This window comes from Agrobacterium sp. fls2-241-TYG-188a (assembly GCF_030209845.1).
Genome location: NZ_JARVRD010000002.1, coordinates 114,637 through 172,307 on the forward strand (window position 1 = coordinate 114,637; position 57,671 = coordinate 172,307).

Here is a 57,671-nt window from a genome sequence, read left to right on the forward strand (position 1 = left end):
TTTGATGGGTTAAAACTTGAGCATGCCTTTTGCGAGGTATGGGCAGCTTGACGCAAGTTTCAAAGGGAATAATTAGCGCATGGCTACGAAAAAGACACCAAAAACCGACGATGATTTGCTGCCTTCGCTCGATGATACAGGCGATCTGGATCAGGCGATCGGCGATCTGCGCGGCGTGCTGAAGACTGATTCGGAAGGATCGCTCGGGGATTTTGGCGATTTCGGTGACTTCGGTTCGGACAGCGCCGAGCCTGTCGTCAACGATCTGGCCTCTTTCGGCGACGGAATGGACAGCTTCGGCGCGTCGGACTTCGGTTCCTCCGCCGCACCTTTGGCCGCTTCGCCATCGCCTTTGGGGAGTGGACTGTCGGATAATCTTGATCTGATCATGGATATTCCGATCGATGTTCAGATCGTTCTCGGTACCAGCCGTATGCTCGTATCGGGATTGATGGGATTGGAAGAAGGTGCGACAATCGCTCTTGAGCGCAGGATTGGCGAGCCGGTGGAAATCATGGTGAATGGTCGTTGCATTGCGCGCGGCGAAATCACCGTTCTGGAAGACGACGATACGCGTTTCGGCGTAAAGCTGATCGAAGTGATGAGTACCAAGAAAGCCTAATCCCTGTGGGGACGGAGAGGAAAGACCATGATGGACTTTGAGGATTTCGGTAACCCTGTGATGGGGAAACCGTTGTCTCAGGCTGATAAGGCCGCCGCCGTGCTGCTGGCGATGGGAAAAGGCGTGGCCGGAAAACTCCTCAAGTTTTTCACGCAGGCCGAGCTGCAGACCATCATCAATTCGGCTCAGACGCTTCGGGTCATCCCGCCTGACGAGCTGGCGCAGATCGTGGCCGAGTTCGAGGATCTCTTCACCGAAGGCACTGGCCTCATGGACAATGCCAAGGCGATCGAAAGCATTCTGGAAGAGGGTCTGACGCCCGAGGAAGTTGACGGCCTTCTGGGGCGTCGCACCGCTTTCCAGGCCTACGAAACCTCGATCTGGGATCAGTTGCAGGAAGCGGACCCGCAGTTCATCGGCAAGTTCCTGATGCGCGAGCACCCGCAGACCATCGCCTATATCCTCTCCATGCTTCCTTCGTCCTTCGGTGCCAAGGTGCTGCTGACCATTCCCGACGAGCAGCGCGCCGACATCATGAACCGTACCGTCAACATGAAGGAAGTTAGCCCCGCCGCGACGCAGATCATCGAAAAGCGTGTGATGGCCCTGATCACGGAAATGGAAGCAGAGCGCAACGCAGCCGGCTCCGCAAAGGTCGCCGACCTCATGAACGAACTCGAAAAGCCGCAGGTCGATACCCTGCTCAGCTCTCTCGAAACGCTCAGCAAGGAATCGGCAAACAAGGTCAAGCCGAAGATCTTCCTCTTCGAAGACCTTCTGTATATGCCACAGCGCAGCCGCGTATCCCTGCTCAACGATGTCTCGGCCGACATTCTCACCATGGCGCTTCGTGGCGCCACGGGAGAGATCAAGGAATGTGTGCTGTCCAGCATCAGTCCACGCCAGCGCCGCATGATCGAGTCGGATCTTGCAGTGCCGATGGCCTCGCTCAACACACGCGAAGTTGCAATCGCCCGTCGCGCTGTCGCACAGGAAGCCATCCGTCTGGCCAATTCTGGCCAGATCGTTCTCAAGGAAGCGCAAACGCCAGACTCTTCCGCAGCGGCCTGACGCCGCCCCGGATAGAATCTGTGGGGCCGGGCTACAACCGCTTGCGGGAGACCGGCACCACCTATACCCTTACCATCAACGGCCTGCCGGTTCCGGCGGGCCTTTTTGTTCAGGGGACGTGTCTTGTCAGACGGCGAAGACAAAGAGAGTAAAACAGAAGAACCAACAGAGAAAAAACTTCGCGACGCGGAAGAGAAGGGTAACGTCCCGTCTTCCCCCGAAGCCTCTCTCTTTGCGTCGACGCTTGCTTTCTATGTCTATCTCGTCTTCTTTGCGCCGGATGGAATAAAGCGGCTGGGCGAAACGCTGGAAGACATCATCGAGCGGCCTGAACAATGGCGGCTGAACACCGCAGCAGACATGGTGTCCCTCGGGCTCCATCTCGCCAAGGAGATGGGCGCTCTCCTGCTGCCGGCAGGCGTCATGTTCATGGTCTTCGGTCTGGGGCAATCCTTCGCGCAAAATCTGCCGCAATTCGTTCTCGACCGGATCACGCCACAGGCCTCACGAATCTCTCCGGTTCAAGGGTTCAAACGCATCTATAGCGTCAACGGCCTGGTCAACTTTGCCAAGTCTCTTTTCAAGGTCGTGGTGGTTTCGATCATCATGGTGATGGTGCTGAAGAACGACTACTACCGGCTTCTCGATTCGTTGGTGACCGACCCCCACAGCATGATGGCGACGGGTTTCGAAATCCTGAAGAAAATGGTGATCGTCGTTCTGTTTTCGACCGGACTTCTGGCCGTCGCCGACTACTTCTGGGCCAACCATCGCTGGTACACCGAACAGAGGATGACGAAGCAGGAAGTCAAGGACGAGCACAAGCAATCGCAGGGCGACCCTGTGGTAAAGGCTCGCCAGCGCTCCATCGCGCGAGATCGCGCGCGGCGCAGAATGATGGACGGCGTGCCACGCGCAACGCTGGTCATCACCAACCCAACGCACTATGCCGTTGCCCTGCGCTACGTGAAAGAAGAAAGCGACGCGCCCATCGTCGTTGCCAAGGGGCAGGACCTGATCGCCCTGAGGATCAGGGAGATCGCGACAGAAAACGGCATACCTATTTTTGAAGACCCGCCGCTCGCCCGCTCCATGTTTGCGCAAGTCTCGGTGGATAGTGTCATCCCGTCAGTATTTTATAAGGCTGTGGCGGAACTCATTCACAAGGTTTACGCCGCGCGCCAAAACAAAAGACGGGTAAACTGATCAATATGAAAAAATGCTCATATTCGGCTGAAAGAGAAGAAATATTGGCTCGCGCAATCAGCCCTGTGGCTGCCGAGCTCCGACTGATCGATGCGGGAGATCTGATTTCTCTCCTGAAGTTCGAATATTACAGCAGCCTGGCCGACCTGGTCGATTCGGCGGCCGAACTCTATTTCCATCCCGGAACGGTCTTTTTCGGGATTGGCGGAGACTACAAGCTCGACTGGGATACCTATCCCTGCATTACGCTCGATCTTGAGATCAAGCCCAAGGGCGTGACCATTTATGCGCAGCTGATGCTGGAAAAGGATCGCGCAGGGGTCAATATCAACTACATAAACTTCCAGAACCCGTCGAGCGATCCCAACGAAAATACCGCGTTCCTGGCCGATAGCCTGCGCCACGCGACCTTTTATCGTTCCGCTGCACCCGCTGCACCCGCTGCCAGCGTCAGCCACTGAAAATTCGAGACATGCGCCAACCAGCTGCACGTGTGATGCGGCTGGATGAGCATTGTCGTGTCGATTTCTGAAAATGAAACCGCCCCGACAGCTGCACGGCTGCCGGGGTGGTTCCGTTCTCAGGCGCGTTTGCCAGTGATGTAGTTAGACAGTCTCTGCGCTGCATCCTCGATCTGCGCCGGGTTTCGCAAGAAGCACGCCCGCAGGAACAGTTCTCCGCCCGGACCAAAGGCAGTGCCGGGTGCGAGCCCCACACCGACCTTGTCGACAATGTCGAATGCGGCCAGGCGGCTGTCCGTGACACCATCGATCTTGAGGAAGGCGTAAAGAGCGCCATCGGGCTTGAGCGTTTCGACGCGGTTCGTGGCAATCAATGCGTCGCAGAGGATGTCACGCGACCGCGTTGCGCGGGCGATGTTCTCGCGGATGAAGTCATCGCCATGGTCAAGTGCGGCAACAGCACCACGCTGCATGAACTGGGCTACTCCGGATGTGGAATATTGGATGAGGTTTTCAATCACCTGACCCATTTCCGGTGGCGCGACCAGCCAGCCCACTCTCCAGCCGGTCATCGACCAGTTTTTCGAAAAGGAATTGGCAAAGATGATCCGGTCGCCATCTTCCATGATATCCAGAAAGGACGGGGCGCGATGCCCACCGTAGTGGTAGAGGGCGTAAATCTCGTCGGCGATGATCCAGAGGCCATGTCGGCGTGCCAGCGCCAGAATGTCCCGCAGATCTTGCTGCGTGGCGGTCCAGCCGGTGGGGTTGGATGGCGTATTGATGAATAATGCCCTGGTCTTCGGCGTGACAGCCTGTTCGAGCTTTGCGACATCGATAGTCCATCTGCCGTTGATGAAATCGATGCCAACCGGGACCGCCTGCGCGCCGGCAACACCGATAGCCGACACGATATTCGGCCACGTCGGGGTAAGATAGATGACGTCATCGCCTGGCGAGGTCAGTGCCTGCACGGCAAGCACGATGGCCTGCATTCCCGATCCCGTGACGTAAAAATGCTCCGCCGAAAGTTCGGCGGAGAAATGACGCCGGTAATATCGGCTCAGCGCTTCTCTTAATTCCGGAATGCCGCGTTGCCAAGTGTAGAAGGTCTCCCCGGCAACAAGTGCGTCTGCCGCAGCCTGTGCGATGAAGGCGGGCGTTGGAAGGTCACCTTCGCCCACCCAGAGCGGCAGCAGGTTTTCCCTGTCATGTGCGTATTTCTTGACTTCGACAATTCCGCTTTCAGGTGCTGCCAGCGCGCGGGCACTCAGATTATCCAGTACAGACATGAAAAAGGCACTCCATTTCGAGTGCCTTCCATATCGCATCTGAGAGACGCGGTGCATGATATTGTGTGAAGAAACCACCTAATTCGCTGATGGATCACCCACCCGATACAATCAGCGGGTCTTCAGCAGATCTCGAATTTCGGTAAGCAACCGTACATCTTCCGGTGGAGGCGCAGGGGCCTTCTTTTCTTCCACCTTCTGGCGCTCGACCGATGACCGCAGCTTGTTTACGCCCTTGACCATGAGGAAGATGATCCAGGCGAGAATGAGGAAGTTGATGACGACGGTCAGGAAGTTTCCATAGGCAAAGACAGCACCCTGTTCGCGCGCAGCAGCAAGCGATGTTGCCGTCACCTTCGACGACAATGGCAGGAAATAATTGGCGAAGTCGAACCCGCCGAAGACTGCGCCGACGATTGGCATGATAAGATCGTTGACGACGGAATCGACAATCTTGCTGAAGGCTGCACCAATGATGACGCCGACGGCCAGATCCATGACATTGCCGCGGGCAATAAACGTTTTAAATTCGTTGAGCATTTCGAAGTCCCTCTTGCAAACCCTCTCCTTGCCGACGTCTGGCGTGCGGCAGACAAACAATAACATTCAATTTTCGAATGTGCAGATATATGGCGAAAGAACCCGGTTGGTTCCATGATCATTAAACTTAATGACGAGACCCGGCCAATTCTCATTTCCCCATAATTGTCCTATGCTTGCACAAGAGGACAGGGGGGAGAGAACAGAAAAGTGCTTCCTGGGTGGGTCATATTCGGTTCGGCATTTGCCTATATCCTGCTGCTGTTTGCAGTAGCGAGTTATGGTGACCGCAAAAGCCGCCAGAAGCCTGTGTCCAGCAAGGGCAGGCCCATCGTCTACGCGCTTAGCCTCGCAATCTATTGCACCTCCTGGACCTATTTCGGCGGCGTCGGGCTGGCCTCGGAACGCGGCATCGAGTTTCTGGGAATCTATACCGGTCCGATCCTTGCGTTTACGCTTGGAATGCCGATCCTGCGGCGGATCGTGGAGCTGGCCAAGGCCGAGAAGCTGACGTCGATTGCCGATTTTATTGCGGCAAGATACGGCAAGAATCCCACGGTCGCCACGCTCGTCTCGATCATCGCGCTGGTGGGTGCTATCCCTTACATCGCGCTCCAGCTAAAAGCGGTTTCCAATTCGGTTGCGGCCATGGTCGATCCCAGCGACTACGGCATTGGCAGCGGCAACCTCTATTTTCTCGATCTGCCCCTGCTGGTTACCGTGGTCATGGCAGGCTTTGCCGTCATTTTCGGCACCCGCCATACCGACGCGACCGAACATCAGGACGGTCTCATTCTGGCGATCTCCATGGAGTCGGTCGTCAAGCTGCTGGCGATCTGCACCGTAGGTGTCTACGTCGTCTTCTTTCTTTTCGATGGGCCATCGCAACTGTGGCGGCTTGCTTCCGAAAACGAGCAGGTCGTTAAGGCGATGTCCTACCAGACGCCGATCAGCCGCTGGATCGTGCTGACGCTGCTGTCTGCCTTTGCAATCATTCTCCTGCCGCGCCAGTTTCATGTGACCGTCGTGGAAAACCGGACGCCCAACGAGCTTCGCATGGCGGGCTTCCTCTTCCCGCTTTACCTCATCGCCATCAACATCTTCGTTCTGCCGATTGCGATTGCGGGGCTGCTGATGCTTGGCGGCAGTGGCAATGCCGATCTCTACGTTCTGCAATTGCCGCTCGCCAAAGAGATGCCGCTTGTTTCGCTCATCGCCTTCATCGGGGGCTTTTCTGCTGCAACCGCGATGGTCATCGTTGCCTCCGTCGCCCTGTCGATCATGGTGTCGAACGACATCGTCATGCCGATTTTCCTGCGCCAGAAGCTGCTGAACCGGTCATCCCACCGTGATGATTTCGCCAAGACGCTGCTCAATATTCGGCGCACCGCCATTTTTGCTGTCCTGTTGCTGGGTTATGCCTATTACAGGGCCGCCGACAGCACCTCGGGGCTGGCATCCATCGGGCTTCTCGCATTTGCCGCCATTGCACAGATGGCACCCTCTCTTCTGGGCGGGCTGGTATGGCGGCGGGCGAATGCCCGTGGCGCAATCGCCGGGCTGAGTTCCGGCTTTTTCGTCTGGGGCTATCTGCTTTTTCTGCCGAGCCTCGGCGGGCCGGACAATTCCCATATAGCGGCCACCATCCTGAGTTTCCTGCTGCCCGGCACGACGGTTTTCAGCAATCCCGGTGCCGACCCGCTGGTGAATGCGGTAACGCTCAGTCTGCTGGTCAATTGCCTTGCGTTTTTGCTGGGCTCGCTGTCGCGCAATCCACGGCCGGTCGAGCGGATACAGTCCGGCATTTTCGTGAAGCGCCATTCCAAATCGCAATTTGCGACCCGTGGCTGGAAAACCCGGATCAGCGTTGGAGACCTGAAGACCGCGATTGCACGCTATCTGGGCGAGGAACGGATGCTGCGCTCGCTGGCCACCTACGAAAAAACCGCCGGGCGTAAACTGGAAGACGAACAGCCCGCCGACATGGCTCTGATCCACTTTTCGGAGCAATTGCTGGGCAGCGCCATCGGATCGTCCTCCGCGCGGCTGGTGCTGTCGCTGATCCTGCAGAAGGTTGAAGATACGAGCGCCGATACGGTCTGGCTGCTGGATCAGGCAAGTGAAGCGTTGCAGTATAATCAGGATATGCTGCAGACGGCGCTGGCCCAGATGGATCAGGGCATTGCCGTGTTCGACAGTTCGCAACATCTGACCATATGGAACCGCCGTTTCCGCACGCTGCTGGATCTTCCCGAGCAATATGGCAGGGTAGGCCTCCCGCTGGTCGAAATCGTCGCCATGCTGGAAGAGCGCGGCGATATCGCAGCCGGTGAGCAGCGCAACACCATCGATCTCTTTCTGACCATGGACATGCCGTTTTCGCTGGTGCTGGCAGGTGGTGCCCGCATCATCGAAGTGCGCTCCAACGCCATGCCCGACAAGGGCATCGTTGCGACCTTTACGGATATTACCCAGAGAGTGGCCAGCGATCAGGCACTCAAGCAGGCCAATGAAACGCTGGAGCAGCGTGTGGAGGAGCGCACGGGACAGCTGACACGGGTCAATCATGAGCTTGCGGAGGCTCGTGCTGCCGCTGAAGAGGCCAATATCGGCAAGACCCGCTTTTTCGCTGCGGCAGGCCACGATATTCTTCAGCCGCTCAATGCGGCGAGACTCTATTCCTCGGCGCTGGTGGAGCGGATGGGCGATTCGGACAATGGTTCGCTTGTCCAGAATATCGACTCGGCTCTGGAATCCGTGGAAACCATTCTGGGTGCCGTGCTGGATATTTCACGGCTGGATACGGGCTCCATGAAGCCACGCATGGCGTCTGTTTCCCTCAACGATCTTCTCAAACGTGTCGAGACCGATTTCGCGCCGATGGCGCGGGAGAGGAACATAAAACTCGTCGTCATGCCGACATCGATGACGGTGAAGTCCGATATCAATCTGCTGCGTCGTCTCGTTCAGAACCTCGTGTCCAACGCCATCAAATACACGATTTCAGGCAAGGTCGTCGTCGGTGTGCGCCGAAAGGGCAAGGAAGCCGTCATTCAGGTTTCCGATTCGGGAATTGGGATTCCCTCTTCCAAATTCCGGACGATTTTCAAGGAATTCGCTCGGCTTGAAGAGGGCGCGAAAACCGCCGCCGGACTGGGGCTGGGGCTTTCCATCGTTGACCGGCTGTCGCGTATTCTGCATCACCCGGTGCACCTGTCATCCATTGAGGGGAGGGGCACGACGTTCAGGGTTCACATGCCGCGTGAGGTTGCCAACGCACGCGCCATCAAGACTGCTGAGCGACAGCCGCCGCAAGCGGTCGGTCAGCGGATGCAGGGCTTCCGCGTTCTGTGCATCGACAACGAACCGAAAATCCTCGAAGGCATGGCGCTGCTTCTGTCCGGATGGGGCTGTGATGTCCTTCAGGCGGGGTCTTCAGGCGCAATCGACGAGATGCTGACAACATGGACAGTGTCGCCCGATATGATCATTGCCGACTATCATCTCGACGATTCCGACGGTGTCGACGTCATCGTCTCGCTCAGACGGTTTTATCAGCGGGATATTCCCGCACTTCTGATTACCGCCGACCGCACGTTAGAGGTTCGGGCACAGGCGGAAAAGGAAGGGATTACCGTGCAGCACAAGCCCGTGCGGCCAGCAGCGCTGCGCGCCTATATCAACCAGGTTTACAGCGTCGTACGGGCCGCTGCCGAATAGGCACGGAGAGCACAAGCAGGCCGAAGAAGCGCAGAAGGGGCCGCCTGCATGGTGTCAGGCGGCCCCTTTTGATTTGCTGTCGCCATTCAGCTTATGCGGCGCGGCTGTAGCGATCCTGCTGCATGCTGTCCTGACCGATGCGGAAGCGTTGGACGAGGGTGAGCAGGGCTTCTACCTCTTCCGACAACATCTGTGTCGCAGCGCTGGATTCTTCGGCCATGGCGGCGTTCTGCTGCGTCATCTGGTCCATCTGGTTGACGGAGCCATTGACCTCCTGAAGCGCCGACGACTGGTCCTGCGTTGCCGTGGCAATGGTTTCGACATGCTTGCTGACGACGACGATCTGCTGGCTGATATCGGAAAGCACCTGTCCTGCTTCCTGAACCAGCTGCGCACCGGTGCCGACCTCGTTGGTAGACTGGTTGATCAGCTTCTTGATTTCGCGTGCAGCATCGGCTGAACGCTGGGCAAGTTCGCGAACTTCCTGGGCGACAACGGCAAAACCCTTGCCGGCTTCGCCTGCACGTGCCGCTTCGATACCGGCATTGAGGGCAAGAAGGTTCGTCTGGAACGCGATGTCATCGATCACCTCGATGATCTGTTCGATCTGCTTCGAGGCGCCTTCGATGCGTCCCATGGCATCGATTGCGTTCTTGACAACGGTACCTGAGCTGTCTGCACTCTTCTGCGTGATGCGCACAGCTTCGTTGGCTTCGCGGGCGCGTTCGGCGGAGGACTTGACCGTAACCGTGATTTCCTCGACCGCTGCTGCTGTCTGCTCCAGCGATGCTGCCTGCGATTCCGTCCGGCGCGAGAGATCGTTGGACGATTCCCGCATCTCCATGCCGTTGTGCTGAATTGTCAGTGTTCTCGTGCGGATCTGTGCAAGCACATCCTTGAGGTTTGCAAGCGATGTGTTGAAATCGGTACGAAGCTGCTCCAGGCGACCGGAGAAAGGTGTGTCGATGTTCTGTGTAAGGTCACCCTGCGAAAGACGAGCAAGACCAGCGGCAAGCTGCGTGACGGCGAAGTCGATCTGACGATCAGTCTCGCGCTTTTCGGCATCATTGCGGCTGCGTTCTGCCTCTGCCTGAACACGCTCTTCAGCGCTGCGGCCTTCAATGACCAGCTTCTCATGGGCATTTTCGCGGAAAACTTCGAGCGCTCTGGCGATATTGCCGAACTCGTTCTTGTTCCTGGTATATGGGATTTCCGTTTCAAGCTTGCCTTCGGACAGGGATTCGACCGCATTCGTCAACAGGCCGAGCGGACGTAGTGCCCGGTTGATTGCGAAATAGCCAAGGATGCCGAAGACGAGCATGACGGCAAAGCCGCACCAGAGCACGATGCTGCCGAGGCCATCGATATGTCCCTGATAGACAGTCATCGGGACGCCGACGAAGAGAATGCCAACAGTTGCACCGGTCTTGGACAGCACCGGCATATAGGCCGTCATATAGTCCGTGCCAAACAGGGTCGCCTGACCGAAATAGGGCTCGCCCTTTGCCATTTTTGCATAGGCGGGGCTGTCGGCTGCCAACTTGGTTCCGACTGCGCGCTCACCCTTTTCGTTTTTCACGTTGGTTGAGATGCGAACATAATCCGACCCCTGGGCCTGGAACACCGTCGCAACGCCACCATTTGCAATGCCAGTGCGGTCAACCAGATCGAAATCTAGAAGCGTGCCGATGCTGGGGCGGTTGATGGATTTGAGCTCGCCATTGTCCATCGTGACTGTCGCGCCGCCGACCTTCATTTCATAGAGGATCGCCATGCTTCTGACAGCGCGCCTTGTGTCGAGCAGCGCGCTCTCCATAACGTCGTCTCTCAGACGCACATAGGTGGATGCCCCGACAGCAAAAATGCCTAGAAAAATAAGCGCGATAGTCAGACACACCATCTGAATGACTATCGATCTCGAAAAAAAACTCGCCATACATATATCCCCGAGAATGACCGAATGTGGCCATAATGCGGGAAAACCGTTAAAATTCAGGGAATATCAGCGATTGTAAGTATCAGTGATTATTCGGCTTTTTTAGCAATTTGATTTTGGTCAAATGCCGGATATCGCTCACTTATTTGCAAAAAATGCTGCCTGACCTGTTTTACAGCTGGTCAGGTTTTTTAAATTCCTGCAACCTTTTACACCTGAAATCAAGTTTATCGGATGTATCGAGTTGCATGCCATCAGAGGCTCTGGCGGCTATTGGGGTTCTGCTCGGCTCTATCCCGGTAGAGCGCTGCGCGTCCAAGCAACATCAGCGACACCGGTGTCGTGATGGTCATGAAGATACCAATAAAGATTTCATGGAAGACCGGGCGTTGGCCCGACACCGAAAAATAGATGATGGAAGCCATGACGATGCCGCCGGTACCCCAACTGGTACCGAGGGTGGGGGCGTGCAGCCGTTCGTAAAAGCTTTGCAGGCGCGCAAAGCCGATTGTTCCGATCAACGCCAGAGACGAACCGAGCAGGATGAAGAAGGCCACGAGGATCGCGGCCCACAGAGGGAATTCGGCAGCTTCGCTCATTCTATCACCTCACCACGCATCATGAACTTTGACAGAGCAACCGTGGACACGAAGCCGAGAATGGCGATCAGCAGGGCCGCGGCGAAGTAGACATCATTTCCGGTGCGCAGCCCGAAAGTGAGGACCAGCAGCATGGAGTTGACATAGAGCGTATCCACGCCAAGCACGCGGTCTTGCGCACGCGGGCCAATGGCAATGCGATAGACGGATATCGACATGGCAATGGCAAGGAACAATTGTGCGATCGAAAACGACCAGAAAAGGATAACCGAACTCATTCGAATATCTCCATCAGCATTTTTTCATAGCGGCTCTTGATGAGATTTTGCCAGTGCGCTTCGCTGACTTCGTCAAGGACGTGGATAAGCAGCGTTCCCTGTGAGGAATTGTATTCCAGCCACGCGCTGCCAGGCGTTGCCGTAAGGACGATGGCAAGAACGGCAAGGCCCATGGGATCGCGCAGGTCGAGCGGTATGGTCAGGAAGCCTGCTTTGACTTTGCGATTGCGCTGAAACAGGATGATCGTGGCAACCGCGATGTTCGAGCGAACGATATCATAGAGCACGATAGCGGTGAGTTTCACCACCAGATGCCAGTTGCGAATACGCGGCTTCGGTGGACGAAGCGACGCCATAGCCCAGGAAGCAACGATGGCAACCGCTGTCCCGAGCAGGAGATGACCCGGCGAGAAGCTGTTGATCGTCATCCAGAAGAACATCAGCGACAAGGTCAGCAGCGGATAGGGCAGGAACCGGGATCTCATGGTATGGCCTCCTGACTTCTTTCTGCGCGCGGCGCCGTCATCACGCCTTGAATATAACTTTCCGGAAGGTCGAGGATTCTGGCTGTTTCCTGCATGTAACGCATGATCGGCCCAGCGGCGATCGTCATTGCCAGTGTCATGCCCAGCAAAAGCAGGATTGGGGCGATTTCGATGACGAGAACCCGGGGCACCGTTCCTTCCAGCGATCCCCAGAAGGTACGGATCCCGGCGCGCGTCATGGAAATCAGGGCAGCAAGGCCCGAAAAGACGATGAGGAAGACAATCCACCAGGAAAGGGTCGATACAGTATCATCGGCGCCCAGCCCGGACGGGTTGAGAATGGCCGACAGCATCGAAAACTTCGCGATGAAGCCGGAAAGAGGTGGCAGTCCCGCAAGAAGAATGCCGCAGGCAGCAAAGCACGTGCCAAGCACGGCCATCGTGCCCGGCATGGTTACTCCAACCTCGTCTTCCTCTTCATCCTCGTCGCCTTCGCCGTAGGCTTCCATCGTGACCGCCAGAACGTTGGCACCGGCATCCTGGCCACGCTCCACAAGTTCGATCAGCAGGAAGAAGGCACTGATCGTCAGCGTCGAGGAAACCATATAATAGAGCGCACCGGCAGCCACCATCGGATTTCCGGTGCCCATGGCGGCAAGAAGCGTTCCTGAGGATACAAGCACCGAGAAGCCCGCCAAACGGCCAAGCGCCTGCGAGGCAAGAACGCCGATCGTGCCGAAGACGATGGTCGCGATGCCGCCGACGAGAAGCGCATCATGTCCGAACCCTGCCGACATCCCAGCCGTCTGTCCAAACAGCAGGAAGGTCAGACGGGCAATGACATAAATGCCGACCTTGCTCATGATGGCGAAGATGGCTGCAACAGGCGCCGATGCGGCGCTGTAAGCGGATGGCAGCCAGAAATTCAACGGCCACATGCCAGCCTTTACCAGAAAGGCTATGCCAAGTACGGCCGCGCCCGTTTCCAGCAGCATTCGCTGATCGGGATTGAGACCGGCGATGCGTTGCGCCAGATCGCCCATGTTGAGCGTGCCCGTGACGCCATAGATGAGGCTGACGCCGATGAGGAAGAACAGTGCTGCTACCAGATTGATGGCGATATAGTGCAGACCGGCCTTGACCCGCAACTGACCGGAACCGTGCAGCAACAGGCCGTAGGATGCGGCAAGCATGACTTCAAAGAAGACGAAAAGGTTGAACAGGTCACCCGTCAGGAAGGCACCGTTGACGCCCATGAGCATGAGGTGAAAGAGCGAATGAAAATGGGCGCCCGACCTGTGCCACTTGGCAAGCGAATAGATGAGCGCGGGCAGGGCCAGAAGCGCTACCAGCAGCACCATCAGGCCCGACAGGCGATCCGCCACAAGCACGATGCCGAAAGGTGCTGGCCAGTTGCCGAGCAGATATACGCCTGTCGAGATGACGGCGGCAACTTCGGTGCTGACCGTCGAATTGACTTCCATGAAGAGCGCAACTGCCACGGCAAGCAGCACCAGACTGGAGACAACGCTGACAACCGCTTTGAAGTTACGCTTTCGTTCATCGATGAACAGGAGGATGGCGCCGGTGATCAGCGGCACCAGAATAGGTGCAACGACGATATGGGGAGGCAGGGAATTCACTTCGTTTCCCTCCCGTCGACATGGTCGGTACCCGTCAAGCCGCGTGCGGCCAGGAGGACGACGAGAAAGAGGGCGGTTGTTGCAAAGCCGATGACGATGGCGGTGAGCACCAGAGCCTGCGGCACGGGATCGGTGAGGGTGGAAGTGATGACGCCATCCAGCAAAAGCGGCGGCGCATTGGTCTTGATGCCTCCAACCCCGAAAATGAAGAGGTTGACGGCGTAAGAGAGAAGAGAAAGGCCAATGATGACCTGATAGGTGCGCGGGCGCAGGATGAGCCACACGCCCGAACCCGTCATCACTCCGATGCCGATGGCAAGAATAAGCTCCATTACGCTTCCTCCGCTTTTGCGGCGTCTGGCGTACGTATCTTGTAGTTACGCAGCGATTGGTGCGCCAATGCTATAAGAATAAGAACCGTTGCTCCAACGACGAGCGCAAACACGCCGAGGTCGAAGAGCAGTGCGGTGGCCGTCGGCATTTTGCCGATATAGGGCAGCTCCGTATATTGGAAATAGGAGGTCAGGAACGGGTAGCCGAGGTACCATGAGCCCATGCCTGTGCTTGCCGCCATCAGCAGGCCGAAACCCATCCATCGCAGCGGCAGGATGCGGATACGGTCCTCGGCCCAGCGCGTGCCGCCAGCCAGATATTGCAACAGGAAGGCAACGGCCATGGTGATGCCGGCAGAGAAACCGCCGCCCGGCAAATCGTGCCCGCGTATGAACAGGAAAATCGAGAAGGTAACGATGACGGGGAACATCCACTGCATGATGATGGATGGCACCAGCAGGTAGTCGCGTACCGTGTCTCCCTTACTCCGCTCGGGGCTTTCCGCGTCGAAGGCATTCTGTATCAATTGCTGCTCGGGCAAGCCGATACTTTCGTGTGCCGGGCGGAAACGACGCAGCAGCGCAAAGACAGTCAGGCCGACAATCGCAAGGACCGCGATTTCGCCAAGCGTATCGAAGCCGCGGAAATCGACCAGAATGACATTGACGACATTGGTGCCGCCACCTTGAGAATAGGCATTGTCCAGGAAGTAATTTGCAATCGTGTTGGGAACGGGCACCGTCATGACGGCAAAGGCAATAACGCTCATCCCGATGCCGCAGAAGACAGCCAGAAGGAAATCTCGTCCACGGCGAAGCTGTGCAGGGAGTTCGGTGTTGTTGTCGATCTTCTCCATTCTTTTCGGCAGCCAGCGCAGGCCAAGCAGGATGAGAACGAGAGTGACGATCTCGACAAGCAACTGCGTAATCGCCAGATCGGGCGCTGAAAGCCAGACAAAGGTCAGGCATGTCACCAGACCGGCAACGCCCAGCATCACCAGAGCGGCGAGCCGATGATATTTTGCCTGCCACGCGGCGCCCATGGCAGCAATCATGCCGATGCCCCACAGAATGGCAAAGATCGGGTCAAACGACGTCACGCTGGGCAGCGTCAGCGAAAACTGCGATGCAGCAAGCGGGGAAAAGCCCGCAATCAGGGCAACAAGGATCAACATGCGCAGTTGCGGCTGCAGACGGCGCGTTCCAAGCGTGCTTTCCAGCCAGCGCGCCCACTTCCAGGAGAGGGTAACCAGAATGCGCTCGAAAATGCGCTGGCCCCGCAAATGCCGGAAGACCGGTGGGCCGTCCTCGCATCTGGAGAAATACCCGCCAAGCACGGCGTAGATCGCCACCCCGCCGACAAGCGCCACGAGGCTCATCATCAGCGGCACGTTGAAGCCATGCCAGATGGACAGGCTGTAAACCGGCGTCTGTGGCCCGAGCACCGACAGAACCGCCGAATGCAGGAAGGGGCCGATCGAAAGGCTTGGCACGATGCCGACGATCAGGCAGGCAAGAACCAGGAACTCGATGGGAAACCGCATCCAGCGAGGCGGCTCATGCGGCTTTGGATTGGGAATGTCATGGGGCGGCGGTCCGAAGAAGACCGTGTGAATGAAACGCAGCGAGTAGGCAACCGCAAAGGCGCCGGACAGGGTTGCGACATAGGGCAGGGCCTTGTCGAGAAGCGAATCCGCATGGGTTTCGACGGCTTCGGCGAAGAACATTTCCTTCGACAGAAAGCCGTTGAACAGGGGCACACCCGCCATCGCCGCACTGGCCGCCATGGCAAGCGTCGCGGTTGCCGGCAGGAAGCGATAGAGCCCGCTCAGACGCCGCATATCGCGCGTCCCGGTTTCGTGATCGATGATGCCAGCAGCCATGAACAGCGACGCCTTGAAGGTGGCATGGTTCATCATGTGGAAGATGGCCGCAACGGCAGCCAGGGGACTTCCCAGGCTTAGCAGTGTGGTGATGAGGCCAAGATGACTGATGGTCGAATAGGCCAGTAGGCCCTTCAGGTCCTGCTGGAACATGGCAAAATAGGCGCCGAGCAGCAACGTCGTGACGCCCGCAAAACCGACAAGCCAGAACCATTCCTGCGTACCTGCCAAAACCGGCCATAGCCGCACAAGCAGGAAGACCCCTGCCTTCACCATGGTCGCCGAATGCAGATATGCCGAGACAGGCGTCGGTGCTGCCATGGCATTGGGCAGCCAGAAGTGAAACGGGAACTGGGCACTCTTCGTCAAGGCGCCGATCAGGATCAGCACGAGCGCAGGGACATAGAGTGAATGAGCCCTGATATCGGGACCTTTGGCGAGAATATCGTCCAGATCGTAACTGCCCGCCATATGCCCAAGGATAAGCAACCCGGCCAGCAGGCAGAAGCCGCCGATGCCGGTAACGGTCAAAGCCATGCGCGCGCCATCTCGGGCGGTTGCGTTGTGATGCCAGTATCCGATCAGCAGGAAGGAGAAAACACTCGTCAGTTCCCAGAAGATCGACAGCAGAATGACGTTTCCGGACAGTACGATGCCGAGCATCGACCCCATGAAGGAAAGAAGAAAGGCAAAGAAACGCGGGATCGGATCGTCCGAAGACATGTAATATCGAGCATAGAGCACGACCAGCAAACCAATGCCGGTGATGAGAACAAGAAACATCCATGCAAAGGCGTCGAGCCGGAGCGTGAAATTCAGCCCCAGTTGCGGCAGCCATTCGACATCATATTTGATGACCGCGCCGCCCTTGACGCTCGTGTAGAGAAACAGTGTGCTGACGAAACTGAAGAGAGCAAGCCCCCCAGCCACGGCAGCGGGAGCACGTGCGGCGCCATCCCTGGGCATTGCAGCTGTGATGATGCTGCCAATGAAAGGGAGGGCAATCAGAATAGGAAGAAGGACTTCAAGTCTCATAAAGAATGGCAATTTCTATGGCGTTAAATTTATCCGAATCCAGACCGCCAAGTCGCCACTTTCATCTATGGAATGAAAAATGGCCTTGGCACTTAAAGTTGTGGCGAAGGCGGGCCGCGTGGCGACACGATCCCTGAAATGACGGAGCCATGGACACTGGCGCGATCTTCCTTCCAGCCGATCCGGGATTGCTCGTCACCGAGTATCAGTGGATCGACAGGTGAAAACGAAGGCATCCCGTCATGATGAATGTGCTGGTGGAGAAACCGCAAAAGGAGCTGGCTGTCACTTCCTGTTGAAGCCCGGGCGGACGATGGAATTGCTGCCTGCGGTTGAGACGTTCGTTCCAGCCGGTGGGGTTTCAGAACGGGCGACGCGCAGGCGTTGGTCTGAAAGCCTATGAGGACGAGAATGCCTGCGGCGAAGACACTGATCAGCCTTGTGGATTGAAGCGGAGCCCATCGGCTTTTCCCCATCCATGGCAAAATCATATCTCCTCAGTCGTCGTCGGCGTTTCGTTTAAACATCACCATGGAAGCGAATATCAGTGCTGCATTGTTTTTAGGGGAACGGTATTGCCATTGTCCAGCACGGCATCAAAAAAATCGGAAATCTTTTCCATAATTTACGATTCACGAATGAGTTATGTGCATGTTACATACTCGTTCGTACCAAATTGCAGCAAATTCTATCATTTCTAAGTCCAATGTTGATTTCTTAACCTTCAAGCAAGGAATTAACCATAAAGATTGGATGTATTTCACGGCGGAATGGGGATGCAACCATCTTCTTCCAGGCATGACGCCGCCCTGCCGTACCGGGACTGATCCGGTATTTCGTTGATTGCAGAAGGCTCAGCTATGTCGATGCGACACCGCTTTGGTGCGCAAACTCGTCAAATATCCCTGCGGATACTGGCATTCTCAATCGGTCATGAGCCGGGTTATCCGGCGAAGTTGTTGGGGACGTCGCTTGGGGCAGGAATTGCCAACAGATCAGTCGCGAAAGGCCACAGGCGGAAGCCTGGCAGGCAGATTGCGCTTTGCTGGTCTTGACCAAGACCAGTGCGATCTGCTGCGCCGTTACCGGACAATGCTCGAACCTCACGTCAAGGCGGGCCTGCGCGACCTCATGGTGCGCTTCCAGTCCATGCCCGACTGTTCCCCATCCTTCGAAAGCGAAAACCAGCTCGACCGGCTGCACGATCTTCAGACGGCACATTGGAGCGTGCTCACAGATGCGCGTTTTGACGCTGTCTATGCCGAGCGCATCAAGGTCCTGTCCGATACGGAAAGCCGCATGGGGCTCGACCCGCGCTGGCACGTTGCGGGTCATGCCGTTGTTCTGGAAAATCTGCTCGGCGGTCTGATTTCCGACAGCGCACCGCGCTCACTGCTGCCCGGCACGCGCAAGCGGCAGAAAGAACTTGCAGAAGCCGTCAAGGCCGTCGTCCGGCTGGTCATGGTAGACACAGAGATCGCCGTGTCGCTCCGGTTCAACGAGATGCGCCTGCGCCACAACCAGGAACTTGCCAAGCAGCGAAACGACGATCAGTCCGATGCCAAACGGTTGCTGGGCGACGCTCTGAATGCATTTGCTGCCGGCGATCTGACGGCGCGCATCACGGGCGATATCCCGGAAGCCTATCGCGAACTGGCCGAGGCGTTCAACGCCGCTCTTGCAAAGATCGAGGCGTCGATGTCGGCGGCTCAATCCGGCATCGATGATGCCCGCGCCGCAACCGAACGGATGGCGGGCGAAGGCAAGGCCATGGCCTCGACTTCGTCGCAGCAGGCACAACGCTTCAGCAACGCCTCCGAAACTCTTGGCTCCGTCATTGGTGACGTCAGCACCAGCAGCGAACGCATCACGGCGGCTGAAAGCGCCGTCCAGCAGGCGCGCAATGCCGCCACTGCCAGCGGCACTGCCGTCGGTGAAGCGATCAATGCCATGGCCGGTATCGAACAGTCGGCAGAACAGATCGGCCGTATCATCGGATCGATTGACGAGATCGCGTTCCAGACGAACCTGCTGGCTCTCAATGCGGGCATCGAAGCCGCACGTGCGGGTGAAAGCGGGCGCGGCTTCGCCGTCGTTGCGCAGGAAGTGCGTGCCCTTGCCCAGCGTTCCGCAGACGCGGCGCGCGAAATCAAGAACCTCGTCAACGGGACCAAGACCCAGGTGGATGAAGGCGTTCGCATGGTCAACCGAACCCAGGAAGCCATCGGCGGCGTTGTCCGCCAGGTTTCGGACGTCAGCGAGATGATCGGCGATGTCGCACGGCGCACCGGTGAAAATGTTGCCAGCCTTCGGGATGTCGCCAATGAGCTGACCTCGATCGGCAACGACACGGACCGTTCGGCAACCCGCTTCACGGCTGCCGCGCAGGAAGCCGACGACCTTCATACCGTCATCCTGGAACTGGGACGGACGGTTCGGGAATTCCGCATCGCCCGCCAGCAATATGCTGCGGACGAGCCGGTTTCGACACACCACAGGCACAACGTACCGCCCTTACGTGAGGACCGCATGGACTACGGCTATGTGCACCAACAATTCAGACGCCAAGGAGTGATTTGATGGCAGGCAGGAAAGCAGCGCAGTCGACATTGAAACTGTCACCGGTGCTGGACCTCAATCAGGCATCCGTCTTGCACGGAAAACTGATGGAGATGAGGGGTGCCCCGCTTGCGGTGGACGCCTCCGAGGTCGAGCGCGTGGGCGTACAATGCGCCCAGGTTTTGATGGCTGGCATAAAGGCCTGGGAAGCTGACGGCAAACCATTCACTTTTTCCAAGGCATCCGATGCCTTTGACAAAACCCTTAAACTGATCGGCGTTGATATCGATCATATGCTCCCGAAGGAGATGTAGAAATGAAGAAGAAGGTTCTTACGGTCGACGACTCCCGAACGATCCGCAACATGTTGCTCGTGACGCTCAACAATGCGGGTTTCGAAACGATCCAGGCTGAAGATGGCGTCGAAGGACTTGAAGTCCTCGAAGGCTGCAATCCCGATGTGATCGTTACCGACATCAACATGCCGCGTCTCGACGGCTTCGGTTTTATCGAAGGCGTACGCCGGAACGAGAAATACCGCGCTGTTCCGATTCTCGTCCTGACGACTGAAAGCGACGCTGAGAAGAAAAATCGTGCCCGCCAGGCGGGAGCGACCGGCTGGATTGTAAAGCCGTTCGATCCTGCAAAGCTGATCGATGCCATTGAACGTGTAACTGCCTGATACGGGACCATCACGATGGATATGAACGAAATCAAAGAAATCTTCTTCCAGGAGTGCGAGGAGCAGCTCGCTGAACTGGAATCGGGTCTTCTGAAATTAAACGACGGCGACCGTGACCCGGAAACCGTAAATGCTGTGTTTCGTGCCGTTCATTCCATCAAGGGTGGCGCGGGCGCGTTCGGTCTCGACGATCTTGTGGCATTCGCCCACGTCTTCGAAACGACGCTGGATTGCGTTCGCTCGAACAAGCTCGAACCAAACCAGGAAGTTCTGAAGGTCATGCTGAAATCGGCTGACGTTCTGGCCGATCTGACCAACGCCGCACGCGATGGCGGCAGCGTCGAAGACAGCCGTACGCGCGGCCTCGTCAAGGAACTGGAAGCGCTCGCCCATGGCGAAATGCCGTCGGGCGCTGCGACATCGGAACCTGCTGCGCCAAAGCCAGCCGCAGCGCCGGCAGCTGCCGCGCCGCCAAAGCCAACCGACGACAGCGGCTTCCAGCCAGTTGCGTTTTCTTTCGGCGAGTTCGAAGACGATACCACGCCGTTGATGGAAACGCCGACGTTCAACGTCGTTTTCAAGCCGCAGACATCGCTCTACACCAAGGGCAACGAATCGGCCCTGTTGCTGCGCGACCTCTCCCGTATCGGCGAGATGAGCATCAACTGCGACATGAGCGCGCTGCCGGCCCTTGAGAACCTGGATCCGGAAACCGCATATTTCCAATGGAAGATTTCCATCAAGACGGACAAGGGTGCCGCTGGCATTCGCACGGTCTTCGAATTTGCGGAATGGGATTGCGATCTGGAAGTTTCTGAAGTCGTCGCCGAGACGCCGGAAGAAGAATTGCCGATGGTTCCGGTCCCGTTCGATCTTTCCGCTCTCGACGAGGAAGTGAACGAGGAACCTGCCGTTCAGTCCGCTCCGGCTGAGGAGACAGTGGCTCAAAAGACGGTATCGACGGCTGTTGCCGCAACTGAGGTAACGCGCGCTGTTTCAGCCGCTGCCGAAAAGAAGGAATCGCCAGCAGCCGCGGCCGCGAACGCTGCTGCCGCAGCCAATGCGAGCGCTGGCCAGACGATCCGCGTCGATCTCGACCGCGTCGACCGCCTGATCAACCTCGTGGGCGAGCTTGTCATCAATCAGGCCATGCTTTCGCAGAGCGTGATCGAGAACGACACGACCGGCACTTCCGCCGTCAATATGGGACTGGAAGAACTTCAGCAGCTGACGCGTGAAATCCAGGATAGCGTCATGGCCATCCGCGCGCAGCCTGTGAAGCCGGTCTTCCAGCGCATGTCGCGTATCGTCCGCGAAGTTGCCGACATGATCGGCAAGCAGATCCGCCTGATCACGGAAGGTGAAAACACCGAAGTGGACAAGACGGTCATCGACAAGCTGGCCGAACCTCTGACACACATGATCCGTAACGCCGTCGACCACGGCATCGAGACACCGGAAAAGCGCGAAGCCGCTGGCAAGAACCCTGAGGGCACCGTCAAGCTTACCGCCAAGCATCGCTCTGGCCGCATCCTCATCGAACTCCACGATGACGGTGCCGGTATCAACCGCGAGCGTGTGCGCCAGAAGGCAATCGATAACGACCTCATCGCTGCAGATGCCAATCTGACCGACGAAGAAATCGACAACCTGATCTTCGCGCCAGGCTTCTCTACCGCCGACAAGATTTCCGATATCTCGGGTCGCGGCGTTGGCATGGACGTGGTCAAGCGTTCTATCCAGGCACTCGGCGGTCGTATCAGCATCACGTCGCGTCCCGGTCTTGGCTCCACCTTCACCATGAGCTTGCCTCTGACGCTCGCCGTTCTCGACGGCATGGTGGTCACGGTCGCAGGCCAGACGCTGGTCGTGCCTTTGACGGCTATCGTTGAAACGCTGCAGCCGGAAGCCGTGAATATTCACTCCTTCGGTTCCAACCAGCGCCTGATCTCGATCCGCAACTCGTTCTGCCCTCTGGTGGACGTCGGTCGTATTCTCAACTTCCGCAACACCCAGGCCAACCCGGTCGAAGGTGTGGCACTTCTGGTCGAATCCGAAGGCGGCGGACAGCGGGCTCTGATGGTGGACGCCATCCAGGGACAGCGCCAGGTCGTCATCAAGTCGCTCGAAGCCAACTACACCCACGTTCCAGGCATTGCTGCCGCAACCATCCTTGGCGATGGCCGCGTAGCGCTCATTCTCGACGTGGATGCGGTGGTCGGTGCGTCTCGTGGCCAGTCGCTCAAGCAAGAGATGTCTCTTGCGGCAGCCGGTTGAAAGTGGTGAAGAATGACAGCCCATAAATTCAACGACTCACGCCAATCCCCGGACGAGGTGCTTGCCAGCGGAGAATATCCGCTGACACGCCGAGATCTGTCCGAAATTGCCGCGATGATTTATGCCGATGCAGGTATCTATCTGAACGACACAAAGGCTTCGCTCGTTTATTCGCGGCTGTCGAAACACATTCGTAATCTGGGACTACCTGGATTTCGCGAATACTGCGCTCTCGTTTCCTCTCAGGAAGGAGCCCATGCCCGTCGCGAAATGCTCTCGCATCTGACGACGAACTTCACACGCTTTTTCCGCGAAAACCACCACTTCGAGCATATGCGCGATGAGGTGTTGCCTGGTTTGATAAACCGGGCAAAGGCGGGTGGCCGAGTCCGTATCTGGTCTGCGGCCTGCTCCGATGGCCAGGAGCCCTATTCGATCGCGCTGACGGTTCTTTCCTTGTTCCCGAACGCTGCCGATTACGACTTCCGGATTCTGGCAACGGATATCGATCCCAAGATTCTCGCTCAGGCGAGGGCAGGGGTTTACGATGATAACGCCCTTGAGACCGTTTCTCCGGCCATGCGCAAGCAGTGGTTCCAGGAGGTCGACGTCGGCGGGCGCCGCAAGCACCAGATCAGCGACAAGGTCAAAAAGTTGATCACGTTCAACGAGCTGAACCTGATGACGCAATGGCCCTTCAAGGGCGGTTTCGACGTCATCTTCTGCCGCAACGTGGTCATCTACTTCGACGAGCCGACCCAGGTAAAAATCTGGGCGCGGTTTGCGGGTCTGTTGCCGGAAGGCGGACATCTCTACATCGGCCACTCCGAACGCGTTTCGGGGGATCCGAAGGCGCTGTTCGACAATACCGGCATCACGACCTACCGCTACATCGGAAAATCGAGCGGGAGGAAAGCATGAGCGCACCCGCGAGAGTTCTTGTCGTCGACGATTCACCGACCATGCGCGGCCTGATCTCGGCTGTTCTGAAGGCCGATCCCGATGTTCTAGTGGTCGGTCAGGCAGGAAATGCCATGGAAGCCCGCGCGGCCATCAAGGAGCTCAATCCTGATGTCGTGACCCTGGACATCGAGATGCCGGAAATGGACGGTCTCGAATTCCTAGAAAAGATCATGCGGCTTCGGCCCATGCCCGTCATCATGGTTTCGACGCTGACACAGCGCGGTGCCGGTGCATCTCTTGCGGCGCTGGAAATTGGCGCGTTCGACTGCGTCAGCAAACCGGCACCCGGCGATAGCAGGCCTTTCGGGGATCTGGCTGAGAAGGTAAAGGCTGCAGCCCGGTCCCAGCATCAGAGCTACCGCGTGACGGCGGTCGAAAAATCGCCCGCTCCGCAGCCCATGGCCGTAAGCGACTATCGCGTGGGCCGCAAGATCGTGGCGATCGGTTCGTCGACCGGTGGGGTTGAGGCTCTCATCTCTGTCCTGCAAAAATTTCCGGCCAATTGCCCGCCGACAGTCATTACGCAACACATGCCGTCCACCTTCACCAAGAGCTTTGCAGAGCGTCTCAACCGGCTCTGCGCGCCAGCGGTGGAAGAGGCAACCGACGGGGCAAGGCTGCAGACCGGGAAAATCTATCTCGCACCCGGTGGTGAGCGGCATTTGCAGGTCGTTAATCATTCCGCACCAAGTTGCAGGCTATTGGACAAGGAACCTGTTAATGGCCATCGTCCATCGGTAGACGTCCTGTTCGACTCCGTGGCGGAACTGGCTGGCCGCAATGCCGTTGGTGTCATCCTGACCGGGATGGGACGCGACGGTGCTGCCGGTCTGCTGAAAATGCGCCATGCGGGTGCGCGTACCGTCGGCCAGAACGAGAAAACCTGCGTCGTTTATGGAATGCCGAGGGTCGCTTACGAACTTGGTGCCGTTGAACAACAGCTTCCGCTCAATGCCATTGGCGAAGAAATTCTGAAACTTACTGCTGCCCGAAAAGAAGGTTCTGACTAATGTCTCTTGCAGAAAAAATCAAAGTTCTGATCGTTGACGATCAGGTCACCAGTCGTCTCCTGCTCAGCGATGCGCTGACGCAGCTCGGCTTCAAGCAAATTACTGCCGCCGGCGACGGTGAGCAGGGAATGAAGATCATGGAGCAGCAGCCTCATCATCTGGTGATCTCGGACTTCAACATGCCGAAGATGGACGGTCTTGGCTTCCTGCAAGCGGTTCGCACAAACCCGACCACCAAGAAGGCTGCCTTCATCATTCTGACCGCACAGGGTGACCGCGCGCTCGTTCAAAAGGCCGCACAGCTCGGTGCAAACAATGTTCTGGCCAAGCCGTTTTCCATCGACAAGATGAAGGCAGCTATCGAAGCCGTATTCGGATCCTTGAAATGAACGAAACCGCAGCCAAGCGCGTGCATATAATCCAGGGCGAGTACAAGATCGCCAATGATCCTGACGTGGTCATCACGACCATTCTCGGCTCGTGCGTGGCTGCGTGTCTCAGAGACCCCGTTGCGGGCGTCGGTGGCATGAACCATTTCTTGCTGCCGGGTACGGGGGGTATGGGGGGTGGAGATGCAACCCGTTACGGGGTGCATCTCATGGAGTTGCTGATCAACGGCCTGCTCAAGCAGGGGGCTCGCCGTGATCGTATCGAAGCCAAGATATTTGGCGGAGCAAAGACCATTGCCAGTTTCTCCAACGTTGGAGAGCAGAATGCCGCATTTGCGGTACAATTTCTGAAGGATGAAGGTATTCGTCTCGTCGGTTCTTCGACGGGTGGTGAACAAGGCCGCAAGGTGGAGTTCTGGCCGGTTTCCGGACGCGCGCGCCAGCATCCGCTCAGCGGTGCCGAAACGCAGACGACGGTTGCGCTGGAAAGACGTCCAGCACCAGCACCAAAGCCCGCGGCCAGCGACATCGAGTTTTTCTAAAGCGGGACTTCCCGTTCCATTATTGTTCAATTCCGGACTGAGACAAAGGTTTCCGGTCCGCCGTTATGGCCACGGAGTATTTTATGCAGATCGCCGAGCACGCGGAATTTTCAGCCTTTGAAGAAGCTCTCCCCGACGTTTTGATGCGGGTGGTTTCCGAACTGCATGACGTAGCCTATCTTATTGAACGTATCGAGCCGCAATTGCTCGAAGCGACGAATGGCGCGGTTACCACCGAGGGAATGCGGTTGATGCAGGGTATCGATCTTGCGGTTCAGAAGGCCCGTGGCCTTGCCGAGTTCATCGATACGATCACCGGCTCTATCCCCCTGGACTGGGTGGTGGATGTTTCGACCGCATTGAGCCTCGTAAAGCTGGCGGAGATGCAAAAGGCCCTGGGTGCGGGAATGCGTCACGGACATTCACAGCCTCTCGACAAGGCTTCCGGCGATTTCGACCTGTTTTAGACGCTGATGGCAGGCTGCGGCCATGCCTCGTCTGCTGGATACGCGAACATCGAATTGAAGAAAGGGGCTGCCACGCAGCCTCTTTTTGGCTTCTATCCGCTAAATTGTGGGCACTAAAGCATCATTTTCATGCAAGTAAAGCGCCGCGCAAGCTTCAAAGTATTAATCTGACCCCAAATTCTTACAGACAATGGTTTGTTGCCATTCGGCACGCCTGATCCGGGGTTCTGATTTATGAATAGTGTCTCAAACAGTGCCTTTTCCAGCGCATTGCTTCCAAACCTTCTGGAGCTGGCGAGAACGCAGCGTCTGGCTCTGTCGGATGTGATGAAGTTTGCGGAAGACTTCAGCGGGCAGGGGCGCCTCCAAGAGGCTGCTGCCCTTTACAAGACCTGGTTGGCGTTCAATCAGAATCATCCAGCCGCCCAGATGGTGTATTTCAATTTCTCGGTTCTGCTGCGTCAGCTCGATGATCTCGCGGGCTCCATCAATGCCATGCAGGCGGCCCTGAAGATCGACCCTATGTTTGGCCCTGCCCACATCAATCTGGGTCGCGCCTACGAAGACAGCGGCGTTGCCCCCATGGCAATCCAGCAGTGGCAGAGCTTTGCCAACAGCACATCGGAAACGACAGCGGAGCGCGTCTCGTATAGGGTGATGGCACTGCAGCACATCGGCCGTGTCATGGAAAATGCCGGGCTTCTGGAAGAAGCGGAGACCGTGCTGTGGCAGGCCATGGAAATGCGCCCGGACAAGCTTGAGACGGGACAACATTGGAGCGCCATTCGCCAGCGCCAGTGCAAATGGCCAGTCCTTACGCCTTCGACGCACGTGTCCCAGCGCCAGATGGTCGATTCCATGTCGCCCTTGACCCTGGGATGCTATTCTGACGACCCGATGTTCCAGCTCGCCCGCGCCCATGATTACAACAAGGGTTTTGTCGGTCGCCTCGACATCAACAAAATCCCCCGCCCGAGCGTCAAGCAGAAGACCGGTACGGGCGCTCGCCTGCGCGTCGGCTATGTCTCGTCGGACCTCAGAGATCACGCCGTTGGTTTTGCGCTGCGGGAAGTTCTGGAACTGCATGACAAATCGAGCGTCGAAATCTTCGCCTATTACTGCGGAGACCCCGTTGCGGTGGACGAAACGCAGAGCCGGATGAAGGCCGCCGTCGATACCTGGCGCGAAATTGGCGCTCTGACGGATGAGGCTGCCGCACGCCAGATTGCTGCAGACGAAATCGACATTCTCATCGACGTCAATGGCTACACAAAACATGCCAGAACGAAGATCTTCGGTTATCGCCCAGCACCTGTCGTGGTCAATTTCTGCGGCTATCCGGGCTCCATCGGCAGTCCTTTCCATCAGTATATGATTGCTGATGCGCAGATCGTGCCTGTTGAAAGCGAAATCTACTACTCGGAAAAGGTCTTGCGGATTGCTTGCAACCAGCCAATCGATCGCAAGCGGACCATTGCCGAAAAGCCGACTCGCGAACAGGTTGGTCTCGCCAACGACGCCTTTGTATTTGCCTGCTTCAACGGAATGCAGAAAATCAATGCCAGCACGTTCGGCCATTGGCTGACAATATTGAAGGCGACACCGAACAGCGTGCTGTGGCTGTTGAGCGGAAACGAAAAGGCCGATGCACGGCTGCGTCAACTGGCGGTGGAGGCAGGCATTGCGCCGGAGCGCCTCATCTTCGCGCCAAAAGCCGGCAATGCTCAGCATCTGGCGCGTATTGCCGTCGCCGACCTCTTCCTAGATACGTTCCCATACGGTGCTCATTCCACCGCAGCCGACTCGCTGACGGTTGGATTGCCCGTCCTGACATTCCCTGGAAAGAGCTTTGCGGCCCGCTTCTGCAGCAGCGTGGTGGCGGCAACCGGTGTGTCCGAGCTTATCTGCGAGGGCCCACAGGATTATGTCGCCAAGGCAATTGCCTTTGCCAAAGACCCTGAGACCTTGAAGGTTCTCCGCGACAAGCTTCAGGCCAACCGGGACACGAGCGCGCTGCGTGACATTCCAGGCCTCGCCCGTCGTCTGGAAGAGCTTTACTGGCAGATGCAGGGCGATGCGGAGCGGGGTGAAATACCCGTGCCGGACTTGCGGAATCTGGATGTCTATTACGAGATCGGCGCCGAACTCGTCATGGAAAATCTGGAGTTTGTCGATGAGCAGACCTACCGGGCGCGGTATCTGGAGAAACTGCGTGAATGGCACGCGTTTTCACCCATCCCGTTTGATAATCGCTTGTGGACGCCAGAGGCCTCCGCTAGGGCTTGAGAAACGGGAATCGACTGTCACGCACGTGATGGTCGTGAGGAGCAGATTTCGGTTTGCTTTCAGGCGCCTCAAAGGCCGTGAAAGCACACCGTTGCAAAAGCACAAGGCAGGTTGCGAGTGTCTCAGTCCAAGAAGATTGCTATTGTCGGCGCCGGGCTTTCCGGAGCAGTGATTGGTCGCGAGCTTGCGCAAGCAGGTCATCACGTCGAGATATTCGACAAGCGAGATCACATTGCCGGCAATTGCCACACGGAACGGGACGCTGAGACAGGCGTGATGGTGCATGTCTATGGTCCGCATATCTTCCACACGGATGATGCGGAAGTGTGGGACTACGTCAACCGCTATCAGACCTTCATGCCCTACAAGAACCGTGTGAAGACGACGAGCAGGGACCAGGTCTTCTCCCTTCCGGTCAATCTCCACACCATCAACCAGTTTTTCGACAAGACATTCAGGCCGGACGAGGCGAAGGCCTTTATCGAGGATCAGGCCGACAAATCCATCGAGGATCCGCAGACCTTCGAAGAGCAGGCCTTGCGGTTTGTCGGGCGCGATCTCTATGAAGCTTTCTTTGAGGGCTACACCCAGAAGCAATGGGGTTGCTCACCTAAGGATCTGCCTGCGTCGATTCTCAAGCGCCTGCCGGTGCGTTTCAATTATGATGACGACTACTTCTTCCACAAGTTTCAGGGAATGCCTGAAACGGGCTATACGCCCATGGTCGAGCGCATTCTCGATCATCCCAATATAAAGGTTCATCTTGCCCGCAACGTTGGGCGCAACGATGTGAGCGGATACGACCACACCTTCTATTCCGGTCCGCTGGACGGTTATTTCGATTATGCGAACGGACGGCTTGGTTACCGCACGCTGGATTTCGAACGCTTTACCTATGAGGGCGACTATCAGGGTTGCGCCGTGATGAATTACGGGGAGGTTTCCGTTCCCTATACGCGTATCACCGAACACAAGCACTTCTCGCCGTGGGAGCAGCATCGCGGCTCGGTCTGTTACCGCGAGTTTTCCAGAGAATGCGGACCCGATGATGTGCCATACTATCCCATCAGGTTGGTGAAGGAAAAAGAGCAGCTTGCGCAGTATGTTTCGCTGGCCAACCAGGAGACATCCGTGACCTTCGTCGGCCGCCTCGGCACATACCGCTATCTCGACATGGATGTGACCATCCGTGAGGCGCTGGATACCGCGCGTCTTTTCCTCTCTCTTGCACAGGGCGACACTACAATGCCGTCCTTCTTGAATCCGCCCCTCTGAGAAACGCCGAAACCTCTCATCGCATCGCTCGACGCTCCCCTTGAGAGGAGCATCGGCGATTGCGCCCCTATCATCCCCAAACACCGGGACTGGGTGGGCGTCATAACGAGAGACGGCACAGCTTCGCACAAGCAACGAAACCTAGGATTGCCCCTGGAGAATGCCGACCTTGGCCGAGAGCCATGAGGCATTCATAGGGACACCGCGGACGGAAGCACGCATCTTTGTTTCCGCTCGTTACCGGGGCTCTTGAGCTTCGCTGGTTGTTTCAACGTTTGTACTCGCGATGAAGGCCGGTAAATGACTTCTATCATCTCTTCCTTTGCTCCAAGTCAGATCAGCAAAATGACGACTTCGGCGCTTTCGGCTTGGACTACGGAAGACATGGCCGAGCTTTCGACCGAGCAGATCAAGGCCTTGTCCTCCAAGCAGATCAACGTTTTCTCATCGCAGCAGATCGCGGCCCTCGAGGTTGAAGATCTGCGGGCGATGAGCACGTCACAGCTTAATGGTATCTCGACAAGTGGCATGGTTGGACTGACGCTCGACCACATTGCTGCATTAAACAGGATTTCGGTCGCAAGTCTGGGTTCGGGGCAGATTGCGGCGCTCACCACCGACCAGGTGAAAAACCTGTCGACGGAACAATCCGAAGCTCTGACCCCGGCGCAGATCGCTGCCATGAGTTCCGATCAGATTGCCGCTCTCGATATTGAAGATCTGCTCGAATTTTCGACATCCGACTTTGCTGCGATTTCCCTGAAAGGCATTGCAGGCATCGGGACGCAGGGTGTGCATCTGTTTAGCAATGAACAGATCGGGGCCTTGAGCCCCAATGCCATCTCAGGAATGAACACCGATACCTTGGTGGCTTTGTCCGAAGAGCAGGTTGCTGCCCTAAGCACGGCTTCCATCTCACGATTGACAACCGATCAGCTTGTACGGCTGGAAACGACGCAGTTAAGCGCCTTGACCTCTAGCCAGGTTGCCTCGCTCAAAGCTGCCCAGATCACAGCGCTCAGTCCAGACTACGTGGCCAAATTGTCTGCGTCCGGGATCGCGGGCCTTAGCACCACCTCCATTGCAAGCCTGACGCCAGAACAGCTGAGTGGCATGTCAACGGTGCAATTCGCGGGCCTGACGACCAAACAGATCAACGCTCTCAAGTCGTCTCAGCTTGAAAGTCTGCCGACCACTCATTTGGCCGCGCTGTCACCCGCTCAGATTGCGGCGTTGAACACTCGAGCAATACCAGGCCTGACGCCTGCGCAGGTCGAGGTGTTTTCTGCCACGCAGGCAGAGGCACTGACGCCCGCCCAGGTCAAAGCAATGACCGCATCGCAGCTGGAGACATTCGCTGAGGATGAAATCAGGCAGTTTTCGACTGCGGACATAGCCGCAATCAGCGCAAGCACATTTGCAGAGCTCAGCACAACGACCCTTGGGGCGTTTACAACAGCTCAGATCGCGTCGATTGGCGCAAGTACGTTTTCGAAGATGACCATAGAGCAGCTCAATGCGCTTGACGGTGAGCAGTTGGGCGCACTGACATCAACGCAGATGGCAGCGTTGACGTCGCTCCAGGCGTCATCTCTTTCGACGGATGAGGTCGCGTTTCTTTCGACATCCGCACTGGCCGCGCTGTCTGGAAAATCGATCGCCGGCTTTGCGACCGACGTTGTGGCCAAGTGGACGCCCGAGCAGATTGCCGCACTGTCCACCGGCGCGATTGTAAAACTGACGTCAGACCAGCTCGCGACCTTGTCGACTGCGCAGGTCGAGGCACTGACCTCCGCGCAGATCAAGGTTCTCAGCTCCGTCCAGATCGGCGCGCTGAGTGCGGCTGCAATCGGCACATTCACGCCGTCTGAAGTTGCGGCGATTTCGACGAAGGCGCTTTCAGCACTTAGAACCGACGCGGTTGCGGGTCTGACGAATGATCATATTATTGCGCTCAGCGGATCGTCCGTTGCGGCCATGTCTTCCGATCAATTCGCCGCCCTGACGTCTGATCAGCTATCGGTTCTGACGTCGAAGCAGCTGGGTGCGCTAAAGACGACGCAAATCAAGGCGTTGTCATCCGAAGCAATCGCAGGTTTTTCAACCGCACAGATATCTTCGCTGAGCACCAGTGCTATTGCAGGCCTTTCGGCCTCTCAATTTGCTGCCTTGCAGGATGACAAGATAGACGCGCTGACCTCGTTGCAGATCAAGGCGTTGAACTCGGCGCAACTGGCTGTACTCGGCACCGATGATATCGCCAAATTCTCCACCGCAGAGATGGCCGCGATCAACTCGAGGGCGATTACGGGATTGAGCGGTGAGAATCTCGCCAGTCTCACTTCGGCGCAAATGAGCGCCATCAGCGCCGCTGCGGTTTCTGCCCTGAAGGCAGATCAGGTGGCTGCGCTGACAGCAACGCAGATTGCTGCCATTTCTGCCAGCCAAGCGGCTGCGCTGACATCTGGACAACTCGCCGTTCTGGACAAGGCTGATATTTCGGCCCTGTCAACGACTGCCATTGCAGCCCTGGGCACCAAGGCGATTTCCGGAATATCGCCAGCCCTAGTGGCCGAGCTTACGACGGCGCAGGCCGCAGCGTTGAACGCGAGCGCGGTCTCGAAGATGTCCACCGATCAGATCGAAGCTTTGACGCCGTCCCAGGTCGCCGTCATGACCACCGCTCAGATAAAGGTCATGAGCTCAAGCCAGGTCGGAGCTTTTTCTGCAAGTGCCATTGCAGCCCTGACATCGACACAGATTGCGGCCATCCCGACCAAGTCGCTGGCCGGTCTGACTGCAACTGACATCGGCGACATGACGACTATACAGCTCGCCGCATTGACGACGGCGCAGATTGCTGCATTGTCTTCAAGCCAGCTTTCTGGCCTCAAGTCCGAGGACATCGCTGCGTTTTCTCTCGACGATATTCGCGCGATTGGCGCAGCCGGCATCGGCGGGTTCTCAACCGATGTCATCGCCGCTCTGGACAGTAAGCAGATTGCAGCACTCAGCGTTGCGGCAATTGGATCACTAACGTCCGATCAGGTCGCAGCCCTTTCCACGCTGCAGGTCGATTCGCTGACGACAAATCAGATAGCGGCCATGAAGTCCACGCAGACGGCTGCGCTTGGCGTCGAGGATCTAAAAACTTTCTCCTCGCAGGATATAGCTGCATTGTCGGCAAGGGCCATTGGCGGTTTCGGCACAGGCGTGCTTGCCTCACTCGAAACAGTCCTCGTTGCAGCATTTTCGACGGCTTCGATTGCAAGCCTGACGACGGAACAGCTTGATGCCCTGACCTCACAGCAATTCGTTGCGATGAAGACGAGTCAGATTGCGGCCTTGTCTTCCGCGCAAGCCAGCGCGATCAACCCAACTATCCTTGCATCGCTGTCTTCGGGACAGATCGCTGCGCTAGGAAGCGTTGCGGTGACCAACCTGACCGGCGCTCAGATTGCGGCATTGACGTCCACCCAGTTGTCGAGCCTCTCCACATCACAGATGGCCGCCCTGAGTTCCGCGCAAGTCAACGCACTGAGCACAGAACATGTCGCTGCCCTGTCGACCGGCCAGATTGCAGCGATCGGTACAAACGGCATTGCGGGGCTTTCCTCAAAACAGATCGCCGCGCTTACCACAGATCAGGCGGCCGCGTTTACGAGCCTGCAGGTCAGGGTGCTCAGTGAGGACCAGATTGCGGCACTTGGCGCTGACGACATCGCGACGTTCACGACCAAGGAAATCAGCCTTATCGGAACGGCTGCCATCATCGGTCTGTCCAGCGCGACATTGGAATCGCTTTCGACAGATAAGATTGCGGCCATCAACGCAGACAGCCTCGCAGCTTTGACAACCCGGCACATCGCGTCTCTTGGCAGCGCTCAGATCGGTGCGCTGACGACAAAGCAGTTGTCAGGTTTGACTGCCGATCAGGTCTCAGTTCTGAGCACAGCCGATATAAGTGCACTGTCAACGTCAAAAATATCGGCTCTCAGCGCAGCCGGGATTTCAGGCCTGACGACGACCCAGCTTTCAAAACTGTCGACATCGCAAATCGAGGCGTTGACGAATATTCAGGTTGGAGCATTGACGTCTGCCCAGCTCGGGGCGATTGGTCTGGAAGGTATATCCAAATTCTCGAGTGCCGATATCGCCGCCATCAATGCCAACATCATCGGCTCGTTGCCAACAAGCACGATTGCCGGGCTTACGGCAGATCAGATATCATTCCTGAGCGCCCAGGCGATCGCAGGATTGACGACGAACCAGATTTCAGTTCTCAGCACAGGGCAGGTCGCGTCGCTCGGAACCAAGCAGATTGCGGCGATGACATCCTCGCAGGTTGCTGCACTTGGAACCGATGATCTTGCGTCGCTGAAAGATGCTGCAATCGGCGCAATCGGTTCTTCCGCCATTTCCGGGTTGTCGACGGAAACATTGGGCAAACTCACCGGATCGCAGTTGTTGGCAATCAGCACAGCTGCTGTTTCGGGTCTTTCCGCCAACCAGATAGGGGCGCTGACGTCAAGCCAGATCGCGTCCTTGTCCAACAAGCAGATTGCGGCGCTGACATCGCGCCAGGTTGCTGCACTGGGAACAGCTGGTGTTGCCGCGCTCGATACCAATCAGATATCGGCCTTGAGTTCCAGCGGGGTTGTCGGGCTGTCGACAGAGCAGATCGACAAGCTTACGGTCGCACAGGCGGAAGCGTTGACGGCGGATCAGGCGGCAGTCTTGAGCTCTGCCCAGGTCAGTGCATTGGGCACCGACGATCTTTCGCGCTTCTCATCAAAGGAGATCGCATCGCTATCCAGCGGCAGCCTCGCTGGCCTGTCGACGGAGAAAATTGCCTCTCTTGACCCTTTGATCATAGGCGCGCTGTCGTCTGTCGCGATCCCCGGCCTTTCAACGACACAGGTCGCTTATCTAAACAGTGCGCAGCTTGCGGCATTGAATACGGCTCAGGTTGGAGCGATGAGCTCCAGGCAGGTCGCTGCCCTTGGAACAGGTGGAATCACAGTGCTGTCGTCAAGCCAGATCGCCGCGCTGAGCACAGCCGGTATCCCTGGCCTCACTGCCGAGCAACTCGGTGCCATGGCAACCGACAAGCTCGAAGCACTCACGACCACTCAGGTCGCAGTATTGAATTCAGTGCAGACGGGTGCCCTTGGGACAGAGGATCTTGCGGTCTTCTCGAAGGCGGAACTTGCGGTGCTCTCGTCGAGTGCTGTCCTCGGCTTGTCGACAGCCGTTCTGGCAAGCCTCTCGGCTGACAGGCTTGCTGCACTTGGAACCGCCAGCCTCTCTGGACTGTCGAGTGGACAGCTTTCGTCGCTGACGACAGAGCAGGTTCAAGGTCTCAGCACGTTGCAGGTTGCCGCACTCAGCTCCAAGCAGCTTGCTTCACTTTCCACGGCAGGTGCAGCCGCCTTCAGCCCCTCGCAGATTGCAGCATTGAGTTCGGGAGCGATAGCAGGTCTGACAACGGCGCAGATCGCTGCTTTGTCTGTGGCGCAGATCGAGGCTTTCAACACCGGACAGGTCGCCGCCTTGACGTCAACGCAACTGAGCGCATTCGGCACCGAAGATATTGCGGCGCTTTCGACCGAAGAGCTTGCGGCCCTGACATCGAACGCCATCGCAGGACTGTTACCCGGCACCATCGCTGCTCTGCCTCTCGAACGGATCTCTGTTCTTGGCACCGCGAGCATCGCGGGGCTGACATCAGCTCAGATCTCCGCGCTTACAACGCAGCAGCTGGAGGCATTTTCGACGGCTCAGATTGGGGCTCTCGGCTCCAAGCAGATCGCAGTTCTGGGGACAGCCGGTGTTGCGGCCATGTCTCCGGCGCAGATCGCGGCGCTCAGCACCTCTGCGATTGCGGGGCTTTCCAGCGCCCAGATCGATGCGCTTTCCAGCGACAAGGTGGAGGCTCTGACCCCAACCCAGATTGCCGCCCTGACATCGGTGCAGCTCTCGGTTTTCGGTGTAGACGATATCGACCTCTTCTCCACCGATGATCTGGCGGCCATTCCTGCGCACGTCATACAAGGGCTTTCTACGGCAGCGCTTGCAGCAATGCCCGCGAGCAAGATTGCGATACTCTCGACATCCGCCGTCTCCGGCTTGACAAGCGATCAGATGAGAGCCCTGACAGCCGATCAGGTGGAGGCGTTCACCAGTGATCAGGTGGGTGCGCTTGGCTCAAAGCAGATGGCTGGCTTGAGCCTCGATCACCTCAAGTCTTTCACGAAAGCTGAAATCGGTGCCATCAGCGCCGGAGCAATTGTCGGCATCAGCACTGCAATAATGGCTGCGCTGCCACAGGATATCGTGTCGGCGCTGTCTGCCAGCGGCGTGTCAGGACTTTCCACCGCGCAGGTTCGCGCTCTCACCGTCGATCAGCTCACGGCGCTTTCGCCAACGCAAGTTGCCGCATTCACCTCACAGCAGGTGGCGGCCTTCAAGGCGAGCGATCTTCCGACATTCTCGACGGCACAGATTGCCGCTATCAGTGCTGCTGGCATAGCAGGCATGTCGAGCGATCAGGTCGCTGCTCTCAATCTGGAGCAGCTTCACGTCTTGACGACGTCGCAGGTCAATGCGCTGACGTCATCGGCCGTTTCCGGGCTTTCTGCAGAAGAACTCGAAACCTTGAGCGCTGCCCAGATCGCCGCGATCAGTTCTTCGGCCATAGGGGGGCTGACGACCGAATTTATCGGCGGACTTTCTGCCACGGAACTGGCACGTCTTGGCACTGCGGGTATTTCCGGCCTGACCGGCAAGCAGGTCGCGGCCCTGAGCAGGGATCAATTGGACTCCCTGTCGACGGCGCAGATTGCAGCCTTGAGCGCGGACGGCCTGTCCGGTCTCACGACGGAGGGAATGTCGACTTTCTCGGCCTCCGAAATCGCGGCCATCTCAGCCTCGTCAATCAGGGGTCTTTCAACGCAGATCATCTCTCGATTGACGAACGCAGAAATCCAGGTTCTGACACCGGCACAGATTGGAGCGATGGGGTACAACCAGATCGTCGCACTCAGCACATCGCAGGTGGATGCGCTCACGACAGCCCAGCTGGGCGGGCTGAACGCCATCCAGGCGGCGGCACTCGGTACGGAAGACATCAGCCTGTTTACGACAGAAGACATTTCCGCACTGGGCACAAGTGCCGTATCGGGCCTGACGGTCGGTGTGATAGCAATACTGACGACAGCTCAAAGCGAGGCATTGACCCCTGGACAGGTCAATGCGCTGACGTCAGGGCAGGTGGCCGCCCTTTCCAAGGACAATCTGGCGAAGTTCTCGACCGCCGATATTGCCGCGTTCAACTCGTCCGGCGTAACGGGTCTTTCCACGGACACGCTTGTCAGCCTGTCCAGCGATCAGATCGGGACACTCATGGGCACGCATATGGGATCGCTGACACCGGCTCAGATTTCAGCGATCATTTCCGTCTATGTCGCAGGCTAAAAAACGGAGCGCGAGCGTCTTCCCCTAAAAGCCCTACGGGAAACGCTCGCGCAAGCTTCGCCGTCTAGTTTGGTAGCGGGACCAGAAGGTCTCGGACTCTTTGAATGACGGTGCGGGACAGAATGAATCTGTTAAATCAATTCCCTCAGGTTTTTAAAAACTTCGCGGCCCTTGGGCAGACGCGGCTTTTGGTGCTGGGTGGTGTGGGCGTTCTGTCCATGGCGATCATTCTTGCAGCCGCGCTCTATGTGAACAAACCTGCTTACGAAACACTTTATGTCGGCCTGGAAACGATGGATCTGAACAAGATCAGCATCGCTCTTGCAGAGTCGAACGTCGATTTTCAGGTCGGTGCCGATGGAACGAGCCTGCAGGTTCCCGTCGGTATGACCAGCAAGGCTCGGCTTCTGCTTGCCGAGCGGGGGCTGCCAGACAGCGCCAATGCCGGTTATGAGCTGTTTGACAATGTCGGTTCGCTCGGCCTCACCTCATTCATGCAGGAAGTTACCCGCGTCCGTGCGCTTGAAGGTGAAATCGGTCGATCGATCCAGCAGATCGACGGTATCGCAGCTGCACGTGTCCACATCGTCATGCCTGACGTCGGAAACTTTCGTCGCGGCGAACAGAAGCCGACCGCATCGGTCATGATTCGCGCAAGCGCAGCTGCTGGCCGCAAGGCTGCTTCGTCCATTCGTCACCTTGTCGCCTCGGCTGTTCCCGGCCTGGAGGTTGACGACGTGACGCTTCTCGACTCGACCGGCCAGCTGCTCGCATCCGGCGACGACGTTGGAAACGGTGCACTCAATCGCTCCCTGACCCTGTCGCAGAATGTACAGCAGGAGCTCGAAACCAAGATCGACAAGGCGCTGGCGCCATTTCTTGGCATGGACAACTTTCGCTCGACCGTTACGGCAGAGCTGAATACCGACAGCCAGCAGATCCAGGAAACCGTTTTCGATCCCGAATCGCGTGTCGAGCGCTCCGTGCGCACGACCAAGGAAGACCAGAAGTCTCAGGAAACCACGCCGGATACGGCAGCAACGGTAGAGCAGAACGTTCCGCAGGCCGCGCCGCAGGGCGGTGGTGGCGGTCCGAAGTCTTCTGACGAATCGGCCAAGAAGGAAGAGCAGACCAACTACGAAATCAACTCGAAGACCACTGCGACAGTCCGCAATGGCTACACGGTCGACAAGATTTCGGTGGCGGTCGTCGTCAACAAGGGTCGCCTTGCCAAGATGATCGGTGAACCCGCCGATCAGGCAAAGGTCGATGCCTATCTCGCAGAAATGCAGAAGATCGTCGCTTCGGCTGCCGGTATCTCTGCGGATCGCGGTGACGTGGTCACGATCACGGCCATGGACTTCCTTGAGACGCAATTGCTGGATCAGGCAGTCGCCGGCCCGGGCTTCATGGAAGTCATGAGCCGCAACTCCGCAGGCATCATCAACTCGCTGGCATTCGTCGCTGTTGCCTTCCTGGTTGTCTGGCTCGGTGTCCGTCCGATCGTCCGCTCCATGTCTTCAGGTTCTGCTGCTACCGCAGAACTCGGTCAGGAAGCAGCAGGCCTTGAATTGCCCGACTTCTCGCCGGGCCTGGGCGGCGGCGCTGCCGCCGGCGGCCTCATGGACGGGTTCGGTGCGGATTTCGGCTTCGACAGTACCGACGACCTCCTCTCAGGCGACAGTGGCGAAGGCGACTTCAATCGTCGGGTCCGCGAAGGACCGGAACGTCGCCTGTCCCGCATGGTGGAAATCAGCGAGGAAAGAGCCGCCAAGATCCTGCGCAAGTGGGCAGTCGAGAAAGCAGCATAAATCTAAGGCCGGGTTTACCCGGCCTTTGTCGTTTTATCTCTTGCATCACGCCAAGGCACATGTACTGTTTTGATACGGAATTTACCATTTGTTCATCAGTTGGACAATTTACGTTGGAATAATGAAATCAGCGCTGTCCGATACCAAGAACATGAATATGCTCTTGGTTGCATGACAAGGGACGAAAATGCGGGGATGTCGTCGAATGACGATGGCGTTTCGCGTAGCCTTTCCTAAAATGCGTTGATTCGGTCACCAGGGACGCGGTGCTGCTCGAAGGGGTTGCGTTTCTGAATGGAAATGATTTCCATCCCGGTTAAATGATCTCCGAAAGGAGAATAAGAGGGCGTAGGCTATTGAAGGTGGATGTTGATGTTCGCAGGCTGTCGGTCGCGCCGTTTGATAGATCGGTGAAGGCGTTGCCGCGCGATCAGCTGATCCGTAACATTGCAATTGCGGCTTCTGACGGCAACGTTACAGCTGCAGTCGAGATGATTGCGTCTTTTGCCGGAGCTTCGCACTATCTTCTGGCGCGCGAGGACCTGTTACAGGAAGCCGGCCTCAATTTCATCATCACCTCTGACTGGCCTTTTGATCTTGTTCGCCGGTTGGGGTCTGAACTGACGAACAATCAGAATCGTGTCAGCGAGATGGAGAAGTGCCTGGCGCTTCTCAAGCCGCGGATGCTGTTTTTGCCGGAAGATGCCGTCATTCCCCACGGGGTGGACCGCAAATATTGCTCATTGACCTTCTGTGTCGGTCGGGTCCGGTTTTCACTGTTGCTGCTTTTTGCGCAAGAGAATGTCCCTGTCGATGATCGCCTGCGTGAGGCTGCCATGCTGACGGGTTATTTTGCGAGCTCCGGTATCGTCGCCGAATCGCGCGTTGAACGTGACATCGACCTGACGGAACGCGAGCTTGAGTGCCTTTTCTGGATTGCAGAAGGCAAGACCAGCGACGAAATGGCAACCATTCTCGGCATTTCCCGCAATACCATCAATAATTACATCACCAGCGTCATGCGCAAAACCGCAACCAAGACCCGCTCGGAAGCGATTGCCTACGCGGTTCGCAACAATCTCGTATGAGGGTCGTTCGGATGGGGTACTACAAGGAAACGGATGGGTCGCTGCTGGAACCGGGCGCGCCTGCGCGAGCGGCAACCGCCGCCAGCCGCTCTGACCTGTTTCCACGGTTGGTAGCGATGCAGCGCATACTGGGCGCCAAGAATTTCGTCGTGCTGCGCGCCGTTGCCTCAGGATTTCCAAACAAGCGAAAACTCCTGTGCGAAATGGAAAACTGGGGCATGAATGCGACTGAGCAGAGCGCTCGTCTCGTTCACGTCATGGGAGAACGTCTGCAGGAGCATCTCGAGCGCTCGCTCCTGCCTGTCATCTGGAAGAGTGAGAGCGGCACCGGTTTCTCCGACATTCCCGACGTTGCTGCCTTGATGCTGAGGCTTTCCAACAGCGACTTGTCCTATGCCGGACTGGCGCTGCCCGTGCGACTTGGTACCATCGGCAACGGCTACGTGGTCTTCTGTGGCGGCAGTCTGCTTCTCGACAACGAACTTGTTCTGGAACAGCACATCAAGTGCACGGAGATCATGGTTGACCTGCTTGCTCTGGACGAGCGCCGCGTCACGCCGGCGGAATCCTTGAGCGAGCGGGAAGTGGCTTGCCTTCAACTGGCAGGTGACGGTCGTATCAGTGAAGAGATTGCGGTAAAGCTCGGTCTTTCCGTTCACACCGTGAACGCTTACCTCGGCTCCGCCACCATCAAGCTCGATTCGGTCAATCGCATCCAGGCAATCGCAAAGGCGATCCGCATGGGGTATATTCACTAGAGCGATCTCTTTCCGCTGGGTAAATTCGCTCCGCCAGCAGAGGCGGCCGACGCGCTAACGCTTGGCGCGTCCGCTAAGGATCGCGCCGACCTCCGGCAGACTTCAGCTGTGTCTTCGACTATCGGACCATGAAAGGTTCGGTGCGCGGGGGAAGTGCCGGGACATCAAAGTGATCCGGCTCAATGCCAGCCTTCGCCTTATCGATCATCGTGATATAGGCGGCCTCGAGATGACGGCAGAACCGCTCTGCGTCAAACAGCGGCATCCTGAAGCGATTGGCGTCGATCCGGTCGCGAATTTCCTGAAGTGGCGCAGGATCCAGCGCGTAGGATACGGCCTGCTCTACATAGTCCTCGTCGTCCTCCGCAATCAGTTCGGGCGTGCCAATGGCGTGCAACAGGCTCTCGCTGACCCGCGACGCGAAGTTCGTGCCCTTTCTCGTCAGCACCGGAAGACCGGACCAGAGCTGCTCCGAGGTCGTCGTGTGACCGTTGACCGGGAATGTATCAAGGCCAAGATCTGCTACCGTAATACGGTTGAGGTGGAGTTCGAACTCCAGCTTGGGCATGAAGAACACACGCTTTGCAGCTATTCCCATTGCCAGGAATTTCGTGAGGATGTTCGTCCGGCTTTCCGCATTGTGACTGAGTATCCAGATCACACTGTTTGGAGCGCGCTTGAGAATGCTGGCCCAGAGCTCCACCGTCTTTGGCGTGATCTTTCGGTTGGCGTTGAAGGAAGCAAAGACGAATGCATCCTCCGGCAAGCCTGCTTCGGAACGGGATATCGTCTTGGCAAGCGGCCTGTTGACCGGATCATTCGGCTGGTAGGTTTCCGGAAGCCTGACGAATTTCTCGTAGTAATGCGGCTTGGAGCTCTCGGGAAGCACGTAATGGTCCCCAATTGCATAGTCCAGGTCGACATTGACGGTTGAACCAGGAAAGCCGATCCACGCGACTTGTACGGGGGCCGCAGCCATATTGAGAATGGAGGTGCGGTTTCCAGCGGTGTGACCCTTCAAATCGACGAGAATGTCGATTCCGCGCGCCTTTATTTCCGCCAGAGCCTCTTCGTTGGTCATATCTCTGATGGTCACGACGTGACCCCACAGCTCACGATCCGCTTCATTTGTGCGCAGCATGTCGGGGTCGGAATGGCAGAACAGGGTTACCTCGAAGCGATTTCGATCATGCAGTTCCAGCACGCGTCGGATGAGCTTCATCGTCGCGTGCTTGTCGAAGAAGTCCGAAGACAGATAGCCGATGCGGATCTTGTCGCTCCACTCGTGCGGCATCTTCCGACGAGCGATCGTCATATCAGGAGAGAAGGCCGGAGTGTTGCTACGTGCGAGCTGGTTAAGATGCTCGTCGCCCGTCCAGTGCAGATTGAAGAAGGTCCCGTCCAGGGAGATGAAGGATAGTTCACCGGAGCTGATTGCGGCATCGATGATTGGCTGATGCTTCTCGATGGCGTCGAACTTGCAGTGCTCGCGGCAAAACACAAGATACATCAGACGCACGGCCTGTTGACGCGGCAGCTTAGCCAGGAGCAGCCTTGCCGTCTCGATATCCCTGTGGTCGAAGAGATCCCACGTCGTGATCGCAATGCGCGCTCCGAGCTTCATGTGCTCGATGGAATCGCTCTTCATCAACACGCTTTTCAGCGCGCGGGCAATCCTGGGCTCGCCCCGCTCCAAAAGGATGGTGCCGACGATGTAACAAATATCCGGGTATTTATGGAATCTATGGATCAGCTTGTTGGACAGCGCGAGCGCTTTATCCTTCTGTCCGCAATCATAATAAAGCTTGATGCTGTCAACCAGGTAGCTTTCAGCGTCAATGCCGTCTTGTTGATAGGCAAGCTCGTAAGAGGTTGCAGCCTGTTCGGGCATTCCGATTTGTAAACACGTCTTCGCAAGCAGCGCATAGGTGCGCGCATCGCGTTTGACGTCGATCAGCTTATTGAGCGTTTGAAGCGCCTGTGTGTATTGCCCGGTCTTGAAATGCTTCGAGGCGGTTGAATAGCTGATATCGTTCAACTTTATTTCCGTTCTGTCGTCTTGCCGCTTTGCGTTTAAGTGTGCGCTCATCCAGGTGCGGCCTTTCTGATTCAGGGCTTTTGGAAATAATATCCGCCGAACCTTGCTTGAAACAGGTCTTCCGGTCGGGGAGGGGCCTGCGCGTTTCACGGTTAATGCGAGGTCGCAGCGTTTGCGTCGTATTAACCATTAGAATCAACGGGGTTGGCGAGACCTGTAAAATTAAGAACTTCGAAATGCTTGGGACGCATTTTGATCCTTACGTGACGGGTTTGGTATCCAGCAGAAAAAAAGGAACCGAGTGGCATGATGCCGAACCGTTCGCGCCGGTACTAGCAATCCGGCATGTCCCTCTCTTGTACCGCGTTTTAAAAGGGGCAACTTATGTCTAGCATCAACTTCAATTCCAGTGCCAACAACGCACTCCAGACGCTGCGCTCTATCAACACGAACCTCGAAAAGACCCAGGACCGCGTGTCCACGGGCCTCAAGATTGGCGATGCTTCGGATGGCGCCGCTTATTGGTCGATTGCGACCACGATGAAGTCTGACAACAAGGCACTCGGTGCAGCGACAGATGCGCTCGGCGTAGGTGCGGCCAAGGTTGACACAGCATATGCAGCGATGGACAGCGCCATCGATGTCGTCAACGAAATCAAGGCAAAGCTCACAGCTGCCAGCGAAACGTCGGTTGACAAGGAGCAGGTTCAGCTCGAAATCACCAAGCTTCAGGAACAGCTTTCCGCAATCGGTCAGGCAGCTTCGTTCAACGGCGAAAACTGGGCCGTTCAGGCAGCAGCTTCCACGACAACCGTTGTTGACGGCTTCATTCGTAACTCCGACGGCACCGTCAAGGTTACGACCGCGACATTCAACGCCGGCGATTACGCTATGTTCGAATCCATCACGAGCGGCGCTGGCACAGGCGGCATTCTCGCTGGTGTGATGACAATCGCACTGACAAACACATCTTCGCAGGGCGCGATCGACGGGTTCCTGTCGACTGTCGAGACTGCACTGGATGAACTGACCAAGGGCGCTGCCGCTCTCGGCGCACTGTCTTCCCGTATCGACCTGCAGGACGAATATTCCAACAAGCTGAGCGACGCGATGGAAGCCGGTATCAGCCGTCTGGTCGACGCCGACATGGAAGAAGAATCCGCACGCTTGTCTGCCCTGCAGACTCAGCAGCAGCTGGCCGTTCAGTCGCTGTCGATTGCCAACTCTTCTTCGCAGAACATTCTCACTCTGTTCCGCTAAGCATTTCAATTCCACGAAACGAGGCCGGACCTTTTGGTCCGGCCTTTTTTTGTGTTTTAAATCATTAACAGAGTATTACCAAATTAATTTGCAAATTAACTCTTTTTTTATTTTATGTTTGGAAGTTTTTAACCTTAATAGAGTTAGATGGATCTATCGAAACGGCGGCCGAAGGTTAACTATATTGCCCGGCAGGCATGAGGCTGATCGTCGTTTACCGGTAAATCCGGAATGTCCCTTCAATTGTACTTGCCAAAGGGGCAACTTTTACTATGACGAGTATCCTTACTAATACTTCTGCTATGTCTGCACTCCAGACCCTGCGTACGATCAACTCAAACCTTTCCACGACGCAGGACCGTGTGTCTTCGGGCCAAAAGGTTGGTGATGCCTCTGATAACGTTGCCTACTGGTCCATCTCGACGACGATGAACTCCGACAACAAGGCACTCAATGCTGCGACGGATGCTCTCGGCGTTGGTGCGGCCAAGGTCGACACAGCCTATGCTGCGATGGACAGCGCCATCGATGTCGTCAACGAAATCAAGACAAAGCTTACAACCGCCAGCGAAACATCTGTCGACAAGCTGCAGGTCCAGCTCGAAATCACCAAGCTTCAGGAACAGCTGACCGCAATCGGCCAGGCTGCTTCGTTCAACGGCGAAAACTGGGCGATCCAGGGTTCCGGTTCTTCCACAACGGTTGTCGATGGCTTCATTCGTGACTCCGCCGGTTCCGTCAAGGTAACGACCGCAACGTTCAACGCGGGTTCCTACGCGATGTTCTCCACCATCACCTCAGGTGTTGGTAGTGGCGGTATCCTCGCTTCCGTCATGGACATCGCTCTGCAGAGCAACTCCACACAGGGCGAAATCGATGCATTCATGACGACTGTGCAGACCGCTCTTGACGGTCTCACCGACGGTGCTGCTGCTCTTGGTGCGCTCTCTGCTCGTATCGACATGCAGGATAGCTATTCCAGCAAGCTGAGCGACGCCATCGAATCGGGTGTCAGCCGTCTGGTCGACGCCGACATGGAAGAAGAATCTGCACGCTTGTCTGCCTTGCAGACACAGCAGCAGCTGGCCGTTCAGTCGCTGTCGATTGCGAATTCGTCTTCGCAGAACATCATGTCTCTCTTCAGAGGCTAATCCGGTTTACCGGAAATGGAAAAGCCGCGCAGTTTGCGCGGCTTTTTTTTTGAAAAAATTAAGCTTCCTTAAGAAAAATTTTCATCAATATTTACAATAAATTAGCTCAGATTAATGGGTCTGTCAGGTCTTAATCCTTCCTTCATATAGGTAAAAAAATCCCTTCGATTAAATCTTTGTTAACCATAAACCTGTCTTCTGTGGTCATCGAAACAGCGCACCGAGTTTTTAAGTCGGTAAGCATGAAGCTGCCTGCTGCGTTTCCCGGCTTGACCGGAATGTCTCTTCTTAAAGAATTGCCAAAGGGGCGCCCTGAAGATGACCAGTATTTTGACAAACACCTCTGCAATGTCTGCCCTTCAGACGCTGCGTTCGATCAACACCGATCTTTCCAACACGCAAGATCGCGTTTCGTCCGGTTTTCGCGTTGGTCAGGCGAAAGATAACGTTGCCTATTGGTCCATCTCGACGACCATGAACTCCGATAACAAGGCCCTCAACGCTGCGTCCGACGCTCTGGGCGTTGGTGCTGCAAAGGTCGATACGGCTTACGCTGCAATGGAAAGCGCGATCAGCGCCGTTGACGAAATCAAGTCAAAGCTCGTCACCGCCAGTGAGCAGTCGACTGACAAGTCTCAGATCCAGCTCGAAATCGGCAAGCTGCAGGAACAGCTCTCGGCCATCGCCCAAGGCGCTTCGTTCTCTGGTGAGAACTGGATGGTGCTGGGCAACGCTTCCGAGGCAAGTGTTGTTGACGGTTTCATTCGTACTGCCAGCGGTGGAGTGAGTGTTACGACAGCGAAATTCAACATTGCATCCTATGCAATGTTCGCGACGATCAACGCCACCGGCGTTGGTGAAGGCGGTATCCTCGGCAGCGTCATGTCCGTTGCATTGACCAGCATATCGACCCAAGGCGAAATCGACGCGTTCATGGACATCGTTGAAGCCGCCATGAGCAACCTGACGGACTCGGCTGCTGCTATCGGCGCGCTTCAGACCCGTATCGATCTTCAGGATGACTACTCCGCCAAGCTCTCCGACGCCATGGAATCCGGTGTCAGCCGTCTGGTGGATGCTGACATGGAAGAAGAGTCGGCGAAATTGTCGGCTCTGCAGACGCAGCAACAGCTTGCGATCCAGTCATTGTCGATTGCGAACTCCAGCGCACAGAACATCATGTCGCTGTTCCAGCAATAATTATCTTCCCAAACAGGTGGAAACCGCGCTCTCTGAAAAGAGGCGCGGTTTTTCTGTTTCGTGGTGGTTTTTTCACGGGTCGCGCCGATCGCGCAAGTTTCGCCATAGCTTGATCCTGTAAGGTGGTTGCCACAGGTTTTACCCTTCGTTAACCTTGGCCAAGGCAGCGCCTGTTGGCGCGTCCCACCTTCTCATGATGAGAGGACGGCCTCTCGCCAGTTGCCTGGCATGTCCCGTCGCTTTCTTCAGATGCAGGTATCATGACCAAGATAATTTCTTCCGGCTATATTCAAAGCGCTCTTCAGACACTGCTGTTCAGCGACGATACCTTGTCGAAGACACAGGAGCGGGTTACGTCTGGTCTGAAGATCGCTTCGGCTGCGGATAATTCCGGCTACTGGTCGACCGCCACGAATCTCAAGTCGGATTCGAGTGTCTTGAGCAGCGTGGGGGATGCGCTCGACCTGGGGGCTTCGAAGGCGGATACGGCTTATGAAGCGGTTACATCATTGATCAGCGTTGTCGATCAGATCATGTCGCAATTGACGACCGCACATGAAACCGGGACGGACCGGTCACAAATCAACAGTTCAATCAATGCATTGAAAGAAAACCTGCACTCCGTATCGCAAGCGGCAAGCTTTTCCGGAGATAACTGGCTGTTCAATACGTCGGAGCTTCTGTCGGAGACGAAATCGGTGCCCTACGCCTTCACGAAAAGTGCGTCGGGCGCAATCGACCTTCAGTATCTCAGTGTCAGCACGCAGGAAACCACGATGGTTGACACGAACGATGCCAGCCGCGGCTTGTTGACGGCGTCCATAGACGCGAGCGCCCGCAACCCCGATTCCAGCACGGGGCCGAGGAATTATTACCTTTTGAATGCCGACTCGACAAACCCGGCCGATGGCACGGAGATTTCGATATCGCAGGCAACGACCGCCGAGGAGCTTGACGATATGGTCTATGCCGTCGCCCAAATATCGGCACGTCTCAACCAACTGGGCGCGTCGCTCGGTACGCTCTCAAGCCGGATCGACCAGCAGACGGAATTCGTCGCTTCACTTGGAGATTCCATGGACAAGAGCGTAAGCCGACTTGTCGATGCCAATATGGAAGAAGAGTCCACAAAGTTGAAGGCGTATGAAACGCAGCGCGATCTGGCGGTTCAGATTGTTTCCATTGCCAACAATCACCGCAAGAGCCTGGCAAATCTCTTCGCGTAATCTGCGGCAGGGGTTCATCCTCGCACAAGTTTGAACCTCTACTTTAGAAATCGAATTGCTGCCGGGATTTCGCGCACCTTCGGGTGAGACGGAATTGTCCCTGTCGCTCCTTTCTGAATGCCTTGCGGATTATTTCATGACTTTCTTATCCAGAGAAAAGACAAGCGCGATAGCGGTCGAGGTTCGTCCATGAGCGGAGCGCTGACTAAATATCTCAAGGATTTCAGCCAGTTCGTTCCTCCGGAAGTGCCTGCGCCGGCCTTTGAGGTTGAGCTGCCTGTCGCCTCTTTCGAAAGCGACTGGCTGTCGGAGCCTGAGGTCACAGTCGATCTGGAAGAGGAAAAGCGCAAGGCTTTTGCCGAGGGCGAAGAGGCCGGCAAGCAGCAGGCAATGGCCGAGAACGAGGCCGCAATGGAAGCCATGCGCTCCCGGCACGAAGAAGAGATTGCCGCGATGCAGACCCGCTACGAGGATGAAATCGCAAATCATCTCGCAACGTCGGTCATTTCCATGAAGCAGACCGTCGCGGCGAATATCGAGCAGGCGTGTCTGCGTCTGTTCCTGACCGTGATGGAGCGGGAGCTCGCGGTTAATACCGCGTCCGAACTTTCCCGGCAGATCATCACAGAGATCGAAGGCGGGTTTGGGGGCGCGATCAAGGTCACAGGACCTGAACGGCTCCTGTCCCGGATGCGCGAGGAGCTCGGCTCGGTCGACCACCACATCGACTACGATGTTTCGAACGATATCGACGTCAAGGTTCAGCTGGATGGCTCGATCCTGATGACGAGGCTTTCAGAGTTTTTCCAGAGCGTAAGAGGTTTGGCCGATGAGTGAAGGCGAAAATCACCATCACGGCAAAAATGAAATCATCGTCGTGAAACGTCACAAGGGCGGTCACGATGGTGCGCATGGTGGCGCCTGGAAAATCGCCTATGCTGACTTCATGACCGCCATGATGGCCTTCTTTCTCGTCATGTGGCTGGTCAATGCCGCCAATGAACCGACGAAGGCCTCTGTCGCGAGCTATTTCAACCCCATCAAGCTGACGGATGAAAAACCGGCAGACCGGGGCATGAAACAGCCCGCAAAGACAGCCAAGGGTGAGCAGACGCAACAGACATCCGATACCAAGTCTGAAAAACCCCAAGACGCCGCCGCCGCTGCGAGCGGTGAGGACATGACGGCGTCGTCTGGCGACAAGACAGCCTATTCAGAGGCTGCATTTTTTGAAAACCCCTATGCGGTTCTGGCAGAGATCGCCCAGGAAGTGGGGCAGCAAGCCAATGTCAGCGCCAAGGGCGAGGGCGGTGCCAGCAATTCCGGGCCTTCCACCGGCGCATCGGGTGGGGAGGCATATCGCGATCCCTTCGACCCTGATTTCTGGAGCAAGCAGGTCGATAGTCGTCCTGAGCAGGGTGCTGTCGCAATTCAGGATACCGCGCTGCCGGACACGCCAAAGAAGAAGACCGACAAGAAACCCGCCGAAGCGCAGCAGGATCCGGCAAGCGTCATAGCCGACAGCGAAACGGCAACGCCGACCGAAATTGCCAATGCCAAGCCACAGACGGTGAAATCCGGGGCCATCGATGAAATTGGCGATCTGCCACCGAAGCAGGGCCAGACCGCAGTTGCCAAGGCGGATGCTTCCGCTGCCCAGGAAAAGACGACCGACGAGTTGCGCGACGAAATCGCGCAACAGGTCTCGGGCGTGGTAGGCAAACTTGCCGAAGGCATCGTCGTGACGCCGGCAGAGGGCGGCACGCTGATTACGATTTCAGAGAAATCCAACACGTCCATGTTCGATGTGGGTTCGGCTGTGCCGCAGAAGGATCTCGTATTGGCGATGGAAAAGATCGGTGAAGTCCTGAGCAAACAGAAAGGCGCGATTGTCATTCGCGGCCATACGGATGCCCGTCCCTACAAGTCGGGCGCAAAGGACAACTGGACTCTGTCGATGGATCGTGCCCATGCGGCCTACTACATGCTGTCGCGTGGCGGTCTGGACGAAACGCGCATCAAGCAGCTTTCAGGATTCGCAGACCGACGCCTGCAGAGCACGGACGATCCGTTGAATGGCGCGAACCGTCGCATCGAAATATTGCTCGAGGATAGTTGAGGCAGCGGATGACAAAAGCGACCCGCATTGCTGTCCTGCTGATGAGCATGTCCTGGCTGGCCAGCGCCAGTTACGGACACGCCCAGAGCGACTTGCCGCCTGCAAAAATCCTGCGGTCGTTGCAGTTCGTGCAGGATTCGGTCGTGATGGGCGATCACGCCGCCAGAGAGATGCAGAAGTATCTCCTTGAGACGATCGATACGACCTTGAGAACGGCAGACGCATCCATCTTCGAGGATTCGCGAAACGCGGATGCAGCGCTTGCCTATATCATGAGCGGTGGCAATCCGCAGACACTGGACTATCTTGTTGCACGCGACGTACAGGGCCATTTCGACTCCCGCATCACGAATATCCTGCAGAAATATCTGAACGGCCGCGGCATACAGGTCGAGAAGATACTCGCTGATATCCTGCCGGAGTATCGCAAGGGTGTCCTCGGTCCCTATCTCATGTTGATCGCCGGTAACATCGCAACGACGCGCGATCCGGCGGCCTCATTGGCATTTTTCGATGATGCGCGCGTCACGGCGCCGGGTACGATCATTGAAGAAGCCGCCCTGAGGCGCTCGATCATTGCCATGGTTCAGGTCAAGGATCACGGCAAGGCTCTAGTTTATTTAAGAAAATACGCGGTGAGATTTCTTCACTCGCCCTATGCTTCCCAGTTTGCCGATCTCTTCGTCAACTTTGCGATAGATGGCGCCGGGACGGTGACGACCGACAATATTGCGGAAATTACCGCCTTGATGGACCCGGAGCGTGCAGAGGAAATCTATCTGCGCATTGCCCGGCAGGCCTCATTGCGCGGGGCGATCGCGCTTGCGCAATTTGCGACGGATCAGGCGGCGGCGCTTTCCTCTCAGACCGGCGATGTATCGCGGGCTCCCTTGTCCAAGCTCTATTCAGGTCTGGCGACTGTTCCCAGCGCGGATGTGAAGAGCGCCAGCGATGCATTGGCAAGTATTCCAAACGATGAATTGTCCGAGCGCGATCTGGCTCTGCGCGATGCCGCGAAGGCCATAGCGGAACAGATTGTGAGAACGCCTGAAGCGGCAGAGAAAACCTCCGGAAATGGCGCAGATGCTGCCAGCCAACCTGCCGTTCAGGCAGCTGCGGAGGACACAAGGGTACAGGAACAGACAGGGCAGGCCACGGCCGCCCCTGAATTGCGGGATTTTTTTGACAAGAGCCGAGCTCGTTTGAATGAGATAGATTCTTTGTTGGAGCAGGAGGAGAAATAGGATGAATGTGGTAAAGACCATCGTTCCCGGCAGCCCTGACGCCATTGTCCAGGTCGGTCGGCAGAGTAAGGATAATGCCTCCAAACGTGGCGATTCCGGCTTCTCCGATACGTTGGGATCGCTCGACAAGGGAAACTCGTCCAAGCAGGCTCCATCCGCGTCAAAGACATCAAGTGATGCTGGCGGAAAGCAGGCGGCTGCGCCTGCAGATGCGACGGCTGTATCACAAGCTCAAGAGCAACCGAGCGGTTCGTCCGCCCCGGTCCAATCAGCCAGCAAAATTGTCGATGCAGCGGCTCTTCCGAATCTCGGTCCGGTCACTGACCCTGCAATGCCCATAATTGCCGACAGTATTGTCGCGCCGAAGGGTCCCGAAGTTGCGTCCGCACCGGTCAATCCTCCTGTTCTGACAGCAGCTGACGGAGCTGAGCCCGTGCCGGTCCTGTCGGATCTCGCGATGCTCGTCACCGCGCTCACCAAAATCGCGTCGTCGACATCTGAGACGGCGGAGCCCTCCACATCGGGTGATGAACCCGTTGATGGCGAGCAGGCTCCGGAAACGCTGGATACGACTGGCGGTAACCAGGATTTCCTCTCACTTCTTGCCGCGACGATTATGCCTGTCGAGCCGCAGGCTCAGCAGAATGGGCAACCATCACCGCAGGGTGCCAACTCCGTCTCGGGACTGCCCACCATGACGGCTCCGGACGATGGTTCTCTGCCTGTCATCGAGCCAGCCGCTCAAACAGTGGTCAGATTGCAGAAGGAGAATACGCCGTCCATCGATTTTCATATTGAAAGCCAGGAAGATGGTACGGCGAAACTCGATGTTTCCGCAGCTGTCGGCGATGTTAGTGATGTTGTGCAGGTCGTTGAAAGCAGGCGCTTTGTCGGGCTTGCTGCGCCCACCAACGCCACCGCAATAACCAGCGCTATGGCTGCGGACCCGGATTGGGCAGCGACCATGGCAGGGCAAACCACCAATTCTCCCATGATCTCAAGCACAGGGCAGGTGGTCCACGTGTTGAAGATCCAGATGAGCCCTGTCGAGCTTGGGCACGTTACGGCCGCTCTCAAGCTGGTTGGTGATGAACTCAGCGTACAGCTCACGGCCCACACTTTGAAGGGTTACAGCGAGCTGCAGAAAGACAGCACCGGCATTCTTGACGCCCTGAAATCGCAAGGTTTCAACGTCGAGCAGGTGACGGTCACTCTCGCCAACAGTGCGGACCGACAGGATACAAACAGCAGCGGCAATCGTCAGTCTCAGGATACGGGACAGCAAGGCGCCCAGCAGGGGCAGCGTGGCAATGAAGAACGGGCTCAGGAAAGGTTTTCCAGGCAGCCTGGCCCCATGAGCCGAGAGGACACCACCAGTTATGAAACTACGTCGCAGCCTGAAACACCTGCTCGCAATTCCGCTTCTCGTCCTGGTCTCGTCTACCTGTAATGCCTCGCAAGTCGCTTCCAAAGCGGACTGTGAACGACAGATTCAAGCTGCGGCAGGCCGATATGGCATACCGGAAGGTATCCTCTATTCCGTCGGCCTGACGGAGACTGGTCGAAAGGGATCATTGAGCCCTTATGCCATCAACATCGAGGGAAAGGCCTATTTCCCGTCCAGCGTTTCGGAAGCCTACCAGCTGGTCGAGAATGCCCGCAGAGGCGGTGCCAAACTGATCGATATCGGGTGCATGCAGATCAACATCCATTTTCACGGCGCGGAATTCGCGTCCGTGGGCGAGATGTTTGACCCCGCCAAGAACGTGGCCTACGCCGCGCAGTTCTTGAAACGCCTCCACGACCGCCACGAGACCTGGACGATGGCGGTAGCTAGATACCATGCCGGCCCCAACAACGACCCCGCTCAGCAGCGTTATGTCTGCCGCGTCATCAGCAATCTCATCGCAACGGGCTACGGGCAGTGGACCGCCAATGCGAGAAATTTCTGCATGAGTTGAACACCCTCAGGTTGAGTAGGGGTTAGCCTTAATGGGCTAAAACCAAATGAGGCGAGATTCAGCCAAAAAAGGCAGTGCAAGCGTTAAGTGGGTTGACTCGCACTTTTCCCCGGAAAAAATATCCCGATTTTTCAAGAGGCATACTATATATAGATCAAATCGGGATAATATGGTTAATCAATTATTAATTAATGCCTGTGCTTTTTTGTAGTTGTAGGAGAATCGCGCGATTCGTACACCCTAGCATGTAGATTGGCTACACTGATTCGGAGGCGGACGAATGATCGTGGTAGTTGATGAGCGCAAGCTTGTTAAGGACGGGTACACTGCCCTATTTGGGCGAGAGGGAATTCCCTCAACTGGATTTGATCCAGCAGAATTTGGCGAATGGGTTAATACTGCGGCGGATTCCGATATTGCAGCAATCGAAGCATTCCTGATCGGTCAGGCGGAGACAACCTACGAGTTGCCACGCACGATCCGGGATCGCTCTCAGGCGCCGGTCATTGCGGTCAGCGATCACCATTCGCTCGACGCGACCTTGGCGCTGTTCGATTGCGGTGTGGACGATGTCGTGCGCAAGCCGGTCCATCCCCGGGAAATCCTGGCACGCGCAGCGGCAATCCGCCGTCGCCTGTCGGTCCTTACACAGTTTACGGATGCAGGTCCGATCCGCGTGTTCTCCGATGGACGCGATCCGGAAGTCAGCGGTGAAGTCTTCCCGTTGCCACGCCGTGAGCGCCGTATCCTCGAATACTTAATCGCAAATCGCGGTCGCCGGGTTTCCAAGGCGCAGATCTTCAACGCCATCTACGGCATCTTCGACGAAGAAGTTGAGGAAAATGTTGTCGAAAGCCACATCAGCAAACTGCGCAAAAAACTGCGCAAGAAGCTCGGTTTCGATCCGATCGATTCCAAGCGTTTTCTTGGCTATTGCATCGACTGGAGCTGACGCTGCCGCGGTGGTATCCAGACTGGATATCAGAGGGGGACGAAATTCGGGCACACTGACGCGCCGTAGGTTTCATAGCCTGCGGCGTTTTCTTTTGCTCGGTGACTTTGGTTCGGTCGGCGTCGGTTGCAGCAATCGAAACCATAAGTCGTTACGGACAGAAAGGTTCCCTGACTGTTTGTGTTTTTCTCAAAATCTTTCTCGAGACAGAAAAACAGACAGCCTCACGCAAGGCTTGCCACCTAACTTCGCCTTAGATGAGAACAGAGGATTCGAAATGAGCCTTTTTGGAACGATGAAAACCGCCGTATCCGGCATGAATGGTCAGGCTAACCGTCTGGGCACCGTCGGCGATAACATCGCCAACGCCAACACCACCGGCTACAAAAGCGCGTCGACGTCGTTTTCCTCGCTGGTGCTGTCCTCCAACGGAGGCAACTACAATTCCGGCGGCGTTATCACCAACGTCAATTATTCCATATCCCAACAAGGCGCTCTCCAGGCAACGCAGTCTTCGACTGACCTTGCGATCAAGGGCGATGGCTTCTTCGTCGTGCAGGATACTGCAGGCAACATCTTCCTGACACGTTCAGGCTCGTTCACCAAGGATGACGGCGGGTTTCTCGTCAACGATGCTGGCTACAAATTGCTCGGCTACGAATATACCGGCATCGCGCCTACAACGGTCATCAACAGCTATGAGGGGCTCGTTCCTGTCAACGTTTCAGCGAACGATCTGACGGCGACACCGTCCACATCAGGTTACCTCAAGGGTAACCTTAGCGACGCTGCACCCGCAGCGGCTGTATCTGCCAGTGAGAACAGTGCTGACGTTGTGGTTGATCAGAAAAGCGTCTTCAAGACGTCTGTAACTGGATACGACGCCAAGGGTAACTCGATTAAGTACGACTTCTACTTCTCCAAAACCGCTGATAGTGAATGGACCGTTTCGGTTTATGATGCGAAGTATGCGAGCAGTACGGGTGGCTTCCCTTATGCGGACGACGGTGTAATCGATAGCTTCGACCTCAGTTTCGATGATTTTGGCAAATTGCTTAATGATCCTGGCTCGATAGCGTTCGAAGATCCGAATAATGGAACGAAGATTACGCTCGATATTTCGAGCATGACGCAGCTCGGAACCGAGTTGTCGTCGGTTGCCGAAGGTGGCGTCAATGGTAACGCTGCCGAAGCAGTTCAGTCCGTCCGCGTCGACGCAGATGGTACGGTTTTTGCGACATACGCAAAGTCTGCCGCAAGGCCACTGTACCAAATCCCGCTTGCCGATGTCGCCAGTCCCGACAACCTCTCCGTCCTCTCCGGCAATGTCTTTCAGACCAGTGCAGACTCAGGCGTGGTCACGCTCGGATTTGCAGGCTCGAACGGATTTGGAACAATCGCATCCTCTCAGCTCGAGTCATCAAACGTGGACATCGCCACGGAGTTGACCGAGATGATCCAGGCGCAGCGCAGCTATACCGCCAACTCTAAGGTCTTCCAGACGGGTTCCGATCTGATGGACGTCCTTATCAATCTGGTTCGGTAATTTAAAGGACAGATGAATGTCGCTTGCTTCAGCGCTTAATACGACAAAAGCAACTCTGAGCAACACTGCTCTGCAGAGCAGCGTCGTTTCGAACAATATCTCGAATGCCAGTTCGACAAGCTACAATCGGCGTGCAGCGGTGACGACGACCGACACCTCGACCGGTGCCATTGTTGTCAAGGTTGAACGGGCAGAAGATGAAGCGCTTTTGAAGCAGGCTTTGGCCGCCACTTCTGATGATGCGGGCAAACAGAAATTCCTGGATGGCATGAATTCGCTCAGTGTCGTTCTGGGCGGCGAGGAATACACCGCCGCTCCCTCGACCTATCTTGCCTCTTTGCAAAACGCGCTGCAGACCTATGCAGCCTCGCCAAGTGACGTAACCTTGGCTTCTGCTGCCGTCAGTGCAGCGAGCGATGTTGCGAATGCGCTCAATACGTCCACTCAGGCCGTTCAGCAGCTTAGAACAGACGCAGACGGAGAAATTTCCGATACTGTTGACAAGCTTAATCAGCTGTTGTCGGACTTCGAGAAAGCCAACAACGAAGTCACATCGGCGACGGCCGCTGGCAGAGATGCCAACAACGCCATCGATCAGCGCGAAGGTCTGCTGAAGCAGATTTCCGGCATCGTCGGCATCTCAACGGCTGTCCGGACGAACAACGATGTTGTGATCTATACCACTGACAGCACGACGCTGTTCGAAACGACCGCACGCAAGATTTCGTTCGAACCGATGGCGGCTTACGACGCTAACACGACCGGCAACAGCATCTATATTGACGGTGTTGCGGTAAAGACGGGCGAGGGAAGCAACACATCGGCGAAGGGCAGTCTGCCAGCACTCTTGCAGCTGCGAGACGAAGTCTACCCAGGCTATCAGTCGCAGCTGGATGAAATTGCTCGTGGCGTCATGGGTGCCTTCGCGGAAACGGATTCTGGCGGAACTTCTATCGCAGGACTGTTTACGACAAAGGATGGTTCGGAGCCCGATTTCACGACTGCTGAAGTCGTTCCGGGTCTTGCAGGTCTGATCACCGTCTCATCTGAAGCGAAGGCAACACCTGTCAAGCTTCGTGATGGTAACATCGCAGGCGACACTCCCAATACTGACGGTTCGACGGGCTATTCTGATCTCCTCTTCAAGTACGCGTCCGCTTTGAACACCCAGATCGAATTCGATCCCAAGGCCGGCATCTCTACCAATGTGACGCTCTTGAGCTTTGCAACGGACTCGGCTGGTTGGGTCGAAGAATATCGTAGCAACGCCACAAGCTCTGCGGAGAGCACGTCGGCAATGCTGACGAAGTCGACAGAGGCCTATTCCAACTCCACCGGTGTGAACCTGGACGAGGAGCTCATCCAGATGCTCGACATCGAGCAGTCCTACAAGGCAGCTGCAAAGCTCATGTCAACGATCGACGAGTTGTTGAAGACATTGATGGAGGCCGCGAACTAACATGAAAACAACGCCCATTTCCTCACTCTCCATCAGCACGGCAATGCAGTTGACGGTTTCCAATGCGCAAACGGAAATCACCAAGCTGCAGAAGGAGGCCGTCACTGGCACCTATGCCGACGTAGGCCTTGAGCTTGGGACACGCACATCCACGAACCTGGATTACTCGCGTGAAAGCAATCGCCTGCAGGCGAATATCGATGCAAACGCAGTGGCGGAGCAGCGTATGGACGCTTCGCAGCTGGCCATGGAAAACATGTCGGCTTCTGCACAGAGCCTTCTCAATTCCGTCATCGCGCTCAGCGGTAACACGGATGCCAGCAGTTTGAGCGTTGCCCAGACGACGGCAAAGGCGACCCTTGAAAATTTCGTGAGCTATACGAACACGGCGGTTAATGGAGAATATCTCTTCTCTGGCATCAATACGGACGTCCAGACGTTGAGCGACACCTTCATCGACGACATCACGGCCGATTTCAACGCCGCCTTTTCCGCTCAGTTCCCGGACCCATCTGCCGTCACGGCCGATGAGATGCAGACCTTCTTGACGGATTACCAGGACGGCCTCGACTGGTCCTCATGGACGGGCGCTTCCGAAACAACCATGAGCAGCCGCATTAGCAGTTCGGAAACCGTATCCACATCCACCACAGCCAACTCGGATGGATTCAAAAGCCTTGTGCTCGCAAGTGTGATATCCTCGCAGCTGGTAAACTCTGGATTGAATGCGGACGCGCTTTCCGTCGTCAACAACACCACCACGAGCCTGACCGGTTCTGCGATTTCCGGCATTGATACCCAGCGTGCGCAGATTGGCCTGTCCCAGGAG

Annotated in this window: 45 protein-coding genes (2 of these 45 only partly in view); 34 read left to right on the top strand and 11 right to left on the bottom strand. The window is 56.6% G+C overall.

All coding sequences use genetic code 11. The annotated features are described in order from the left end of the window. The 5 genes from QRN85_RS07365 to QRN85_RS07385 form a co-directional block, all read left to right on the top strand. Positions 1-13, top strand: partial view of a FliM/FliN family flagellar motor switch protein gene (locus QRN85_RS07365; RefSeq protein WP_082469648.1) — the 3' portion only. 947 nt of this gene lie to the left of the window's left edge; 13 of the gene's 960 nt are visible here — the last part of the coding sequence; the start codon falls outside the window, past its left edge; the stop codon is at positions 11-13. Between the two features lie 66 nt (positions 14-79). Further along, positions 80-622: a flagellar motor switch protein FliN gene (gene fliN, locus QRN85_RS07370; protein ID WP_062586423.1), complete on the top strand. Its 543-nt coding sequence runs from the start codon at positions 80-82 to the stop codon at positions 620-622. Positions 623-649: 27 nt separating this feature from the next. Further along, entirely contained in the window at positions 650-1,693 is a 1,044-nt protein-coding gene (gene fliG, locus QRN85_RS07375; RefSeq protein ID WP_062586424.1) for a flagellar motor switch protein FliG, read from the top strand. Between the two features lie 123 nt (positions 1,694-1,816). Then, a complete protein-coding gene (flhB, locus tag QRN85_RS07380; RefSeq protein WP_112964109.1) occupies positions 1,817-2,899 on the top strand; it encodes a flagellar biosynthesis protein FlhB in 1,083 nt (360 codons plus the stop codon). Between the two features lie 5 nt (positions 2,900-2,904). Continuing rightward, the gene (locus QRN85_RS07385) at positions 2,905-3,360 is read left to right on the top strand and encodes a BspJ family T4SS effector nucleomodulin (protein ID WP_284757308.1); all 456 of its coding nucleotides are present in this window, start codon (positions 2,905-2,907) and stop codon (positions 3,358-3,360) included. A 119-nt stretch (positions 3,361-3,479) separates the two neighbouring features. On the opposite strand, the gene QRN85_RS07390 is transcribed toward QRN85_RS07385, so the two are convergent. After that, positions 3,480-4,652 carry a pyridoxal phosphate-dependent aminotransferase gene (locus QRN85_RS07390; RefSeq protein ID WP_284757309.1) on the bottom strand — a complete coding sequence of 391 codons (1,173 nt, stop codon included), beginning with the start codon at positions 4,650-4,652 and terminating at the stop codon, positions 3,480-3,482. 111 nt (positions 4,653-4,763) lie between these two features. Next, positions 4,764-5,192: a large conductance mechanosensitive channel protein MscL gene (gene mscL, locus QRN85_RS07395; protein WP_062587183.1), complete on the bottom strand. Its 429-nt coding sequence runs from the start codon at positions 5,190-5,192 to the stop codon at positions 4,764-4,766. Positions 5,193-5,402: 210 nt separating this feature from the next. On the opposite strand from mscL, the gene QRN85_RS07400 reads away from it, so the two are divergent. After that, the gene (locus QRN85_RS07400; RefSeq protein WP_284757310.1) at positions 5,403-8,912 is read left to right on the top strand and encodes a hybrid sensor histidine kinase/response regulator; all 3,510 of its coding nucleotides are present in this window, start codon (positions 5,403-5,405) and stop codon (positions 8,910-8,912) included. Between the two features lie 91 nt (positions 8,913-9,003). Here QRN85_RS07400 and QRN85_RS07405 read toward each other — a convergent pair whose 3' ends face one another. The 8 genes from QRN85_RS07405 to QRN85_RS07440 all read right to left on the bottom strand — a co-directional run bounded on the left by QRN85_RS07405 (position 9,004) and on the right by QRN85_RS07440 (position 17,594). Beyond that, entirely contained in the window at positions 9,004-10,848 is a 1,845-nt protein-coding gene (locus QRN85_RS07405; RefSeq protein ID WP_062586434.1) for a methyl-accepting chemotaxis protein, read from the bottom strand. A 254-nt stretch (positions 10,849-11,102) separates the two neighbouring features. Continuing rightward, entirely contained in the window at positions 11,103-11,447 is a 345-nt protein-coding gene (mnhG, locus tag QRN85_RS07410; RefSeq protein WP_062586435.1) for a monovalent cation/H(+) antiporter subunit G, read from the bottom strand. Continuing rightward, complete coding sequence (locus QRN85_RS07415) at positions 11,444-11,725, bottom strand: K+/H+ antiporter subunit F (protein WP_062586437.1); 282 nt, start codon at positions 11,723-11,725, stop codon at positions 11,444-11,446. Before QRN85_RS07415 ends, mnhG begins: the two co-directional genes overlap by 4 nt. After that, positions 11,722-12,210 carry a Na+/H+ antiporter subunit E gene (locus QRN85_RS07420; protein ID WP_062586439.1) on the bottom strand — a complete coding sequence of 163 codons (489 nt, stop codon included), beginning with the start codon at positions 12,208-12,210 and terminating at the stop codon, positions 11,722-11,724. The genes QRN85_RS07415 and QRN85_RS07420 overlap by 4 nt, the downstream gene beginning before the upstream one ends. After that, positions 12,207-13,853 carry a monovalent cation/H+ antiporter subunit D gene (locus QRN85_RS07425; protein WP_112964105.1) on the bottom strand — a complete coding sequence of 549 codons (1,647 nt, stop codon included), beginning with the start codon at positions 13,851-13,853 and terminating at the stop codon, positions 12,207-12,209. Before QRN85_RS07425 ends, QRN85_RS07420 begins: the two co-directional genes overlap by 4 nt. Further along, positions 13,850-14,185, bottom strand: a complete 336-nt coding sequence (locus QRN85_RS07430; RefSeq protein WP_062586443.1) for a Na+/H+ antiporter subunit C — start codon at positions 14,183-14,185, stop codon at positions 13,850-13,852. The genes QRN85_RS07425 and QRN85_RS07430 overlap by 4 nt, the downstream gene beginning before the upstream one ends. After that, positions 14,185-17,103: a monovalent cation/H+ antiporter subunit A gene (locus QRN85_RS07435; RefSeq protein ID WP_062586445.1), complete on the bottom strand. Its 2,919-nt coding sequence runs from the start codon at positions 17,101-17,103 to the stop codon at positions 14,185-14,187. The genes QRN85_RS07430 and QRN85_RS07435 overlap by 1 nt, the downstream gene beginning before the upstream one ends. 92 nt (positions 17,104-17,195) lie before the next feature. Beyond that, positions 17,196-17,594 (bottom strand): hypothetical protein, encoded by a 399-nt coding sequence (locus QRN85_RS07440; protein WP_284757311.1) that lies wholly within the window; start codon positions 17,592-17,594, stop codon positions 17,196-17,198. Between the two features lie 481 nt (positions 17,595-18,075). Between QRN85_RS07440 and QRN85_RS07445 the strand changes: the two genes are divergently transcribed. The 15 genes from QRN85_RS07445 (at position 18,076) to visR (ending at position 40,686) form a co-directional block, all read left to right on the top strand. Then, positions 18,076-19,683 carry a methyl-accepting chemotaxis protein gene (locus tag QRN85_RS07445; protein ID WP_284757312.1) on the top strand — a complete coding sequence of 536 codons (1,608 nt, stop codon included), beginning with the start codon at positions 18,076-18,078 and terminating at the stop codon, positions 19,681-19,683. Next, positions 19,683-19,976, top strand: coding sequence for an STAS domain-containing protein (locus QRN85_RS07450; RefSeq protein WP_062586448.1), 294 nt, complete (start codon positions 19,683-19,685; stop codon positions 19,974-19,976). The genes QRN85_RS07445 and QRN85_RS07450 overlap by 1 nt, the downstream gene beginning before the upstream one ends. 2 nt (positions 19,977-19,978) lie before the next feature. Further along, complete coding sequence (gene cheY1 / locus QRN85_RS07455) at positions 19,979-20,344, top strand: chemotaxis response regulator CheY1 (protein WP_007753206.1); 366 nt, start codon at positions 19,979-19,981, stop codon at positions 20,342-20,344. A 15-nt stretch (positions 20,345-20,359) separates the two neighbouring features. Beyond that, entirely contained in the window at positions 20,360-22,621 is a 2,262-nt protein-coding gene (locus tag QRN85_RS07460; RefSeq protein ID WP_062586450.1) for a chemotaxis protein CheA, read from the top strand. A gap of 12 nt (positions 22,622-22,633) precedes the next feature. Next, entirely contained in the window at positions 22,634-23,542 is a 909-nt protein-coding gene (cheR, locus tag QRN85_RS07465) for a protein-glutamate O-methyltransferase CheR (RefSeq protein ID WP_062586452.1), read from the top strand. Beyond that, positions 23,539-24,594 carry a protein-glutamate O-methylesterase CheB gene (cheB, locus tag QRN85_RS07470; protein WP_284757313.1) on the top strand — a complete coding sequence of 352 codons (1,056 nt, stop codon included), beginning with the start codon at positions 23,539-23,541 and terminating at the stop codon, positions 24,592-24,594. Before cheR ends, cheB begins: the two co-directional genes overlap by 4 nt. Further along, positions 24,594-24,983 (top strand): chemotaxis response regulator CheY2, encoded by a 390-nt coding sequence (gene cheY2 / locus QRN85_RS07475; RefSeq protein ID WP_027673738.1) that lies wholly within the window; start codon positions 24,594-24,596, stop codon positions 24,981-24,983. Before cheB ends, cheY2 begins: the two co-directional genes overlap by 1 nt. Further along, positions 24,980-25,525 (top strand): chemoreceptor glutamine deamidase CheD, encoded by a 546-nt coding sequence (gene cheD / locus QRN85_RS07480; protein ID WP_062586456.1) that lies wholly within the window; start codon positions 24,980-24,982, stop codon positions 25,523-25,525. Before cheY2 ends, cheD begins: the two co-directional genes overlap by 4 nt. 83 nt (positions 25,526-25,608) lie before the next feature. Further along, complete coding sequence (cheT, locus tag QRN85_RS07485; protein ID WP_062587185.1) at positions 25,609-25,992, top strand: chemotaxis protein CheT; 384 nt, start codon at positions 25,609-25,611, stop codon at positions 25,990-25,992. Between the two features lie 234 nt (positions 25,993-26,226). Next, a complete protein-coding gene (locus QRN85_RS07490; RefSeq protein ID WP_284757314.1) occupies positions 26,227-28,278 on the top strand; it encodes an O-linked N-acetylglucosamine transferase, SPINDLY family protein in 2,052 nt (683 codons plus the stop codon). A gap of 117 nt (positions 28,279-28,395) precedes the next feature. Continuing rightward, positions 28,396-29,553, top strand: a complete 1,158-nt coding sequence (glf, locus tag QRN85_RS07495) for a UDP-galactopyranose mutase (protein WP_062586460.1) — start codon at positions 28,396-28,398, stop codon at positions 29,551-29,553. Positions 29,554-29,853: 300 nt separating this feature from the next. Beyond that, positions 29,854-37,029: a beta strand repeat-containing protein gene (locus QRN85_RS07500; RefSeq protein ID WP_284757315.1), complete on the top strand. Its 7,176-nt coding sequence runs from the start codon at positions 29,854-29,856 to the stop codon at positions 37,027-37,029. Positions 37,030-37,151: 122 nt separating this feature from the next. Next, a complete protein-coding gene (fliF, locus tag QRN85_RS07505) occupies positions 37,152-38,840 on the top strand; it encodes a flagellar basal-body MS-ring/collar protein FliF (RefSeq protein ID WP_284757316.1) in 1,689 nt (562 codons plus the stop codon). Positions 38,841-39,196: 356 nt separating this feature from the next. Beyond that, positions 39,197-39,928 (top strand): transcriptional regulator VisN, encoded by a 732-nt coding sequence (visN, locus tag QRN85_RS07510; RefSeq protein ID WP_062586464.1) that lies wholly within the window; start codon positions 39,197-39,199, stop codon positions 39,926-39,928. A gap of 11 nt (positions 39,929-39,939) precedes the next feature. Further along, positions 39,940-40,686, top strand: a complete 747-nt coding sequence (visR, locus tag QRN85_RS07515; RefSeq protein WP_062586466.1) for a transcriptional regulator VisR — start codon at positions 39,940-39,942, stop codon at positions 40,684-40,686. A gap of 118 nt (positions 40,687-40,804) precedes the next feature. Here visR and QRN85_RS07520 read toward each other — a convergent pair whose 3' ends face one another. Beyond that, positions 40,805-42,724, bottom strand: a complete 1,920-nt coding sequence (locus QRN85_RS07520) for an O-linked N-acetylglucosamine transferase, SPINDLY family protein (RefSeq protein WP_284757317.1) — start codon at positions 42,722-42,724, stop codon at positions 40,805-40,807. 384 nt (positions 42,725-43,108) lie between these two features. Between QRN85_RS07520 and QRN85_RS07525 the strand changes: the two genes are divergently transcribed. The 13 genes from QRN85_RS07525 to QRN85_RS07585 form a co-directional block, all read left to right on the top strand. Beyond that, complete coding sequence (locus tag QRN85_RS07525) at positions 43,109-43,984, top strand: flagellin N-terminal helical domain-containing protein (RefSeq protein WP_062586467.1); 876 nt, start codon at positions 43,109-43,111, stop codon at positions 43,982-43,984. A gap of 272 nt (positions 43,985-44,256) precedes the next feature. Continuing rightward, complete coding sequence (locus QRN85_RS07530) at positions 44,257-45,135, top strand: flagellin N-terminal helical domain-containing protein (RefSeq protein ID WP_062586469.1); 879 nt, start codon at positions 44,257-44,259, stop codon at positions 45,133-45,135. A gap of 318 nt (positions 45,136-45,453) precedes the next feature. After that, positions 45,454-46,335: a flagellin N-terminal helical domain-containing protein gene (locus QRN85_RS07535; protein ID WP_062586471.1), complete on the top strand. Its 882-nt coding sequence runs from the start codon at positions 45,454-45,456 to the stop codon at positions 46,333-46,335. Between the two features lie 260 nt (positions 46,336-46,595). Continuing rightward, positions 46,596-47,561 (top strand): flagellin N-terminal helical domain-containing protein, encoded by a 966-nt coding sequence (locus QRN85_RS07540; protein ID WP_062586473.1) that lies wholly within the window; start codon positions 46,596-46,598, stop codon positions 47,559-47,561. 189 nt (positions 47,562-47,750) lie between these two features. After that, complete coding sequence (locus QRN85_RS07545) at positions 47,751-48,398, top strand: FliH/SctL family protein (RefSeq protein ID WP_284757318.1); 648 nt, start codon at positions 47,751-47,753, stop codon at positions 48,396-48,398. Beyond that, entirely contained in the window at positions 48,391-49,680 is a 1,290-nt protein-coding gene (locus tag QRN85_RS07550; protein ID WP_284757319.1) for a MotB family protein, read from the top strand. The genes QRN85_RS07545 and QRN85_RS07550 overlap by 8 nt, the downstream gene beginning before the upstream one ends. An 8-nt stretch (positions 49,681-49,688) precedes the next feature. Next, complete coding sequence (locus QRN85_RS07555; protein WP_122069754.1) at positions 49,689-50,924, top strand: chemotaxis protein; 1,236 nt, start codon at positions 49,689-49,691, stop codon at positions 50,922-50,924. A gap of 1 nt (position 50,925) precedes the next feature. After that, positions 50,926-52,374 carry a flagellar hook-length control protein FliK gene (fliK, locus tag QRN85_RS07560; RefSeq protein ID WP_284757320.1) on the top strand — a complete coding sequence of 483 codons (1,449 nt, stop codon included), beginning with the start codon at positions 50,926-50,928 and terminating at the stop codon, positions 52,372-52,374. Further along, positions 52,304-52,885: a transglycosylase SLT domain-containing protein gene (locus QRN85_RS07565; RefSeq protein WP_284757321.1), complete on the top strand. Its 582-nt coding sequence runs from the start codon at positions 52,304-52,306 to the stop codon at positions 52,883-52,885. Before fliK ends, QRN85_RS07565 begins: the two co-directional genes overlap by 71 nt. 280 nt (positions 52,886-53,165) lie before the next feature. Continuing rightward, positions 53,166-53,837: a response regulator transcription factor gene (locus QRN85_RS07570; protein ID WP_062586486.1), complete on the top strand. Its 672-nt coding sequence runs from the start codon at positions 53,166-53,168 to the stop codon at positions 53,835-53,837. 277 nt (positions 53,838-54,114) lie between these two features. Then, entirely contained in the window at positions 54,115-55,383 is a 1,269-nt protein-coding gene (locus QRN85_RS07575) for a flagellar hook protein FlgE (protein ID WP_113219157.1), read from the top strand. A gap of 16 nt (positions 55,384-55,399) precedes the next feature. Further along, positions 55,400-56,842 carry a flagellar hook-associated protein FlgK gene (gene flgK, locus QRN85_RS07580; protein WP_284757322.1) on the top strand — a complete coding sequence of 481 codons (1,443 nt, stop codon included), beginning with the start codon at positions 55,400-55,402 and terminating at the stop codon, positions 56,840-56,842. Between the two features lies 1 nt (position 56,843). Continuing rightward, positions 56,844-57,671: the 5' portion of a flagellar hook-associated family protein gene (locus QRN85_RS07585; RefSeq protein ID WP_062586492.1), read on the top strand. It continues 186 nt past the right edge of the window; 828 of the gene's 1,014 nt are visible here — the first part of the coding sequence; the start codon lies at positions 56,844-56,846; its stop codon lies beyond the right edge, outside the window.

Bases quoted from the DNA above. Each gene is read 5' to 3' on its own strand.
- fliN (WP_062586423.1), top strand. From the start codon at position 80: ATGGCTACGAAAAAGACACCAAAAACCGACGATGATTTGCTGCCTTCG.
- fliG (WP_062586424.1), top strand. From the start codon at position 650: ATGATGGACTTTGAGGATTTCGGTAACCCTGTGATGGGGAAACCGTTG.
- QRN85_RS07385 (WP_284757308.1), top strand. From the start codon at position 2,905: ATGAAAAAATGCTCATATTCGGCTGAAAGAGAAGAAATATTGGCTCGC.
- QRN85_RS07390 (WP_284757309.1), bottom strand. From the start codon at position 4,652: ATGTCTGTACTGGATAATCTGAGTGCCCGCGCGCTGGCAGCACCTGAA.
- mscL (WP_062587183.1), bottom strand. From the start codon at position 5,192: ATGCTCAACGAATTTAAAACGTTTATTGCCCGCGGCAATGTCATGGAT.
- QRN85_RS07405 (WP_062586434.1), bottom strand. From the start codon at position 10,848: ATGGCGAGTTTTTTTTCGAGATCGATAGTCATTCAGATGGTGTGTCTG.
- mnhG (WP_062586435.1), bottom strand. From the start codon at position 11,447: ATGAGCGAAGCTGCCGAATTCCCTCTGTGGGCCGCGATCCTCGTGGCC.
- QRN85_RS07415 (WP_062586437.1), bottom strand. From the start codon at position 11,725: ATGAGTTCGGTTATCCTTTTCTGGTCGTTTTCGATCGCACAATTGTTC.
- QRN85_RS07420 (WP_062586439.1), bottom strand. From the start codon at position 12,210: ATGAGATCCCGGTTCCTGCCCTATCCGCTGCTGACCTTGTCGCTGATG.
- QRN85_RS07430 (WP_062586443.1), bottom strand. From the start codon at position 14,185: ATGGAGCTTATTCTTGCCATCGGCATCGGAGTGATGACGGGTTCGGGC.
- QRN85_RS07435 (WP_062586445.1), bottom strand. From the start codon at position 17,103: ATGAGACTTGAAGTCCTTCTTCCTATTCTGATTGCCCTCCCTTTCATT.
- QRN85_RS07440 (WP_284757311.1), bottom strand. From the start codon at position 17,594: ATGATTTTGCCATGGATGGGGAAAAGCCGATGGGCTCCGCTTCAATCC.
- QRN85_RS07450 (WP_062586448.1), top strand. From the start codon at position 19,683: ATGGCAGGCAGGAAAGCAGCGCAGTCGACATTGAAACTGTCACCGGTG.
- cheY1 (WP_007753206.1), top strand. From the start codon at position 19,979: ATGAAGAAGAAGGTTCTTACGGTCGACGACTCCCGAACGATCCGCAAC.
- QRN85_RS07460 (WP_062586450.1), top strand. From the start codon at position 20,360: ATGGATATGAACGAAATCAAAGAAATCTTCTTCCAGGAGTGCGAGGAG.
- cheR (WP_062586452.1), top strand. From the start codon at position 22,634: ATGACAGCCCATAAATTCAACGACTCACGCCAATCCCCGGACGAGGTG.
- cheB (WP_284757313.1), top strand. From the start codon at position 23,539: ATGAGCGCACCCGCGAGAGTTCTTGTCGTCGACGATTCACCGACCATG.
- cheY2 (WP_027673738.1), top strand. From the start codon at position 24,594: ATGTCTCTTGCAGAAAAAATCAAAGTTCTGATCGTTGACGATCAGGTC.
- cheD (WP_062586456.1), top strand. From the start codon at position 24,980: ATGAACGAAACCGCAGCCAAGCGCGTGCATATAATCCAGGGCGAGTAC.
- cheT (WP_062587185.1), top strand. From the start codon at position 25,609: ATGCAGATCGCCGAGCACGCGGAATTTTCAGCCTTTGAAGAAGCTCTC.
- QRN85_RS07490 (WP_284757314.1), top strand. From the start codon at position 26,227: ATGAATAGTGTCTCAAACAGTGCCTTTTCCAGCGCATTGCTTCCAAAC.
- QRN85_RS07500 (WP_284757315.1), top strand. From the start codon at position 29,854: ATGACTTCTATCATCTCTTCCTTTGCTCCAAGTCAGATCAGCAAAATG.
- fliF (WP_284757316.1), top strand. From the start codon at position 37,152: ATGAATCTGTTAAATCAATTCCCTCAGGTTTTTAAAAACTTCGCGGCC.
- visR (WP_062586466.1), top strand. From the start codon at position 39,940: ATGGGGTACTACAAGGAAACGGATGGGTCGCTGCTGGAACCGGGCGCG.
- QRN85_RS07525 (WP_062586467.1), top strand. From the start codon at position 43,109: ATGTCTAGCATCAACTTCAATTCCAGTGCCAACAACGCACTCCAGACG.
- QRN85_RS07530 (WP_062586469.1), top strand. From the start codon at position 44,257: ATGACGAGTATCCTTACTAATACTTCTGCTATGTCTGCACTCCAGACC.
- QRN85_RS07535 (WP_062586471.1), top strand. From the start codon at position 45,454: ATGACCAGTATTTTGACAAACACCTCTGCAATGTCTGCCCTTCAGACG.
- QRN85_RS07540 (WP_062586473.1), top strand. From the start codon at position 46,596: ATGACCAAGATAATTTCTTCCGGCTATATTCAAAGCGCTCTTCAGACA.
- QRN85_RS07545 (WP_284757318.1), top strand. From the start codon at position 47,751: ATGAGCGGAGCGCTGACTAAATATCTCAAGGATTTCAGCCAGTTCGTT.
- QRN85_RS07550 (WP_284757319.1), top strand. From the start codon at position 48,391: ATGAGTGAAGGCGAAAATCACCATCACGGCAAAAATGAAATCATCGTC.
- QRN85_RS07555 (WP_122069754.1), top strand. From the start codon at position 49,689: ATGACAAAAGCGACCCGCATTGCTGTCCTGCTGATGAGCATGTCCTGG.
- fliK (WP_284757320.1), top strand. From the start codon at position 50,926: ATGAATGTGGTAAAGACCATCGTTCCCGGCAGCCCTGACGCCATTGTC.
- QRN85_RS07565 (WP_284757321.1), top strand. From the start codon at position 52,304: ATGAAACTACGTCGCAGCCTGAAACACCTGCTCGCAATTCCGCTTCTC.
- QRN85_RS07570 (WP_062586486.1), top strand. From the start codon at position 53,166: ATGATCGTGGTAGTTGATGAGCGCAAGCTTGTTAAGGACGGGTACACT.
- QRN85_RS07575 (WP_113219157.1), top strand. From the start codon at position 54,115: ATGAGCCTTTTTGGAACGATGAAAACCGCCGTATCCGGCATGAATGGT.
- flgK (WP_284757322.1), top strand. From the start codon at position 55,400: ATGTCGCTTGCTTCAGCGCTTAATACGACAAAAGCAACTCTGAGCAAC.